Here is a 57,671-nt window from a genome sequence, read left to right on the forward strand (position 1 = left end):
GCGCATATCCGTAGGACCGCAGATCAGATAAATCTGTTTGCCGCTGTGATCGAACATGAAAACTCCCCCTTGCTGTTAAGTTACGGGGGAGTTTAGACGTTTGATGTTATCTGGGATAGGTACGGATGGTTTGACGCTTACCTTACCTTACATTTGACGCTTACCATATTGTTGGAAAAGTTTGGGAGTAAAACAAAAAACGGCCCGTAAGTAAAAACTTACGAACCGTTGATATATCTGGAGCGGAAGACGGGATTTGGACCCGCGACCCCAACCTTGGCAAGGTTGTGCTCTACCCCTGAGCTACTTCCGCAATATCTGCAGTTTTACTGGTGGCGGGACCCAGAATTGAACTGGGGACACACGGATTTTCAGTCCGTTGCTCTACCTACTGAGCTATCCCGCCATCTCAGTGGCGTTTAAAAAAGTGGCGGAGCTGACGGGACTTGAACCCGCGACCTCCGGCGTGACAGGCCGGCGCTCTAACCAATTGAGCTACAGCTCCACTTCGGTGTTGTCCAATGGTGGGCGGAATAGGGTTCGAACCTACGACCCCCTGCGTGTAAGGCAGGTGCTCTCCCGCTGAGCTATCCGCCCGCTCCGCATAGCCGTACCGCATCAGCGACAACGTAAGCTATTATACCGATTTCAGCTTACATGTCAACAGTTTCATGACATTCTTGCCGCCGGATCTTTCTCCTGTTTTTTAGTTTCTTCTGAGAAGGGCGTTCCCCCACTGTGCCCCGACTCCGATCCATATGACCGGTATGCCGGTGTAGTCCTCAATAAATTTTATGTATGCCCGAGCCTGTTGCGGCAGTGCTTTAAGTTCGCTGCAGCCGACAAGGTCTACCTTCCATCCGGGCATTGATCTGTAAACAGGTTCCGCCCTATACATCTCGTCAATGCTGAGGTCAAAACTTTTTCTCTCTTTGCCGTCAACTATGTACGATGTGCATATTTTAAGTTCGTCAATGCCGGTAAGCACGTCCAGTTTCGTCATTGAAAGGGTATGGACCCCGTTTTCCCGCAGTGCATATTTAAGCGCGGGAAGGTCAAGCCATCCTATGCGCCTTGGTTCGCCTGTTATGCCGGCGAATTCACCGCCCCTGTTTCTTATGAACGGCGCCACAGAACCTGTTTCTTCCGTTATAAACGGGCCGCTGTCCGTTCTGGTACAGTATGATTTTGCAACTCCTATCACATGCATCGGCGCACTATTCCTGATACCTGTCCCTATAAAGGCCGATGCAGAAATAGTCGATGCCGGCATTATGTAGGGGTATATCCCCCTGTCTATGTCGTTCATGGTACCATCGCTGCCCTCAAAGAGTATCCCAAGGTTTTTTGCGAATGCTGTCTCAACTATCGCCGTCGGGTCTCCAATATATGGCTTAAGTTTTTCTCCATTTTCCAGGCATTTCCCCAGGAGCACCGACGGTTCAAGCTCTTTTTCCCCGTATATTTTGGAGAAGTATTCATTTTTGATAGTCAGGTTATGCTCGATCTTTTTACGCAGCACATCAGGCGAGAAAAGATCTCCCGCCCTTATTCCCAGACGCCGGAATTTGTCTGCGCAGCATGGTCCAAGACCTAATTCCTGCATTGTCCTGTTGTTCCCGTGCCCAAGTATGCGGCCCTCCAGGACATCCAGTTTTTTATGGTAGTCCAGTATAAGATGGCACTCAGGGCTGATGACTAGCTCCGCTTTAAGCACCCCGGCTTCTTTAAGCAGGGATATTTCTGCGGATATTTTTTCAAGGTCAAGGACAACATTACAGCATATAAGGCATTTCTTCCCGTCATTGTTTATTCCGCTTGGAAGATAGTTGACTCTGAATCGTTCTCCGCCTGCTGTTATGCTTCGGCCGCCATTGGAACAGCCCTGAAAGCGTATTATTACTCCGGAACGGCCGGCAAGGAAATCCAGCATGCGCCCCTTACCTTCATTGCCCCACTGCATACCTATGACTATGTTGTTCTCAGAACCGGTCATTCGGCATCTCCCTTTTCCTGATGCAGAGCAAGTATCCCCGCCATTTCGGGAATAGTTATAAGGCGCACGGGAAGTGTTCTGTAATTTGCATTGAGTTCCTCAAGAAAGAGCACCGTAACCGGCCTGAAATGGCATATAACGATCAGATGTCCTCTTTTTACGGCATATTTGACCGCCTCGTTGAACTTTGCCTTGATAGCATTTTTATCTGCCGTCCCGTCAAGAAAGCCGTTGTTTTTGAGTGCGGTCACACCCGCAGCTTTAGCAACATCATACGCTACACTTTTGCCTGATGTCCTGCTGTCGAGGAATATGAGCTGACGAGCCTTCAGTTCATCAATGACCGGTTCCATAGTGTTTCTGTCCGCCGTAGCAAGCGACCCTCTGTGGTTGCTTAAGCCTGCCGTGTCCGGCAGGGTATCAAGCGCCGCCGCTGTTATTTCGCGTATTTTAGTACTGCTCATGCCACGGCCGATGAGATATGGCCCGCCGTTTTTATCTGCCTCAGCCTGCATCGGCAGATGCAGAAGGTATGGTATCCCCTCTGAAGCAGCCAGTTTAGCAGTCGCCTGTGCATATTTTGTATATGGCATGATCGCCCATGTGAGCGGGATGCTGAGTTTAGAAATCTTTCGCGTCAGTTTCATCTGCTCGCCGCCGTCGTCAACGACCAGAGACAAAACCGGCCTTTTATCGGTTTGTACCGATTCCGGAGCGCCTGTTCTGATTGCCGGCGCAGGCACTTTGTCTCTGGATGTTGTCTCTGTCCCGCCCTTTATTTTATTGATCCCTCTGATTTCAGCTGTGATTTTTTCTGTCTTCCGTACTACCTCGTCTGCCGTCCTTACTATCGGAGCCGGGATATGTTCCGGGTACAGGCGGCACAAAACTAAGACGAGAGCAGCTGCAAGGAACAGCAGCAAAGCCATTTTCGCAAGTATGGCAAACGATGTGCGCGGACTGCGGTAATGACGTCCCATCTTATCGATCCAACGCTATTTCTTTTTCCCAATTTCATTTTTTAATATGGAAAGGCCTTTCTGCAGCTGTTTGTCGGCGTTCTTATCCTTCTTTGGCTCACCGCCCATCCTGATGTTCGGCTCAAGCCCCTTATGGTCGATTATAACTCCTGACGGAGTCGTGTAGCGCGCTATTGTGATGTAGATCCCGGAATTATCCGGCAGGTTGAAGAGTGACTGGACAGAACCCTTGCCGAAGGTCCTCATTCCGACGATCGTACCGCGTTTATGGTCTTTGATGGCGCCGGCAAGTATCTCTGCTGCGCTGGCACTACCCTCATTGACGAGCACTACAAGCGGAAGATTGTTGGCCCTGCCTTCTTTTGCATACATAATATCGTTGGCCCTGTCAAAGCGGCCCTTCATCCCTACGACAACTCCTCCGTTGATGAACTGTGATGTGACATCTACACATGATTCCAACAGTCCGCCGGGATTGTTCCTGAGGTCCAGAAGTATGCCCGCCGCTTTTTTACCGTTTGCCGACTTTATAGCTGCGGTCAGTTCCTGATCAGTCTTGAAGTTAAACTGGTTGATTTTTATATATGCTACGTTCTTTATCATCTCAAGACGAACTGTCTTTATTTTGATGATTTCCCTGACCATGTTGAATTGGAGGATCTTATCGACATTTTTACGCCGCACCCAAATATTGACAGCTTTGCCGGAAGGCCCGCGAAGCAGCTTGACGACCTCATCACTGTTTAAGCCAACGACATTTTTGTCGCCTACTTTTATTATTTCATCAAGAGGCTTTAGCCCGGCCTTATCTGCCGGAGTGCCTTCCATAGGAGCGATAACTATTGTCCTCCCGTCTCTTGACGTGATGTATATGCCAAGACCGCCGTATTCACCCTCCATCTCGAGGTTTTCTTCCTCCAGCGCCTTGGGTTCCACAAAACGGGTAAAGGGATCTCCTACTGATTCAACAAGCCCCTTCATTGCCCCGTAATACATTTTCGTGTCGTCTATCTTGCCTTTTTTATCACCATCGACATGGTATGTTTCAAGCGCAAGTTTTGTCTGTTTGATTATGGAAAGCTGCTGCGGAGAGAACGGCAGCCCTTTAGGCCAGTCTGCTCCTACTGCCTGGGGAACCAGATATATGCCTGCAGCTATTAGAAGCCCTATAACTATCCCTATCGACAGATCCTTAATTTTTTTCACTTTCACCACTGACCTTTCTATAATACCGAGGGAGAAGAATAACCGCTCCTGCGAATTTCATTATATTACTGCAGGTAACGCATCGGATTAACTGCATCACCGTTGGCTCTGACCTCAAAATGAAGATGGTTGCCCGTCGCGATCCCTGTCGAACCGACACGGCCTATGACTGTACCCCTTTGTACCTTTGCATCTTCAACACAGTCTATACCGGAAAGGTGCGCGTAAACCGTGGTAAGGTTTCCTCCGTGGTCGATTATTACGACCTGTCCATAGCCGCGCATCCAGCCGGTATAAAGGATTTCACCGGCATCGGCCGCACGGACGGGCGCACCCTTAGGCGCACTTATGTCGATCCCGGTGTGGGTGATCTTCGTCTTAAAGACCGGATGTATCCTTGTACCGAAGGAGCTGGTGATATTTCCATGAACAGGCCATGCCAGACGTCCGCCCCGATAGTAGACTGTCTCTTTTTTGCCTGGGTTCCTCGCCTGATTCAGCCTTCTTTTTTCTGCAAGCAGGCGTTTGACTGTTGACTGAAGCTCTTTTGATGCTCTCAGCAGCTCTTCCTGTTCCGCCATGTACAGCGCCTTGTCCCTGCGTACTTTAGAGAGCAGCAGATTACGCTCGTCGGACGCGCTCCTGAGTTCTGTGTGCTGCTGCTTAAGTTCCTTCCCTCGGGATTGGAGCCTTGCCTGCTGCTCTTTGAGCTCCTGCTGAGTTTCGCTTAACTTTTTTTTCTGTGCAGTAAGGTCGTTTATCAATGCCTGATCCTGTTCCGCGATCCTGCCAAGAAGATATGTGTTGGAAAGCGCATCCTCTGCACCCTGGGAGGAGAGCAGGAGGGTGAACTCTGTCACCCCGCCGTATTTGTATATAGAAACGAGCCTTTTGCCCAGAAGTTCCTGCGCCTCTCTTATCCCTTTATTCGTATCGGCTATTTCGTTTGAAAGTTTTACTATATTTCGCTGCACCTTTTTTATGTGCAGCGTCACAACATTGACCTTCTGCTGCGTTACGGTTATTTTCTGACTCAGTTCCTCTATCTGCGAAGATACGTCCCTTTCTTTTTTAGATGTCTCTTTAATTTTTTTATTAGTCAAAGATATACGCTTCTGTATCTTCTGATACTCCTGTTCCTGCTTTTTTATCTGGCTGTCAAGATCAGCTGCGCTTGTGGCGGCAAACACAGATGCTCCTGTTGCATACGGCAAAACAGCGGCGACTGTAGAAATAATAAACAGTTTAAACAGCTTTTTTTTAAATAAGGCCATTTTTCCTCCATTACAACACACTAGAGAGACCTAGATGCTTTTCTTATAAAATTCTCAACTGCAAGCAGGCTTGCTATAAGGCTGATCGCAGCGCCGCAGCAGATGAGCATGAACCCAAGCTTACCTATCAGTTTCGGTGATTCAAGAAATGGAAGGAAGGGCAGCATGTCTTTCAGTCTTATTATCGCAGAGTAATAAGTGCCGCCGAGCAGCAATGATGCAAGCAGCGCTCCGGCAAATCCGAGGATGAATCCCTGGATCACAAAGGGAAGCGTTACGTAGGTCGACGTCGCACCGACCATCATCATAACTCTGATCTCCTCTTCTCTTGAATAGACCGATATTCTTATTGTGTTGAACAAAACTATACCGCTTGCGGCTATGGCAATAATAAGCATGATTATGGAAAATCTTTCAACGAAGTTGGATACGTTTGTAAGTTTTTCCGCAACGCGTCCGGCATAGACGATGTCATCAACTTCAGGTACAGCGACCAGCATCCTTGCGGTCTCTGCAACATTTGAGGCCCTGTTGACACGCACCTCGACGCTTGAAGGAAGAGGGTTTTCACCAAGCAGCGTGACCGCGTCAGCCTGATTGCCTATCCTTGCGCGAAGCCTTTCAAGAGCCATCTCTTTCGTAATAATTTTTGTATCTTTAACATCCGGTATGACGCGTATCTTTTTTGCGACTGCTTCTATATCAACGCCTGGTTTTAAGTACGCCTGTATAGATAGCTGATTTTCCATCATCCCAACTATATTTCTTACATTCAGCACAAGAAGGGTGCTCGCACCGATGACATAGAAAACAGACATTGCCGTGAATATCGTGAGTAAGCTCATTCCCCAATGACGGACTACAAGCCTGATCCCGTCCCTGCATGCATATCTAACAGCTGCCATCGAGCTCATACCTCCTCTGGGCCTCGTCGCGCACTATTCTGCCGCGGTGGATCTCAACGACCCGGTGGCGATAGGTGTTGACAAGGATCTGATTGTGAGTTGCCATGATAACAGTTGTCCCTGCCGCATTTATTTCAAGAAAAAGCTGCATTATTTCGTCTGCGGTGTGGCTGTCGACGTTGCCTGTCGGTTCGTCGGCCAGGATGAGTGAGGGCTCGTTGACGATCGCCCTCGCTATTGCAAGACGCTGCTGTTCCCCTCCGGACATCTGCGGCGGATATAGGTTGCGTCTGCGCCATATACCTACGGTCTTCAATACTTCGGATACCCTATCTGATATATCTTTGGGCGGAAGTCCCATTACCTCAAGAACAAACGCTACGTTTTCAAATGCAGTGAGGTTGGGCAGAAGCATGAAGTCCTGGAACACTACGCCGATATCTCTTCTGAACAGAGCAAGATCAAATCTGCCGATTTTCCTCAGAAGGTTGCCTCCTACGCTTATCTGCCCCCTCGTGGGGACGACCTCGCGGGAGATGCAGCGCATAAGAGTCGTCTTGCCGGACCCTGTCTCTCCCACAAGGTATACGAACTCACCGCTGTTCACCTGAAGATATATGTCTTCAAGCGCAACTATGTCAGGCTGAAATATTTTGGTGACACCAGAAAATTTTATATCCATTATATGATGCTACCTCCTGCGGAGCGCCCATACCTGGGCTGCCGCATTGACGATTTCTTTCCATGTAAGTCCGTAGTATTCGCGGAGCTCCTCAGGAGTACCGCTGTTCACAAACTGATCTTCTATCCCTACAAAGCGCACAGGCACGGGATATGTGCTGCAAAGGCATTCCGCCAGCGCTCCGCCAAGCCCGCCTATGCAGCAATGCTCCTCTGCCGCAACACAACAACCTGTCCTTCTCACCGAGGCCAGCACGATCTGCTCAGGGAAAGGCTTCAGACTATAACAATCTATGACTTCCGCACTTATGCCCTGCTGCTCGAGTATCTCAGCAGCAGCAATAGCATTACTGACCATGATACCACATGCACAGATAGTGACGCCTGTGCCCTCTCTCAGTAAACGCGCACCTCCGGCATAGTATAAGTCATCCGGATCATATCGGGGCTGCAAAATAGAGGTCATGCCAAGTCTGAGATAAACAGGTCCGTCTACCGTCTCAGAGGCTTTGGCAATTCCATAGACTGATCCTATGTCCGATGGAACAAAAATATTCATATTCGGCATTGCGCGCATTAGGGCCAGGTCCTCTATGATAAGAGAGGCCACACCTTCCTGGCCCTTTGAAAGACCCCCGTCGGCAGCCGCGATCCTCACATTAAGCGAGGGTATCGCAAGCGCCTCGCGTATCTGTCCATAACATCTGGCGACAAGTCTGGAACAGTTGCCTGTGATCCATGGTTTCTTGCCGTTGAGCGCAAAGCCGGCAGCATTGAGTATAGCATCGGCCTCAGACGCCGCAAAAAATATTTTTTCCTTAGGCAGTTTTCCCAGGATGCCGATATCAAAGCCTGTATCCGGCACAACCAGCATAAAGTCATCATGCCTCTGAGCATATTTCTCAATATAATCGCAGAAAACATCCCATACGCTGGTTGTTTGCGTCTTATTATTCATTTATATGCCCCTCCAGCTCTTCTAAAGCCTGATCCATATCGTCCATACTCATCGACCTTGTATACCTGGATGGATCTGCATCTACAAAGGATATTCCCTTTCCGTTTTTTGCGTCGATGAAAACAGCCTTTGGTAAACCACATAAAAATTCCTGAGAGGAAAATACATCTTCCATCTCCTCAAAGCTGTGTCCGTCTATAGAAAGGACAGCCCATCCGTATTCGCGCATTATTTTTTTATGTTCTTCCGTTCCGCCATGCACAGCGTCATTGATTCTTCCCGGCACAGCAACGATCAGCAGTATCAAATTGCCCAACCCGGCATGGGCCGACCTCTTGGCTTCAAGATGGAAGTCGTGTAATTGGAACACATCTTCGCCGGAAAGGCAGAAAACCCTGGGAGCAAGTCCATCCGTCTGCAGCGACTCCGCAAGCGCTGCTGCAACCGCAAGTTCAGGACCGACTGTAATACACGGAGCATCTATGCCAGGAGTGCGCCTGAAATCCGGCAAAGCCTGAAGCATTGCGCCAAGCCGGCGATAGTGCCATAATTCGTCTCTTTCAAAGTATCCCCTTCTTGCAAGCACGGCATAAAGCGCAGGGACTCCATTTTCTATGCCAAGCAGAAATCTGTCGCGGTCTTCCCTGAGCGGGTCCTCCGCAACGACAAGCAACTCCTCCCAGTAAAGGAATACAAGGATATCTGCTATAGACAGCGGGACCTCCAGCGGACCGGAGCGAGCGACCCCCACCATCCGCACGATATCTTTCCGTATCTCTGATGCCAGTGCCTTAAGTTCTTCTGTCCGGCTTTCATCCATTTGCATCACCCATAGCCACATCGTATCCCTGTCTGAAAGAGGCCGAGGCCACCGAGGAAATCCCGGCAAGGATATTCTCATCCACAGGGACCGAAAAACCAGCCCCCCATGAATCAAATACAGGAATATCCCACTCTTCGCAGAAGGAACGCACCTTGGGGTCATACGGCACGCCGCGCGTCGGCAACCCCGCCAGAAGCGCAAGTACAAGGAAATGGAGCCTCATTCCTATAGCACAGCAACTTCCGCTGAGTATATTTTCATAGTCAGCGATACTTTTGAGAACAGTAATTTGATCCAGTTTGAGAATTCCGGACTCATGATATTTTTCAAGCTCGGCGGTATCGGCATCTGAAAGCGCAATACCGATGATTTTAAGTTTTTTTTCTTCCGCGATATTTGCGGCATGTTTGGCAGCAAGTCTTGATATTTTTTCGTAACCCTGCCTGAGGTTCAGCAGAAGGACATCGCCGTGGGCATAATCTCTTTTTATTTTCAGGCACATTACAAGATCCGGTGCGAGGGTACCGAACAACCCCCAGTTATTGATCATCCCGAGGGAGCTACGGTCCCTGACTCCGCGGTATACGCATGAGACAAAGGCGCCACGGGCAAGATATGACCCCGTCATGCTTTTCAGCGGCCCAATGGACTGGCCTACCGCCCATGGACGTGCGCCGCAGAAAAGTGCCATCCGTACGATACCCCAGTAATACAGGCACGACCTAACGCTTGTTGAATCCTGAAAGAGACCTCCGCCTCCCAGGAGAAGAGTCTTTGTTCTTTTCATTATGCCGTAAATTTTTTTTATATTCCACCTGTCAAACGCCTGTATCCCCAGCTTCTCAGATGTCTCGCGGGGATTGGCCGATAATATTGCAATTCTCTCTTTGTTTGTTCCTGCGGTCTCAAGCTGTGCGACTACCGCCTCAGCAAGCAGTTCATCACCGAGATTGCCGAATCCGTAGTATCCCGCTACAAGCACATCGAAGCTCCGCATCGATCTAATATCTCTCTCCGTACTTTTTCATTATAGGAACAGGAATCAGGCTGATCACCGCTACAAGGACAAATCCAACGAGCAGCCCCAGCCACCAGCCATTTATGACCCTTATTACGCTGAGAGACAGCAGCGTATGGAAGTGGCAGAACGTGTTTACGGCAGAGCAGAAAGCCAGCACTGCGGCAATACGCAGAACTTCACGGTAGTGTGCCCCACATCCCTTTCTCACGATATACCAATATAGAACAAGGGAGGGATATCCGATGAGAAACTCTTTTGTCCTCGGACGGACGAGAAGCAGGCGCTCTATAAAATCACGGAAGGTTATTTCCCATGCCGGCACATTGGAAACATTATCGCTTCTCAATGCCATTATCAGAAGAGCAACCATCATTAACCCGACAAGCATAAGCTCCCCCCAAAGAGCCGGCCTCTGTATAATATCTCCGATCGATTCGGGATGGATACGACGCTTGAGATCGTGCGTGACCAAGAGCACCGGCGGGAGCAGCAACGTCAGCTTTACTCCTGAAAACGGAGTAAGTCTCAATGCGGCAAGTGTAGTACCATAGAAAGATGCTATCGAGAGTCCGCCGGCGATTATGATAAAAAGTCCGCCAAGCGCTCCCAGCAATGGTTTTTTATTGCATTCAAGTGCGGTCAGCGCGGCCTCTGTGGCTATAAACGCGCCGCAGAAACCTCCGCATAGACGCGCGGCAAGCGGTATTTTCCATATAATACCCGCCATTAAAAAAGAACAAGCCAACAGTAATGCCGTTTCCTTAAGCCCCACTCCGTCATTCTCAATTCCAGAGAGGCGGACGCAGTAGAACCATAAGCAGAACACGAGAGAGAGAGCGCTTGCAAGCGCTCCTGCGGCAGGGACCGGCCTATCCGGCATTGTCTGTGGCCAGGCAAAATCATAACCTCTTGCGGCAAGAGCATCCCGTGTTCCTGAAAGGTCCTCAAGGAACACCTCAAGCCTGTTTCCCATCTGGAGATCGTAAGGGTGCATCATTACAAACCTTACCGACCGCTCATGGACTGCCCTTACAAAACGTTCTTCCATCTGTCTGCGCGATGTATTTTTCGATATTATCTCGTCCCTTGTAAGGCTGTGCAGAGGTATTACGTTCGGCGCCATCATCATGGCAAATCCAGTGTCACCGATCTGCTTGACGAATTCCACCTTCGACAGGCTGATGCCGTCCTGTTTCAAAACCTTAGCAAGAGGAGCGATATTCGGATATCCCGGCAATATCATCCCTGAAGGAATGATATTTTTGATCTGTCTGTAGTGTCCCGCGAGAAAATCCAGGGCGTCCGCCACATCCTTCCCTCCTGCTGGGGTGCAGGGTCCGGGACGGAAAAGAACGGGAATGTCATTCTCCAGACAGAATTGCAGCGCGGAAAAATCCGGCACAATGGAAGAAAATTTGAACTCTTTGGTATCAGCCGGAAGTACTATGGCTATACTGCCTCCAACTTCGTATCTCATAGCTTTAGGCAGTTTTATTTTTATATACTGATATATAAGCTCAGAATATGGGGATGTTTTATCGATAAGGATCGACGCATTGTCCGACAGTATCCCTTTGTTATTTAAGCCCAGCGAGGCTGCGGGACCATATTCCAGCGGCAGCGGATCGCCTAGAGCCAGTTCCTCCCCGGTATATTCGGAGACAGATATGCCCATTACGCCAAGAGGATGTATCTTTTCCCACACATCACGGACAGAGATGCCGTTCTGAAGCGCCAGGGATGTTATGTCTTTATATTCAACTATAAAGGCAACGTTCTTATTACCCCGCTCGGCCTCAAGCCTGGGAATAAGGCCTACGCCGGCAAGCAGCGCCGCTGCAGTCAGTATTGTAAAAAGCAGATATCTGCGGGGAAAAAATCCCATGTTCAACCCCTCCACTGTTCAGAAAGCGGCCAGCCGAGCACCGCAAACATTTTACTGAGCCGCTCCAGCGGCAGACCTACAACATTGAAGTAACATCCTTCGATATGTTCAACAAGGAGTGTCCCGCGTTCCTGAATAGCATAAGCTCCGGCTTTATCAAAACTCTCACCCTGTGTGACGTAAGCCGCGATCTCCGTGTCATCAAGCTTGCGAAAAGTCACATCTGTCTTCTCGCAGCATATGAGCTTCCTTCCATCAGGGGCAAAGAGAGCCACTCCTGTCATCACGGTATGTGTCCTTCCCTGCAGCATCTTTATCATTATTGCCGCGTCATCGCAGTCCACAGGTTTGCCAAGCATCCTGCCGTCTATCACAACTGTCGTATCTGCTCCAATGACCCAACTGCGCGGATGCCGGCTGTAAACTTCAGCCGCTTTGCTCTCGGCAAGCCTGCGGACCATAGCTTCCGGTCCCTCCCCGGCATTGGTTTTTTCTTCAATCAGCGCCTCTTCGACATCAAAATTCCAGCCAAGCGACCTGAGCAGTTCACGTCTTCTGGGACTGCCTGAAGCAAGTATGATATTTATATTCAACGCAGTCCCCAGATCCCGATTATTCCGCCTATCAACGTTCCAAGGTTGAGTTTAAGCGCGAAATTAAAGCCAAACTTGAGTATAACGATATCAATTTGTCTGACATCAATGGCAAAATCTGCAAAATTGACAAATACAGGCGCGATAATTGCGAACCGCTGCAGAAATATCCCAAGCCAGGTGCCTAATATGATGCAGAGAAACAGCAGCCCCCACTGAAGCGTTACGGCTTTTCTCAATGCCATTTACCATACCCCCAGATATGTAACGATTATGTCAGAGACCCCGAGCACAAGACAGTAGATGCCAAACATCCACCATCTGGATGTTATGATAAGTCTTTTTAGTATGACAAGGGCGGCCATTCCGCTGAAAAACGCTGCCAAAGCCCCTAAATACCAGCCATGGGGAAGTGCCTTTACAAAATTATCCCAACCACCGGACTGCATCGCCTGGATCAGAGTTGCTCCAAGTATGGCCGGTATCGAGAGAAGAAAAGAAAAACGAAAAGCCTCATCTTTGCCGAGCCCGGTCGAGAGCCCCGACACAATGGTCATACCTGAACGCGATACCCCTGGCAGGACCGCGATCCCCTGCGCAATGCCTACAAAAATACCGTCTGTAATGCGAACTTGTCCAAGCCCCACTCTTATGAAACGGCTGAATATAAGGATCAGACCGGTGAATACAAGACCCAGCCCCACCATAAGTGAGTTCTGAGCGGCGCTTTCTGCAAAATCTTTTATTGATATCCCTATAATGCCGGTTATCACAGTCCCGACAACAACGGCCCACCCTGTGGGCCAGCCAGAGCTCCGTCGATAATCTGAGCGGACAAACCCCTTGATCCATTCGCAAAGAAGCGCATAAATATCTCCGATAAAAAAGAGGATAGTGGCACATGCGGTCGCAACATGCAGGACAAGGTCATATGAAAGCGGCGGCATCTCTATCCCAAGAAAAATCTGTACCAGAGCCAGATGCCCGGAACTGCTTACAGGCAGAAATTCCGTAAGTCCCTGTATCAGTCCAAGGATAATTATTTCGAAGTCCATAAGAATATCACTCCTGTATTATCAGTGTTTCAGTACCTTGTTGCGGCTGTGCATGCGTTCTATATCAAAGACAACCATGGCAAGATTATGGGCATGGTCGCCGACCCTTTCCAGATTGCTCAGTATGTCTATAAAGACAACACCTGCACCCGGATTGCAGCCTCCTGCGTTCAGGCGTGCGATATGCTGGGCACGCAAGGTCTTTTCCATGTAGTCGATCTGATCTTCAAGATCCACAACCTCCTTGGCAAGTTTCGGATCCTCTTCCTCAAGCGCCTGTATACTTCTGGCTACAGCAGAGATAACAAGGTCAAACATCTCCTGACACTCTTCCCGCGCCTTATATGAGAATTTAAGTTTGTGATCTTTTAAAAACTGATACATCTCTATAAGATTGGTCGCGTGATCTCCTATCCTCTCTATGTCTCCTACACCGCTGGTGCATGAGTTAAGAAGCATGGAGAGATCCGCCGGAAGCCCCGACTGCCCGACTTCTGTCGCATAGTGTACTATATCATGGGTCAGTTCGTTAACGTTGCGTTCAGCACGGTCGACTTCGGACACAAGTTTTTCGTTGTCATCTATGATAATGGAGCGGCAGTTCTCGATCATGCGTAACGCCAATATACCCAGGCGGATCATCTCTTTGCGGACAGCGTCTACTGCTGCGGCACTCGATGCTGTGATAAGCGCCGGGTTCAGAAACATGGCGCCGACTACTTCCTGGTTTTCATCATCAGGTATGATCATCCTTATAAGCCTGGCATACTGCGAGACAAACGGCAGAAACATAAATGCGACTATGACGTTGAATATGGTGTGTGCATTGGCGACCTGTCTTGAAATATCGGATGAGGTAAGCGATATCAAAGATGTATACATCGGAAGTATCAACATAATGACAACAGTCCCCAGGACCTTGATCAAAACATGGGCCGCCGCAGCCTGTTTTGCCGACCTGTTGGCCCCGAATGACGCAAGCACTGCCGTTATCGTTGTACCAATATTATCACCCAGAATTATCGCTATTGCAGTACTGAGCGGGATGACTCCCTGAGCTGCTATCGCCATCGTGAGGCCTACCGTGGCAGAGCTTGACTGCACAACAAGAGTTACAGCCAATCCGGACAGGAAGGCCATAAAAATATGGTCTCCAAATACAGTAAGCATATCTGGCCTGGTTTTTAGAAACGCCATTGGCCCCTGCATCATTTCCATACCTATGAACAGCAGCCCGAATCCTACTAAGCCGACCCCAATTTGTCTGTGCCGTTTCTTCTTGCATAGTATGCAGAACCCCGCGCCGAACATCGCACATAGATATGCGATATCTGTGATCTTAAACGCAATAAGCTGTGCCGTGACAGTGGTGCCTATGTTAGCTCCGAGTATGACCCCTATAGCCTGTGTGAGATTCATAAAACCCACGTCGACGAAGCTCACGACCATAACGGTGGTAGCACTGCTGCTTTGGAGGATGCTTGTGACTGCCGTACCAACAAGGAGCCCTTTTATCGGAGTTCCTGTGAGTGAAGCTATGAGTTTTCGAAGTTTGTCACCTGCGATTATCTGCAGCGACTCTCCCATGACTATGATCCCGTATATAAGAATACCGACTCCTGCAAATATCTGCAAAATCGATGTTAACGACATCCAGATCTCTCCTTAAATTTTAAGAAGCGCTTTTATTGAAATTCTGTGATTCAGTTAAGCCTCGTGATCAGCGGAACTATAGTCGGATAATTTCTTGAGGTCCGTCCAAAGACATCCCTTATTCTCTTTCTTATTTCTGTCGGCAGCATTTCCGGCTTCGCGCCAGGCGTACGTTCAAACTGCTCAAGTGCAGACATAACCGCATGTTCAAGATCCCTGAATGTACCGCCGTCTTCAGATGAAAAGACGCTGCCTCTCGTCTGGATCTGTACAGATGCTGCCGGATGCAGCTTTTCGTCCAACACAAGAGAGACAACAACAAGCCCGTTCTCCGCCAACTCCCTGCGCTCGCGAAGGATACTCCCCTCGAATTCTCCAAGAGCAATACCATCCACAAGGACTGCTCCAGACTGCACCCTGCCGTCGATCTCCGCTTTATTAGGTCCTCTAAACTTTAACACATCTCCATTTTGAAGTATAAATACATTCTTTGCCGGCACACCCATTTCACGGGCCAGTTGTGCGTGGCGTACAAGGTGACGGTACTCGCCGTGCACAGGGACAAAGAACTTAGGCTTGACGAGGCTTAGCATGATGGTGAGCTCGTCACGTCCTCCGTGTCCGGAGACATGGATGTTCTCGCTTCTCTCGTATACGACCTCACAGCCGCAGCCAAAGAGTCTGTTAACTGTGTCACTCACCAGCTTTTCATTTCCCGGGATTGGCGTGGCTGAAATTATGACAAGGTCTTTCGGGCCCAGATGTATCATCCTGTGGGTCCCCCTGCTCATAAGAACAAGACCAGAGAATGGCTCCCCCTGACTGCCTGTGGTTAGGATGACAACTCTGTTATCGGACATATGTTCAGCTTCCTGGGAGGTTATCAATAAACCCTCCGGTACTTCTACAAAGCCAAGTTTACAGGCAAGTTCAACATAAGCAAGCATACTACGACCTGAGAGGACAACTTTTCTGTTAAAACGCCCCGCTGCGTTGAAAACCTGCTGCGCTCTGTGAAGGTTGCTTGAAAAAGTTGCGATCACAATGCGCCTGTCCTTATACAGGCGAAACAGGCGTTCGAACGTCTGTCCTACTGTCCTCTCGGACGCGGTGATCCCCGGCTTTTCTATATTGGTAGAGTCAGACAGCATCAGCAGAACGCCCTCTTTACCAAGCGCCGCGAATGCGCTGTAATCAGTTCTGATTCCGTCTATGGGAGTCGGGTCTAACTTGAAATCCCCTGTGTGGACTATCGTGCCAAGAGGGGTACGGATCGCCAGGGCCAGTGCATCAGGGATCGAATGACAAACAGAGATAAACTCCACCGAGAAACAACCGGCCTCTATTTTGTCACCCGGATGTATTTCCATGTATTTGGGTTCATAGTTTGTCCTCGCATCAGCCATCTTGTTCCCTATCAGACCCGCAGTAAGGCGGGAACAGTATAGCGGCACATCAAGTCCGGGCAGCACAAACGGAAGTGCGCCTATATGATCTTCGTGCCCGTGGGTGATGAAGATACCCCTTATGTGGTCCTTGTTTTCAATAAGATATTGTACATCCGGAATTACAAAATCTATCCCAAGCATTTCCTCCTCGGGGAATTTAAGGCCGCAGTCTACGATTATCATGTCGCCACCACAGCTGAAAACAGTCATGTTCTTCCCTATCTCGCCCAGCCCACCCAGCGGAATCACTTTCAACTCTCCGGCACTTACGTTGCTTTTATGCTGCCTTGTCTTTCTTCTGTCGGACATAGCCATATATCACAACTCCCCTCCAGCTTATTATCGTACCACTTAACATGGGATATATCCATAGTTTTAACTGTATTCAGACAATTTTGCGCCAGTGGAGGGAAGTATCCGGCAACGCTTTATTGCCGGTTGACAATACCGTAATATCCGATATAATTTTCTCTTGTCATGTCTGAGCCGTAAAGGTTCGACTGGGCCGTTTTTTGGGGTATGGTGCAACGGCAGCACGCCTGACTCTGGATCAGGTAATCTAGGTTCAAATCCTGGTACCCCAGCCATATCAATTGCGATGTGGTCCCTTCGTCTAGGGGCCCAGGACGGCGGGTTCTCAGCCCGTTAACAGGGGTTCGAATCCCCTAGGGACTGCCAAATATACCAGTAGCCTCGCTGAGGCGACCGGGACGATATCGGACAAGGGGCACGCTAAGATCCAGCGCGCCCCTTGTCCGATATCATTATACTAATAGGTTGGATGGTAAACATGAGTTTTATGAAATTTGCGGTTCATCTTCGGCCCGATGAACGACCACCTGCGGATATGCAAAAGAAATTTTTTCTGCATCAAAACGGTCTTTTAATTTTTCCCTGAAGCTGCGGGCTACTGCCCACTGCTGACCAGGTAAAGTCTTGATCACTATTCTCATATACACGGCGTTTTCGCCAAAATCCGTTATACCTTGGAACTTCGGGGGGCCCAGAATGACGCTGTTCATCTCATCAGCTATTTCTTTGCCGAGTTCTTCCATAATTTCCCCTGCCTTATGGAAATCGGACTCGTAAGTAATTCCAATTTTGATCAACGCAACCGACCAGTCCTTGGTGTAATTGATAATTGTCTGAACTGTGCTGTTGGGGATCACAACCAGATTGCCGTCAATGTCGCGAAGCCGCGTAGATCTGAGAGTAAAGAGCTCTACAGTACCTGAAAACGAGTTGACCTCTATCCAGTCGCCGACGTTATATTGGTTTTCTATCAGGATTATGAATCCGTTGATGTAGTCCCTTATTATGTTCTGTGCCGCCAGAGAGAAGCCGAGCCCCACCACCCCTATGCCGGCAATGACCGGTTTGATATCTATCCCGATGGAGCCAAGCGTCATTGAGACCATGAACACCGCCAGGACCGCTCTTGAAAGCTGAGTTGAAAGCTGTCTTATTGTGTTTATACGATGTTGAAGAGAATGCTTGAGTGCTTCATCTCCTCTGCTGTTCTGGACACGTTTGAGGGCGGCTTTAAATGCACGCTTGAAGATATGCTTAATCGCCATATCGAGAAAAAACCATGCAACAAGCAATGCTATAGGGATAAGCAACGTTGCCACATCAATAAACATATTCCCGATTATGTGCAGTCTAGACGGCATTTTCCGCCCTCCCTGAATATTTACTTTAGTTTACTGTTCAATTTTTATGTCTTCTTCCGCAATACATTCTTTAAGTAAACAAAGCACTTCGTCTTTCTGTTCAATACTGAACGTCAGAGGCCATGCTTCCCGGACAGCATGAGGAAGGACATATATTTTTTTACCCTTGTTCAATATGACGCGCACATCGGCGACATCATCCCAGCTGACAAAATCTCTCTTGCTCTGTCCCCAGAATGACGTCTCGCGGCAGAACCCTTCTGTGTTTAGAAAGAGTCTGCGCTCATAGCCAGATACATATATCATTATCGCTCCGGTGACGATAGGAATAAATACCTCCCGCATGGGACCGGCACTCAGGAATCGGCTCATGCCGAACCCCGTGAAAAGGATACCCATTGCACTCCCGGTCAGCTTGACCCATAAAGGCAGTTTTGTCCCGGCCGAGGCCTCCACACTTTGGGTCATTATCTATTTTACCGGGTTTGCAGCTTCGGGTTGGGCAGCAGGAATACCTCCAAGGTTTGAGAGGGAATCCTCATTTATTTCAACTTTGAATTTCTCCCTGAGCGATGCGAGCTCCTTGTCGATGTACGATCTCTGGAGACGCTGGGCTACTTCCTCCGAAGCTTCCTTGAATGTCAGCTGTTTCTGGGGACGCCGCTCAAGCACCTCTATGACATGCCAGCCAAAACCGGATTTGACAGGGCCCGCGAGCGAACCGACCCGTGCTTTCTCAATAGCTTCATCTACAGCTGGATCCATTGTCCCTTTCTCAACCCATCCAAGATCTCCGCCATTCTGTGCTGTGTTGGGGTCACGGCTGTAATCCGCCGCAACCTTTGCAAAATCTTTTGTTCTGTATATCTCAAGGACCGCGTTGACTGCATCCGCCTCTGTATTACAGAGGATATGGCGGGTATGCGCGGCAGGCGCCTGTACAAACTCTCCTAGATGCGTATCATAGTACTTTTTCATAGCATTATTGCCCATATCCCACTTAGTGCCTGCCTCCTGAAAGTAGGCCTGGATGAGAAGCTGGATCGTCTGCCATTTTATCTGAAAAGCTACATCAGGATGGGATTCGAGTCCCTTTGACTTTGCTGCTTCAGCAAATATTACGGCATCCGCCATCTGATTCACAAGGGCCACCCTGTCCTTTAATGTCGACTGAGAGAGCATCATCCCTACCATCATGTCATTCCCGCCGACAGTACCGGCAAGCATCTGCAGGATTTCTTTCTCGTTCAACGTTGCAGAACCAACGGTCAGCACCGCATCATCCGCGGCAAAAGCTACCGACACGCTTACAGTCATAACAAACATAAACACAGCCGCTGTTTTGAGAATCTTCTTGAATAACATACACAAATCCCTCCAGAATCTTATTTGTCTTAGTTGAACATGTCGGTCAATGCTAACACAAAAAACAAAAAACAGAGAGGTACAGATTACATAGCTCAAATTTTTTACAAGGCAGGGACTTATTTGACGAATTTCAGCTCTCCATTTTCAACGCCGACTAAAACCTTGTCTCCGCTGACTATACTGCCTTCGAGCATTTGGTTGGAAAGGGTATCCTCAACCATTTTCTGTATGATCCGGCGCAGCGGTCTGGCCCCATATTTGGGATCGTAACCCCTCTCAAGCAGAAGCTGCTTTGCCTCACTGTCTACATCTATTGTAATGCCGCGATCAAGGGTACGTTTTTTCACTTCATCAAGCATGATATCGACAATTTTAAGCAGCTCTTCTCTTCCCAGCGGCTTGAATATCAGCATTTCGTCTACCCTGTTGAGGAATTCGGGCCGGAAGGAGCGCCTTGCCTCCTCGAGTATAACTGTCTTCATCCTGTCAACATCAATACCGCCGGCACCCCCATCAGAATCTGCGAATCCAAGGCTTCGCCCCTTCATCATTTCACCGACTCCGACATTGCTTGTCATTATGACGACCGCGTTGCGAAAATCCGTCAGGCGTCCCTGCCCGTCTGTAAGACGGCCGTCCTCAAGAAGCTGGAGCAGTATGTTGAATACATCAGGATGTGCCTTCTCTATTTCGTCGAACAAAACAACTGAATATGGTCTGCGGCGTATCGCCTCTGTGAGCTTTCCGCCCTCTTCAAAACCAACATAGCCCGGAGGCGCTCCTATCAGCTTAGCCGCTTCGTGGCGCTCCATATACTCGCTCATATCCAGCCTTATCATCGCATCGTCGCTGCCGAAGAGAAACTCCGCAAGCGACCGGGCGAGTTCTGTCTTTCCGACGCCGGTCGGTCCAAGGAACAGAAAACTGCCCACTGGGCGTTTGGGATCCTTCATCCCGCTTCGTGCCCTGCGTATGGCCCTGGCAACTGCATGAAGAGCCTCATCCTGCCCTATGAGGCGAAGGCCTATCTGCTCTTCCATGCGCATAAGCCTCATGCTCTCTGCTTCGGTCAGCTGCGTTACGGGGATACCGGTCCACTCCCCCACGATGCCGGCAATATCCTCGGCCTTTACATCCGGAGTAAACTGATTCCTGGATTCTGTCCATTCACGGCGCCACTCGGCAATTCTGGTGACTAGTTCTTTTTCGCTGTCGCGGAGGTGAGCCGCCTTTTCAAATTCCTGGGCTGCAACTGCCTCTTCTTTTTCCTTGCGTATCTCTCCTGCGCTTCTTTCAAGCGCCTTTAGATCTTCCGGTGCTTCCAAAGTCTGGATGCGGGCCCTTGCGGATGCCTCATCTATCAAATCGATAGCCTTGTCCGGCAGAAAACGGTCGGAGATATAACGTTTTGAGAGCTTCGCTGCAGCGACAAGCGCGTCATCCGTGATATGGACTCTATGATGGGCCTCGTAGCTGTCGCGAAGCCCTTTAAGTATGCTTACAGTGTCCTCTTCTGAGGGCTCATCGACCTGTACGGGCTGAAAGCGCCTTTCAAGAGCGGCATCCTTTTCTATATACTTGCGATACTCGCTGATCGTCGTAGCTCCTATAACCTGAAATTCACCTCTGGCAAGGCTCGGCTTGAGAATATTCGCGGCATCCACGGCACCTTCGGCACCTCCGGCACCTACAAGCGTGTGTATCTCATCGATAAAAAGAATTACCTTCTTTGTCTCGCTGATCTCCTTTACAAGGCGGCGCATCCTCTCTTCAAACTCTCCGCGATACTTTGTCCCTGCAACCAGATTAGCCACATTTAGCTGCATTACCCTCTTGCCTTTAAGGATCTCCGGAATATCACCGGAAAGTACACGCTGTGCCAGCCCTTCCGCTATTGCGGTCTTTCCGACTCCGGGTTCTCCTATGAGGACCGGGTTATTCTTGGTGCGGCGCGAAAGTATCTGGACAACGCGCTGTATCTCCTTGTCCCTTCCTATAACAGGGTCAAGTTCACCGTTCTTCGCCATCTCAGTGAGGTTTATACCCAACTGATCAAGGGTAGGCGTCTTCGATGTCGGTTCCTGTGCCTGTGTCTGTTTATGCTGGAAATCAGGCCTCTCTCTCTGCTGTCCCTGGGACTCAGGAGGAGTACTTCCAAAGATATTTCTTATAACCTGCCTGCATGTCGATGCATCCATTCCGTGCGATGCAAGAAGCTGTGCCGCCAGACCTTCACCCTCGTCAATTATGCCCAGCAGTATATGTTCCGTACCGACATAATTCACTCCCATCCTGCGGGCCTCTCTCATAGAAAGGTCTATCACCATCTTAGCCCGTGGGCTCATGGGAAGGTCCGCAGGTACAGCTCTTGGCTTGTTGCTGCCTATAAAATGCTCCACTTCGGCTTTGAAGAGATCCGGCTCTATGCCAAAAGCGGCAAAAATCTGTGATACAACGCCGTCACTTTCATCAAGCAGGCCCAGCAGAATATGCTCGGTACCTATAACATCATGTCCTAAACGCAATGCCTCTTTATGGGCAAGCTGAAAAACCCTCTTGCCCCGCTCTGTGAAATCCTGCCACACCGAGCTCACTCGCCTTTCACTCTGTTATTGTTTTTTTCAAGTTCGATTATCCTGTCGCGTATTACTGCCGCATCCTCATATCTTTCATCGTGCACAGCCAGGGCCAGCCCATTTTTCAGGTCCGTCAGTTCGTCATTCCCCGTGTGTAAGGTATGATCATCTGTTGACTTTTCAGTCTCTGCCGAACCTTTGTCAGAAAGGGTTTCTGGCATGGTGCCGCCACAATACGGGCACTTCAGAATATCACCTGACTCATCGGAAACATCAGGCAAAGCAGGGAACAGCAAATCCTTCAGCGCCTCGTTCATATCAATGACTCCCTCAAATGAAAATGTCATCTTCATCAATTTTGCAACATCATCAAACGGGAGCATGTTCCTTGCACATTCCCTGCATACATATTCATCATGCCGCTCGCCGTTGACTATCTTGACCAGATGCACTTCCGCGTTGTTTTTTCCGCATTTTTCACATAGCATAGATTTTCACCTCACCCTAATGCAAGGCTTGTAAGAATTTTTTTGAGAAGTTCGGCCCTCATAATGTCACGGCGGTAAGGGGAGATGTCAAAAAGAGTGCGTCCGTTCTCTTCCAGATTACGCATTGATACTTCAATGATCAGCCGCTCACGCGGAGAGAGCAGTTCCCTGTTCTGAAGGTTGACGAGCAGCCTTCTTGCCTCCTGCTCCGTTATTGTGTTCCCGACAAGATCAGATAGATGTACGACCTCTTCGTCACAGTTCCTGAAAGTAAGCTGTATCACGCGGATATACCCGTGCCCACCCCTCTGGCTCTCAATGAGAAACCCGTTTTCAGGGGCAAAACGGCTGCGTAAGACGTAATTTATCTGGCTGGGTACACAGCCAAAACGTTCAGCCAGGTCTTTCCTCCGAAGAGAGACGACGCCTTCGCTGTTCTCCTCTATCAGCTGCGAGATGTATTCCTCTATGCTTCTCGTAAGGCTTGATTCTGGTGATGACATATCGTGTCACTCCGTTTCCTGTTGCTTATGCCAATGATTATATTGCCTTGGTCAGCATTCGTCAATAAGTCAGATCACAGCAATTGCAGGTCCGTTAATTGCAGATATCCTGTTGAAGCACCTCTAAAATACAAAAAGCCGCTATTGTAGATAGCGAAGACACACATGTCCAATATCATATTTATTAGCGACCTGATTTTGATTTTATCCGATATACTATTGAAAAGCTTTGCTATAATCAGAATTAAGGACGGATCATGCTTTATTTATATTTGAGGATCCGCCAGGGATGGTTTGGTTTCGCGTGTTTATGATCTGATCTTATCCTGCTTTGATTTCTGTGCCGTTTTGGATACGCCTGATATTTGCCCTGTGACGCCAGACGGAAAGCCCCGACAGCAGAAGCGCTGCTATATAGTAGGGGCGCGGCATGCCGAATACCGGCATTAGAAGGCTGGAAGCAAAGAGCGCCGTCATAGACGCGACCGAGACATATCTTGTCTTTTTCATTACCAGATACCATATACAGCCGCCGATCAGAGCCGGCCATGGATTAAAGAAGTCAAAAAAACCAAAGACACCGAAGGTCGTCGCCACCCCTTTGCCTCCGCGAAACCCAAGCCATATCGGATAGTTGTGCCCCAGCACGGCAGACGCGCCGGTAAGCGCCAGCACTGTGCTGCTCTCTGCGAAGCAGGAGACAAAAAGTACGGCAAGTCCGCCCTTAAGCATGTCAAAAGATGCGACAGCAAAAGCCCACTTTTTCCCTAACAGCCTTCCGGTATTTGTCGCTCCGATATTGCCGGAACCAAAATTTCTTATGTCGATGCCTCTGAGGTATTTCGCGACGAGGAATCCTGTCGGACATGACCCAACCACGTAGCCGACAATGAGCCAGAGAATTGACATCCTGTCACCTCCGTTACATATGGATTACCGGCATATAATTAATAAAAAACGCCATCCCGATCAAGCGGAACGGCGCAAATATCTTATTTACGTTTATCGCTTGAGCGCTGTGATCACATCCGGCGTAAGATCTATACCGCCATAGTAGACGAGCACCTTATTCAACACTATAGTGACACCCTTTGATTTCGCGACCTTGCCGATCGTATCGTTAACTTCTTTGAGAACGGGATTCATGAGTTTAGATTCCTCTTCCCTCATTTCAAGCTGTAGGTTCTGCACGATCTGAGCTTTTTTCTTGTCGTCAGTTTCTTTGTCAAAGGCCGCCTTCGCTGCGTCTGACTTCTTCTTGCTTATGGCTTCAAGCTGCTGCTGTGCCTGTTTGAACTTCGGAAACTGCTGAAGGATTGCCATATCATCAACAAAACCGACCTTCTCATCTGCGGCAAATGCAACTGAGCCTACAGTAAAGACTGCCAGTATGGTTATCATAAAAATAACGATCTTTTTCATTCTTGTAACCTCCCGAAATTTACATTTCTCAAATACACGAGCATTCTATAACGTCTTCCTGCGATTGTCCATAGACGATTTAAAATTATCAGTGTGACGACGTCCTTCAATGACAAGACAATGATGGGTTTTGCCGATAAGGTCACGGCGCCCTGCTTTTTCAAGAGCCTTTCTGACTGTATCTGAATTCTCCGGCATCCAGTATTGCAAAAGAGCCCTCTGCTGCTTCCGCTCTTCAAAACTTTTCGGCACGTAGACATCCTCTCCGGTCAAAGGGTCGATCCCGGTATAGTACATGCAAGTCGAGAGCGTACCCGGAGTCGGAGTAAAATCCTGTACCTGCTCAGGACGAAGGCCGCTGTCCCTGATAAACTCAGCCAGCTCAATTGCTTCATTGATTGTTGAGCCTGGGTGGGCAGACATGAAATATGGGACCAGAAATTGTTTCATACCAAGCTTTATGTTCATTTCACGATATTCCGAGAGAAATTCGGACGTCACGCTGCCCGGCGGCTTTCGCATACGTTTGAGTACGGCGGGGCTGACGTGTTCCGGCGCTATCTTGAGCTGACCGCTTACGTGAAAACGGCAGAGCTCTTCAAGAAAACCGGTTTTCTTGTCGGCAAGGATGTAATCATAACGAAGGCCTGAGCGTATGAAGACTTTTTTGATGCCAGGGATGCTTCTGAGTTTGCGCAAAAGTTCAATATAGTCGGTATGATCAGGCTTCATTTTTCTGCACGGTTCCGGATAGAGGCAGGACTTACCTGTGCAGGAGCCACGTTTCATCTGTTCCTCGCAGGCCGGGATCGTAAAATTTGCAGTGGGGCCTCCCACATCATGTATATAACCCTTGAAGCCATCCATACGCTTAAAACGCTTTGCCTCCGCAATCATTGATCCATCGCTGCGGCGCTGGATTATCCTGCCTTGATGCGAAGTTATGGCACAGAATGCGCACTCCCCGAAGCATCCGCGATGGCTTGTTATACTGAAACGCACCTCTTCAAGTGCGGGGACACCGCCTGCCTCGTCGTAGTCCGGATGCCACGCCCGCACATAGGGAAGCGCGTATACGCTGTCCATCTCACCTGTGGACAGCGGGCGCGACGGTATGTTCTGTACGACATGCCACGGACCCTGATCCTGGATGAGGCGGTTGCCCCTGAAGCTGTCCTGTTCAATATAGTATCTTTTAAAAGCCGAGGCGAATTTACGTTTATCTGATTTGACATCATCATATGATGGGAGTACAACGGCGTCGTTTGCTGTCTCAGGATCATGTGTTTTCCAGCAGGTCCCGCTGACCGTCCTTATATCACCGACGGGTATGCCGTCAGCAAGGGCATCAGCTATCTCGGTTACGGAAAGCTCCGCCATGCCGAAGACGAGCAGGTCTGCACGGCTGTCGACCAGCAGAGACCTGCGGACATCGTCGTTCCAGTAATCGTAATGTGCGATACGTCTTAGACTCGCTTCTATGCCGCCGATTATCAACGGTACGTCCTTCCAAAGCTCACGTATACGGTTACAGTAGACAATTGTCGCACGGTCCGGACGCATACCGCATTTGCCTCCCGGAGAGTAATCATCGCTGCGGCGTTTTTTCCCTGAAGCCGTATAATGGTTCAGCATCGAATCCAGGTTCCCGGCCGTGACCATGACCCCAAGGCGAGGCTTCCCCATCCTTGCGAAATCATCAGTACTTCTCCAGTCAGGCTGGGCAACTATGCCTACCCTATAACCGCGGCTTTCAAGACGGCGTGCTATTATTGCGTGGCCGAAACTCGGATGGTCAACATAGGCATCTCCCGACACCATCAGAAAATCAAGCGCATCCCATCCGCGCTGTTCCATATCATTTTTATTGACCGGTAAAAACGCATCTCTCCGTACTGTTTTTTTATTTTCGTTTACCACTTCATCCAGCTCCGATTTATCATATCTATTAAGATTTTATAAAAAGACAAAAAACAACGATCAAACTATCGTGTACCTGGCTATAGCTTGAGTGCTTGTGGCCGGTCTTCCTGATCGGCCGACGTTAAAACTGTCACAGGCCGGCGCCGCAACAGGCCTGACTATAACGATCGTATTGATGAGTGTTTCATCCGTATGCTTCGCGAGTTTTGAAAAAATCACTGTTGATGCAGGGCTCTAACTGCTATAGTATAACCTGAAGAAGGTTCAGGGGGATGGGAAATGGCGGATATTGTCACGCTCGGAGGAAAAGTTTTTGAAATACGCAAAGATAAGAGAAGGACACGTATAGTAGTCGGCATAGACTCCTGCAGAAAATACTTCATAGGATGTCCTTCTTCTTACACAGAAGATAAACTAAAAAAGCTGCTGAGTAAAAACATTGAAGCACTCATAAGCAGCCTTGATGATAAAATCAGCACCCTTCCTCCGGAGCATAAATATGAGGAGGGAGAGCTGTTTTTATTTCGCGGTAAGGAATACCCCCTGGTATGGAACAATACAAAAGAACACCTCCGTCTTGATCTTAACAGCGGAGCCTTTCTTATCCCGACAGACAAAACAGGAGAAGGATATAAGGCCTTCGAGTTATGGTACAAGCGCGCACTTTATAATGAACTGCGCTCTATTCTGCCGCTGTGGACAAAGGCATTGCATGTTACTCCCGGCATAATAAACATAAAGACGGTAAAAACAGCATGGGGCAGCTGTTCATCAAAGGGCAGCATCACCTTTTGCACACGCCTCGCACTCGTACCGCCGGAGCTGCTTGAATATGTAGTTGTCCACGAGCTCTGTCACATGTTGCACATGAACCATTCTCCTCTCTTCTGGGCCGAGGTCGCAAAATACATACCGGACTTCAAAGATAAAAGAACATTACTGAGGAAAAATGCGCAGATATACAAATGGTGACAGGACGGCAGGCACTGGGGCCAATAGAGGAATATAATATGCTTTGTAAATATCGCAGGTAAATGTATGGTTTATGCCGCACAAAAACAATAATAAGACGGCGTATCTGTCAGACGGCAAACGCTGTTATATGTTTTTCAGCGTAAAGTCGCGATCATTTGGAGGAACCTGACATGTCAGAACTAAAAGCATATGCACCTAACTTTATAAAATATCTCGGCACCGGAGGCGCACGTTTCTGCATGATCCGTCAGGCACGCCGGACAGGGGGTATATGGTTCAGCTACGGCGGGCTCGCCGGAGTCATAGATCCGGGGCCCGGGAGCCTCGTCCATATATGCGGCGCATCACCTGAGCTCGATCCGCACAGTATACGAGCAATACTTCTTACCCACAGGCATCTTGATCACGGCTCGGACATCAACGTCATAGCCGAGGCGATGACCGGCGGAGGTTTTGAAAAACAAGGGACGATCGTACTTCCAAAAGATGCGGCATGCGGGGAAGACCCGGTCCTGTTGAAATACATCGCCCAAAAGATAGAGAGGATCTGTCTGCCTGAGGACGGCAGCATAATAACCCTTGACTGCGGAGTGACCGTTGAACCTGTTGCACACGTACACCACAGGGTTGACTGCTTCGGTTTTATATTCAGAAAAGAGGGGCTTCCGACATGGGGGGTCATAAGTGATACGAAACCGCTGGATTACCTGGCAAAAAGATACAGAGAATGTTCTTACATATCCATAAACGCCACCTTCCCCGACAAAAAACCGAGGCTCGAGCACATGTCCATAACAGATGTCGGTGAACTGCTGCAGGAACTGCATCCCAAACTTGCAACAATATCACATATGGGGCTCGTCCTCCTGGAAAACGGCCCGGAGGCTTATGCAAAACAAATCTCCACTGATCAGACCCGTGTAGTAGCCGGACAGGACGGAATGGTCATAAATCTCGAGACACTGAAAGTGCTGGCACCGGTAGAGAGACCTAAAGAAGAGACGGAATACAGGGCTATTTAACGAAAAGGAGCCTGGCTATGACAACTGCGGTAACAAGAAAGTTGATGCGTATGGAATATATCTCTTCGGACCTGGCAATCTTTGCATTAAAGCAACGCTCTCCGTTAGATCCCGATGGAAATCCGTTTCGCGGGAACGGGAATAAAGATGGGACTTTCTCTTTGTAAATTCTATATTTTTCACCAAACTTCGACTCAAGAAATTCTTCTTCGGCCGGAATGATCATAAGGCAGTACAATATAAAGAAAGCGATAATAAAAGCTATCACCCATCCCCAGCCGACCATAAATGCCCAGCCGATCCCCATTATTGCATTGCCTGCATAAAGTGGGTTTCTGACCCACTTATACGGACCCCAAGTCACAAGAACGGGCGCCCCTATTACTTCAGTCCTATACTTCGGTATGCAGCCTGCAGCCCAGAAACGCAGCAACTGGCCCGAGACAAGGATCATAAGTCCTAAAATAAAACGGACGGCGTCAAATTCTCCGGGAAACACCAATATACCCGCAGCAAAAATACCCCAAAACAGCCCCCTGTATTTAAATGCCAATGAACTTATTTTTTTACTTATCCTTACCATCATTATTAAAACTCCCGTTCTCTTCATTAATTATCTTATCGGCACCGCCCCAGCCAAACAGTTTTACGGCAACAACGGTGCCGAGCGCGATACCCGTGTATTCGGAAAGCAGTCTCCATGCGACAGCCATAACTCCGGCCATGTTCCAAGGCACAAACAGCGCAAATACCGCGGCCGCACCGCCCTCTGCAGCCCCGCTGGCGCCCGGGGTCGGCACAAAGTAGAGAAGAAAGAGGAACAATGATTCGGCAAGCATGCACTGCATATATTCCACATTGTATCCTGCCGCCAATATCAGACACGGCATTATCGACATATATACCAACAAATGAGCAATAGCCGCTATTATCGACAATATAAACCATTTCCTCCCGGTAGATAAGAAGAGTCTTATATTGTTGCTGTAATTATCTATCTCTCTGTTGGCCCATCGTGCAATATGAAGAAAGCGTATGGACTTTATGACCCCGACATGTTTCATCCTGACAAGAAATCCGTTGCTCCATCGTTTGATGAGCTGCGGGTTCATAACACTTATCACAAGCAGGAACGATGTGATGATCATAAAGATGATAACGTACGCTACAAACCATTTCATTATATAATGTTTCTGAAAAAATTCAGGCTCTGCAGCCAAGGCAAAGGGGACTACAAGTGCAAGCAGGAATATCACCTGTAATGTTCTGATAAGGGTTATGGCGACCGATTTTCCTACAGACACACCGTTACGATATAGCAGATATATCTGAAACGGACCTCCGCCGCTTTGCATCGGGGTAATCGCACAGCCGAAATAGTTGATAAATATAACGGATAAGGTCTGTCTGAATGTAAGATCTTCCCCAGCCGCCTTAGCCAGAAAGATAAACTTGACGGCATCAAGAGACCAGCCAAGAATAACAAGCACCGCAATAAACAGTATAACTCTTGTGTCCGAATGCTTTAGAACGTCAAAAGTCGCTGAATCAATGCTTGAAAAGAGCACGCCTATTATTGACAAAATGACTATAGTGACAAAAACAGAGAAGCTTTTTCGTACTGTCAAATTTCCAGCCTCCTAAGCACAAAAGATGCGGAACTGGATCTCTATAAAAAAGTGGCATTACGAATATTATCACAAGAGTGTCCCATTGTCCTGTGTAGGCGAATGATGACCTGATCTGCAGATGAGGAGATACTAAAGCATACATGACAGGGAGAAGAACTCCTCTGGTATATAGGGCAGCCCTTCTTTCCACGCAAGTGCCGCGGCCTTAGTGCGGTCAGCAAGGTCAAGTTTCTTCAGGATATGGCTGACATGGTTTTTTACAGTCTTGTCTGACAATATCATTACGGATGCTATCTCCTGATTTGTCAGTCCATGCGAAAGCCAGTAAAGGACCTCCCTCTCCCTCGGGGTGATATCCTTCAGCGGATCTGAATGGACCTCTGTCTGCGGTGAACCTTTGCTGAGATCATCAAGGACATTCTGGCTTATATACCGTTCGCCGCGTGACACCGAGTAAAGAGCGGCAAGAAATTCTGCCGCGTCAGAGCTTTCACTTACGACCCCTATCCTGTCCATCTCTCCGAGAAGTGACAGCAGCTCGGCACTGGTCTCTTTTATAATGAAAAGAAAACACAGGTATTTCATCTCGCGGCGTACTTCACGTATGACCTGCATCATGTTCATATCCGGAAGTATTTGTCCTGCTATGAGCACATTGGGACGAAGTTTATATGCATTTTTCACAGCGTCGATGCCGTTCCCCGCACTGAAAATCACTTCGGAATCTGTTTCTCGTTCAATTGTCATTTTTAAGAAATCTGCGAACAGGTGATTGGCTTCCGCAAGAATAATCCTATTCCTTTTCATTCAACAGCCCTCATTTGTGATAGGATAAACAAAATATAACTACACAACCCGTGGAGGAATCCCCTTGAATCAGGAATTTGAAAAATTATACCCCTTAGCTAAGAAGATCTCCCGTTTTGTCGGTGAAGCTATTCGAGATTATAGCATGATACGCCGCGGAGATAGAATAATGATAGGGCTGTCTGGAGGCAAAGACAGCCTTATTCTCTCTCTGGCGCTGGCTCTGCTGAGAGAACGCAGCCCCGTGAAATTTGAATTGCAGGCCTGCCTCGTTGACCAGAGCGGAGGATCCATGAACGGTTCCCATCTCTCAGAGTATATGGGGTTACTGGGGATCCCTCTTGATATAGTCGTGCACCAGACGTACAAAATCGTCAAGGAACGCGATGAACGCTCGCCGTGCAGCTTTTGCGCGAATATGCGCCGCGGGATCCTTGCAGGACATGCAAAGGAGAAGGGCTGCAACGTACTGGCACTGGGGCACCACAAGGACGATACGGTGGAGACGGTGCTGCTTAATCTTTTCTACGGCGGAAGGTTCAAGTGCTACCGTCCGCATTTATACATGAGCAGGACGGGGATACGCGTTATAAGGCCGCTGATTTATATCGAGGAGAAAAATTTGATCATAGAAGCCGGACGCCTGAAGCTGCCTGTAATAAGTTCATGCTGCCCCTACGGGGATAAGTCAAAGCGCAAATCAACCAAGGAGCTCCTGTCAAAAATAGAGGCAGACGTGCCTGAGATCAAAAGCAACGTGATCCATGCATTGCAAAATGTACTTGAATCCGATATCTGGAATGCGGCTATGCCGGATAAATGATTCCCGGATCATTGACGGCAGACAGGCGATACCAGATCAAACAGTAAAACCGTCATTTATATAGCGCCAGATGTCTTCTTTTGAGACTGAGATATACTCTCCTGCAGGTAATTTCTTCAGTTCAAGCTTACCTATACGCCTCCTCATAAGATTGCGGACATCATTGCCAAGGGCGCGCGCCATGAGGCGGATCTCGCGTTTGATGCCTTCTCCGAGCACGACTTCAAAACAGCACTGCATTGGGCTGCGTGCCAGTCTGCGAACACTTAAAGGCTTGAGAAAGTGCCCTTCGGCCTCAACTCCTTTGATCCACTGTATGAGCAGCGGCTCATCAAGGGGCTTGCGCAGCTCGACCTCGTAGGTTTTTGTGATCCCTTTGCTGGGATGTATAAGTTCCTGCGCAAACATGCCATCGTTCGTCAGTATCATGAGACCTTCGCTGTCCCTGTCGAGTCTGCCTACAGGAAAAAGGTGCAGAGGATCGAACGAAGGCGGAAGTATGTCTATTACGGTCCTGTCGCGGCTGTCCCCGACAGCGCTGAGTATACCCCTGGGTTTGTTGAATATCAGATAGGTCTGCCGGACAGGGCACATTTCAACCCCGTCAAAGGTGACCGTATCACCTTCCGTGACCTGCCTTCCAAGCTCTGTTACAGTCTCCCCGTTTATTACCACCCGTCCTGCCGTGATATATTCTTCTACCTTGCGCCGCGCACCGGCACCGCACAAGGCCAGATAACGGTTGAGCCTTATCGTCTCTTTTTTTGCGTCATTCGTCATCTTCTGCCTCCATGCCATCATAGCCGGTCTTAGATGCAAAAGCATCTTTGACGCCTATCTCTTCACTGCCGTCGCGAAGCTCTTCGAGAGAGGGCAGCGATGTTATGCCTGCCAGCCCGAATATCTCAAGAAACCTCTCTGTAGTCCTGAAAAGCAGAGGAGAGCCCACGCTTTTCTTCCTTCCGGCAACACGCACAAGTCCATGTTTGAGCAATGTATCGACCACCCTGTCACAGCGCACCGAGCGGATGTCCTCTATTTCAGAGCGAGTTACAGGCTGGTTATAGGCAATTATGGAAAGCGTCTCGAGCGCAGCACGGCTCAGGCGCACACGCTGCAGAGAAACGGAGTTGGCAAAACTTTCAATCGTGTCGCTCAAATCCGGTGACGTCGCCATTTGCCAGCCTCCGGCAACAAAAAGCAGAGTAAGTCCATGTCCGCGCGAATATACGCCCTTTATCGTCTCTAAAGCCGATGCCACCCTCTGTGCCGATACACCAAGATGGGAGGCTAGTTCCTGCGTTGTTACAGGCTGGGGGGAAACAAACAGCATCGCCTCCACCTGCCTCTCAAGAAGTCCCATATCAGGATTTATGTTATTTTCAGGCTGCGGCAATTATAACATCTCCCAGTGTCTCAGACTGCAATATATGTACCCATCCGAGACGCGACATCTCAAGCAGCGCCAGCAGCGTCACAATAAGAGTCTTGCTGTTCCGCTCGTGAAGCAACTCGCCAAGGGCAAGCCTCTTCCCTTTTATCTGCCGCAGAAGCTCATCCATGCGCTGCTCGACCTGACGCTCCTCAGGCACTGCGTCCGGAATGTCTTCCCATATGGTATCCTCGCTGCGACCGCTTGCGCTGTTCCTCTCGTTGTACCTGTCGAGAAGCTCCCACCATTTAGCCGCGAGGCTGTAGAGGTCACCAATGTCGTAAAACGGGCTGCTCTCTTCATCCGCGATGCGCACAAAACAGCGTTCACGCTCCATCTGGAGCCTGGAGAGATAAGCGGCAGCGTTTCTGTAGGGACGAAAAACCTCAAGCATGCGCCGTAATTCCTCATCCGACTCGACGTAATCCTCTTCGGTCATTTCTTCCTGGATCTCATCTCCCGCCTGAGCCGGAAATAGAGAATGTACCTTGCGCAGGAGAAGACGGCTTGCGAATGCAAAGAACTCAGCCATCTCATTCAGGGTAGTCCTTCTGCTGTTGAGAAGGAACTGAACATACTGCGACACCAGTTCCGTAAGGCTGATCTCCGTAGGGTCCATCTCACGGGCCTCTACAAGATGGCACAAAAGATCAAGAGGCCCTGAGAAGGCTCCCAACTGGACCTCAAAACCCATCCTATCTTCCTTTTGTCCTGTCCCGGTAATATTCTGTCTCTCTTTCAAATCTGCCTCAGTGAAGTATCCCCATCGCAGTGTAGACATCTTCCATCGTCTGTTCCGCAACTTTGCGGGCACGTGCAGCGCCTGATTCAAGGATCTGCATCAAATCGTCGTCCCGGGTCTCGAGATACGCCCGGCGCTGCTGGATAGGGCCCATCATCTCTTCAAGATGCGCCATCAGTTTCTTCTTGCAGTCGATACAGCCAATGCCGGCAGTCATGCAGCCTTCGTGCAGTTCTGTCATCTCATCCGCATCTTTGTTGAAGAACTTTTGGATATCCCACACAGGGCACTTCTCTGGCGTTCCAGGATCAGTCCTGCGCTCACGTGCAGGATCTGTAGTCATCGTGCGCAGTTTGCCCCATATAGTGGCCATATCGTCAGCAATGTCCAGAGAATTGCCGTATGACTTACTCATCTTGCGCCCGTCAGTGCCTGGCATCTTAGCGGTGGGAGTAAGCAGTATATCAGGCTCTGGGAATATATCCCCGTAGAAATGGTTAAAGCGCCTTGCGACCTCGCGCGTAAGTTCAAGATGAGGTCCCTGATCCTCTCCCACAGGCACTGCAAATGATTTATAAAGAAGGATATCTCCGGCCATCAAAACAGGATATCCAAGAAATGCGTATGTTGAAAGGTCCTTGTTCTGCAGGTTCAATATCTGTTCCTTATAAGTCGGACAACGTTCAAGCCAACCGAGCGGCGTTATCATGGAAAGCGCGAGGTGCATCTCCGCATGCTGTTTGACGTGGGACTGAATGAATATTGAAGATTTCTCCGGGTCGACTCCGACCGCAAGCCAGTCAAGAAGTATCTCCCTACAGTTTGTCTTGACCCTGCCGCTGTCCGCATAGTCTGACATCATAGCATGCCAGTCAACGATCCCCCAGAAACAGTTGTAATGGTCCTGGAGCTTGACCCAGTTTATGAGGGCCCCTGCCATGTGCCCATAGTGCAGTTTGCCGGTAGGCCTCATCCCGCTGAAAATCCTTTTTCTCTCGTCCATGCGATCCACGTCCCTTTCTTATAAAAAACGATGGTAAACGCCAAAGTCGTTTACATTAAATCAATATGCGCCGTGTCGGAGTTTCGCGCACAAATTCTACGCGCAGACCTGTCTCTTCTTCTATAAGGCCGGCAAGTGCAGGAAGCGAGACCTTCTCCATCTCGCCATGGTCAGTCACTATTATGTTGAGTCCCATGCCGAGTGCGTCCTGCCTTTGGTGGTATGACATGTCCGCAGTGATAAAAACATCCGCGCCGCTTTCAAACGCTTCGTACCACATGCTTCCGCATGAGCCTCCGCCAATTGCGACTTTTGTGATCGGGCGGAATTCATCGCCGTAACATAAGCAGCAGGAAAGACGCCATCGCTCCTTAATGCGTTTCAGACATTCGGCCATACTTATCCGTTGCTGAAAACTGCCGACCGCTCCAATTCCCCACGCTCCGTCCGGCAATGCGGGATATGCAAGCGGCACTATGCCTTCAAGCTCCAGTTTCTTGGCAAGACAGAAATTTACACCCTCAGGCGAAGAGTCCCAGTTAGTGTGGGCGGCATAAAGTGCGACTCCGTTCTGCAGGGCAGCGGCTATCGCCTGCGAGGCAGGCCTATCCAGCACGATAGACTTCATTGCGTGAAAGATTGCAGGATGGTGCGACACAAGAAGCTGACAGCCGTTGGCAGCTGCCTGAAAGACAGAATCCGTCGTCACATCAAGGGCCAGAGCAACACAAGAGACAGAAGAGGTCGGATCACCAACCGCAAGGCCTGGATTGTCCCATTCTTCCGCCCATGAGACAGGGATCCTCTTCTCTATTTTACTGACAACATCGCATAACATCATCACAGTGCGCCTCCCGTCCAGTCAGCCAATCTATTCTATTACACCGGAGCAAGGCGGTCAAACGACGGAGCAACTGTAACTTTAATACGCTGACAAAACATAAATTGCGCCATAAAGCAGCATAAACACGCATCGCAGGATATGATATGGATCAGAGCAGTTCCGCTATTTGCACTGCGTTAAGCGCGGCCCCCTTGCGCAGATTATCGGAGACGACCCAAAACGCGATCGCGTTATCCAACCCTGTGTCCCTGCGGATCCGTCCCACATATACCGCATCCATACCGACGCTTTCTGTCGGCATTGGGTAAATATCATTCTTTGGGTCGTCTTGTACAATGACCCCATCCGCCTTCTCAAGGATTTCTCTGGCACGCTGAGGCGTGATATCCCGTTTGAACTGAGCCGTAATTCCCTCCCCATGTCCCCTGAAAACAGGGACACGGACATTTATGCCGCTTACGCGCAGATCCGGAAGGTGCATTATTTTGCGCGACTCATTGACCATTTTCCACTCTTCCTCAGAGATCCCTTCATCGTCGAACGGACCGATATGCGGCAGGAGGTTGAAAGCGATCCTATGCGGATAGACACCATCGTTCTCCCATTCTATGCCGTCAAGCACCGCCATGCTGCCGCTGCTGAGCGAATCGATCGCTGCCTTCCCTGTGCCGGCGACCGACTGGTATGTGCTGACGTTCATATAGACGAGGCCGGCTTCCTTATGAAGTGGCCATAGGGCAACAACGGCCTGTATAGTGGAACAATTCGGATTTGCTATTATACCGGTGTTTTTCTGAGTATCTTCCGGGTTTATTTCCGGCACAACAAGCGGCACTTCAGGATACATGCGCCATGCGGAGCTGTTATCGATCACTGTCGCACCAGACTTAACCGCTATAGGCGCCCACTGCCTCGATGTCTTTCCGCCTGCGGAGAAGAGCGCGATGTCTGTTCCTTTGAACGAGTTTTCATTTACGGCCTCTACCGTAAGCTCCTCTCCGCGAAAGACAACTTTCGTCCCGGCCGAGCGGAGTGACGCCAGGGGGATAAGATCTGAGACAGGAAAGTTCCTCTGCTCAAGAATTTTAAGCATCTCACGGCCGACAAGTCCGGTCGCCCCTAGGACGGCAATTTTTTTAGCGTTCATCAGAATACAGGCTCCTCTATAAATCTCTTATGCAAAGCTCTAACTGCATCCTCGGCGCGGGCCGAGTCCACTATGCATGTTATGGCAAGCGCCGTTGAAGCTATCATCTCTATATTGATCCCCTCTTCAGCAAGGATATTGAACATCCTGGACGGGATCTCAGGGTGGTTTGCTATTCCGGCGCCTACAATGGTAACACGCGCTATTTCCGTGTCAAACGAGACCCCCTGAGCGTCTATCCTGCGGCATATATCACGGCAGACCTGTATCGCCGTCTCCAGATCGGTCTTCTTTACGAGAAAACCTATGTCATTGACTCCTCCCCTCATGTTGTTCTGGATTATCATCTCCGCTCCTACCCCACTGTCTGCAAGACTCGAGAAAAGACGCGCCGCAACGCCTGGGACATCAGGAACTCCAAGCAGAACTATTTTCGCAACTCGTGAATCATGTACCACTGCTTTTATGATAAGGCCCTCTGTTACCGGATTGCTCATGACCCATGTTCCCTCCTCTTCCACAACAAAGCTTGAACCAACATAAAGCGGGATGCCGTAGCGTGCCGCCATCTCGACACTGCGCGCCTGGAGCACGTTTGCGCCCTGTACGGCCATCTCCAGGCACTCATCAAAACCGATCTGACTTATTTTGCGCGGATTCTTTACGACACGTGGGTCACCGGTCATGATCCCGGTAACATCCTTCAAAAGCTGGCACGAATCCGCACCCAGAGCCGCAGCTAGCGCCACGGCGGATAGATCCGAGCCTCCGCGTCCCAGCGTTATTATATCGCCGGTGTCCGTTATTGCCTGAAAACCAGTCACCACTGCGACAGTTCCCTCATTCAGCACTTTTTCCACCGCATCGGCTTTTATCCTGTAAATACGACCCTCCATGGGGAACCCCTTGGCCATTATCCCGGCCTGCTGAGCTGTAAATGACTGGGCCGGAAGTCCAAACTGCTGAAGCGCAAGCGATAGGAGAGCCACACTCTGCTGTTCACCTGTCGCAAGCAGCTGATCCATCTCTCGGCCATTGCCCGTCGCTGCAACATCACGTGCAAGAGCCAGCAAATCATCCGTCATATTGCCCATTGCCGAAACCACAACTGCAACACGGCTACCCTTGTCACGGATATTTTTTACTATCTGCGCAACGTGCCTCATCCTATCTGGTCCGGCGACCGACGTGCCGCCGAATTTAAGTACTGTGAGTGGAAGTGTCCTCCAGTCCATCACTCACACCTCCGAACTTTATCTATTTCAGCCTTAAGTCCCATGTCAATCTCTACTCTGGCACCCTCGGCGCTCCCGTCCAGGACAAAAAACTGCGAGCGAACGCCATATTCAGTGAAAGTATGGCACATCACCTCGGCAACCCTCTGTGTCGGGCCGTTGACAAAGGCAATTATACTGGGGCCTGATCCGCTGATAGCCACACTTATGCATTCCGGAAGTTCTTTTACGCGTGAGAAAATAGCATCTCCGCCCTTGAAAAGCCTGCTGCGATACTGCTGATGAAGCCTGTCATCCATGCCCCATTTGAGATATTCCCATTTCCTTGTCGCCCATGCAGCAGTCAGGAGAGCTGCGCGGCCAAGATTGAAGACGGCATCCTCAAACGGGACCTGCTTAGGCAAAGCTTTACGTGCATCAGATGTATTTACCCGTTCATCAGGGACAGCTACCACGCAGAGGACCTCCGGCGGAAGCGCCGGAAGCTGTACATAACGCAGATCCTCTCCGTCCCAGCAGCTTACGACCATCCCCCCGAGGAAACATGGGGCAACGTTGTCAGGATGTCCTTCAATGATCGTCATTGCACGGAGAAGTTCATCTTCATCAGCACATGATCCGGTCAGATGTTTCGCTATAAGGACTCCGGCCACAACAGCTCCGGCAGAACTCCCAAGACCCCTGCCGAGAGGTATTATATTATGACACCAGAGAGAGAACCCCGGAGCATGGACTCCCCAGCGTCTGCATGTCTCTTCGTATGCATTGATGACAAGGTTTGCCTTGGGGTCTGAAAGCTCCCTTGATCCCTCACCCTGCACTTCTACCTCATACTCTCCTTCAGCCATTATCGCGACGACCTTGAAAATGTTATAAAGCGACACAGCCATTCCGATCGAGTCAAAACCTGAGCCAAGGTTTGCACTGGTCGCAGGGACCCTAAGCGTTATAAGCGGATCCATCACTTCATCACCTCCAGCAATTCATCAAGGCTGTCCCCTATTTCTATAGGCCTGCCGACCTGAGACATTGCGGTGTCCGGATCTTTGAGCCCATTGCCGGTAAGTACCATGACGACGCGTATGCCCCTAGGCAGCCGGCCAAGGCTCTTAAGTTTCACAAGCCCCGCGAGAGGGGCACAGGAAGCCGGTTCCGCAAATACTCCCCCCTTAGACGAAAGCAGGATCTGCGCTGAAAGTATCTCTTCGTCAGTGACTGAGTTAAACTCACCCCGTGATTCTTTTACCGCTTCCCTGGCAAGTTCCGCGCTTACCGGGTTGCCGATACGTATAGCTGTAGCGATCGTCTCGGGATAAGGACACGGTTCGCCTGTGACGAGCGGGGCGGCTCCTGCAGCCTGAAAACCCATCATCCTCGGAAGCACGACTGTCTTTCCGATATCCATGTACTGTTTGTAGCCTGCCCAATAGGCGCTTATGTTTCCTGCGTTGCCGACCGGCAGCGCGTGCCAGTCAGGCGCTTTTCCCAAGGCTTCGCAGACCTCCCATGCCCCGCTCCTCTGTCCCCAGAGGCGATATGGGTTAACTGAGTTTACTATTGCAAACCCATTATGTTCGGCAGCCTCACGCGCCATCTCAAGCGCTCTGTCAAAGTTGCCGTTAACTGCGATTACAGTTGCGCCGTACATAAGCGCCTGAGCAAGCTTTCCAAGAGCCACCTTGCCTGCAGGAAGAAGCACATAGCACGGTATCTGCGCCGCAGCGGCATAAGCCGCCGCCGATGCCGACGTGTTGCCGGTAGAGGCACAGACAAGGGCCTTCGCCCCCTCTTCCAGAGCCTTCGCTACGGCCATGACCATTCCCCTGTCCTTAAATGAACCTGTAGGGTTACATCCCTCAAGCTTTCCCCACAGGTCTATCTCAAGAAGTTTGCTTATAACTCCAAGATATACAAGGGGAGTGTTTCCCTCTCCCAATGTTATGCGCGGCGTCTTATCGGTAACCGGCAAAAATCCTGCATACTTTTCAATTACTCCCATGTCAGATCCCTCCTTACAGCATAAATCCATCCTGTTATTATATGTGACCGCTATAATAAAATTGCCGCCCCCAATAAAAAAGGAGGCGGCATAATATCCGCGGTTCCACTCCAGTTCAGCCGATATAAGAAACTCGGCCCTTGTGCGCGCTGTACAGGGCGCTCCCTGCTGCCTTATCCTGAACGGCTTCGGCAACTGCTCCGGGGTGGTCTTCAGAGACTTTGCATCCGGGATCTCTCATCACCGGTTTCCCGGGATCCCATCTCTGTGATGCAGAATATCCCTTACTGTCCCCATCATAGCATCAGTAATATTCGGATGATTGTCAGCGTTTATACAACTATCACATATAATTGTCAAGTAACTCCAAGATAAAGTTTGATATTTTTTATTTTATCTGGTAAAATGCACTTCGCAAAGAAGTCTATATATTTTAGGTGGGGTGGCGTCACATGGCAGCAAAGACAGTTGAAGATAAAGTTGTGATGACCCGTGAGGGATACGATAAACTCAAAGCGGAGCTTGTCTCTCTTCGTGGGGACGGCAGGGCGGAAATAGCCGCTAAGCTGGAAGAAGCCCGCGGCTTCGGTGATTTGAGTGAAAACGCGGAATATCATGCGGCGAAGGAAGAACAGGAAAAACTTGAAAACCGCATATTATGGCTCGAATATCAGTTAAGCAAAGCACAGGTGGTCGAGGATAAGGACATTGACACAAGCCGCGCTAGCCTCGGAACTACGGTTACACTCAAGGATATTGACATGAAGAAGACCTTCACTTATACACTAGTGGGTACAGAAGAAGCTGACATCAAGGACAACAGGATCTCCGCGGCCAGTCCTGTCGGCAAGGCTGTATTGAGCAAAACTGCGGGAGACGAAGTCATAGTCAGAACACCGCGCGGTATCCGTCACCTGAAGGTAATGAAGATCTGCCTCAAGTAATATAGACAGACACACCGGCACATTGCTGTACTTCAGATATCCGCAGGCAAAATCAAATATTTCCTTGCAACGGATCAAGGTGCGTGACCATCCTTAACCACGCGCCTTTCTCCTGTTTTGCAATGCCTTGCAGCTCAGATGCCACATTAGAGCCAGCTCTTATGACCAGGCTACAGGCTGCGTTTTATTTTAAACGATACCCTTATTATACTCTCCAGGAACTCGGCAAAGTCCATGCCATAAGCCTTCGCTGCTTTCGGCACAAGACTTGTGGCAGTCATTCCAGGTGCTGTATTGACCTCAAGCGCGTATATCCTGTCATCCTCTGTCACTCTGAAATCCACCCTGCTGTAGGCGCGGCAGCCAAGGCATTTATGCGCGGTAACCGCGATTTCGTTCAAACGTGAAGCTGCTTCGGGCGAAAACGGCGCGGGACATATATACTCGGTGCAGCCGCTCGTGTATTTATTCTTATAATCATAGAACCCGACCTTTGGCCTGATATCTATGGCAGGAAGCGCAATAACGTCGCCGTCATTCTTCTCCCACACCGAGACTGTGATCTCTCTGCCCGGGATATACTGCTCAACCAGTGCAAAATCCTCTAACTCCCAAGCCACAGCGAGTCCCTGAATAAGCGCTTCTATCGTTGCCGCCTGTGTAACTCCGACCGTGCTTCCGCCGCCTTTGGGTTTGACAATAAGCTGTCCGTATTTTTTTAGCATCTCTGATTCGGGTACTCCAACGACGCTTCCTTTTTCTTTCATAATGCCGTAAGGCACGGGCACTCCATTCTGAATAAATACTTGCTTTGATACATTCTTGTCCATCGAAAGCATGCAGGCCTCAGGCCCTGAGCCTGTGTAGGGGATACCAAAGGCTTCAAGGCAGGTCTGAAAGCGCCCATCCTCGCCCCATCCTCCGTGCAGGGCAACAAATACCCCGTCTGCGCCAAATGAGTCCCATTTTTCCACAAAGCTGCGCGGTGATTTCACATCCTCAAGAATGATGCTATGCCCTGCCGCTTCCAGCGCTTGGGCGACGGATGCGCCGGAATTCAGCGAGACCTCGCGCTCGGGGCTTGTTCCGCCATATGCTATTACAATTTTCATATCAGTTCAGCCCTCCTTCCTTTATGCCTGCAGGAACCTCAAACGGATCGTAAATCTCTGAAAGTCCAAGGCTCATCTGTGTATCAGGGTAGGCATTTATCATAAACTTGAGCCCTATAGACAGTTCATCATCAGGCCTGCTGTCCCGCGCCCACAATTCCCATGTTATACAGTGTTTTTTGTATTCAAGAGAATAGATCATCTCTGCAATTTGGTTATCTATCATGTCATAGCCGGCGCGAACGGAAAGCGTCCATTGTTCCCATGATTGGTTTCCAGGCATCGTATAGCTTATTTGCTGATATATATCCTCCCTGTCAAGGTACCTGTCCCAAAAAAGAGGCGAACCCCCGCTGACCCAGCGACGGGAATAAGCGGTCGCGAGCCCGACTGATCCGATCCCCCAGCGAAGACCTATTACAGCATCAGCTACCTTCTGAGTGCTGTCGTTATCGTCATCGTAATCGTAATACCAGTATGTTGTGTTGTAAAACGGCCTGATGGCCAGGCTGGCTATCTGCGGTTCACCATATATCTGCGCTCCCACTCCCAGACGTCCTGCCCACGGGCCGGAAACTTCCACATTGTCCTGATAGCGGCCCCACATGCCAAAGAAGCGGTAGTATCCGTTTAGGGCAAAATCTCTGAACCATGGGCTGGTAAAAGAAAACTCAGGGGAACGCCATAAGTTGAAGCGCGTATCCATACCGACGCGCATCTCTGTCTCCACCAGCTCACGCTGGCTTTCCATCAGAGATGCTCTCCATCCGTTCGGACTGTTATAGTTTATTCCCCATTTCTGACGCCACATGCTGTCTCCGTCATCTTTATTATATGTCTTTTCCGTTGCGGTAAAGATCTCTACATTTTCAGTAATTTTCTGATATAACCCCAGCGTTGCCTCCCATATATCATCTGTCCAGTAAGTTGCGCCGATGTCGATCTGGCCTCCGTCCCACGATATGGGGCCTCTCATTCCGATCCCGGCACCCTTGTCAGAATCATAGCCTATCATAGGCATTACATTGGTAGTTTTTTCATCCTCACCGGCAAGTGATGCTATGTAATCAAACGGATAAGTGAAGAGCAGGCTTTTACCAAGGTAGACCTGCGGGCGTTTAATCACTACTCTTTTACCCGGGATCACTATGATTTGTTTTGAGACAAATTTATAGCATGGATTGGTAAAATCGCAGGTCGTCGATTCTACATCGAGCCATTGTGCCAACATATCATCATCGGTTCTTTTTTTAACGCTTCTTTTGGCGACGAGCTTCTGTTTTATTGCCTCATCAAGCGGCATAACTTGTAAATCACTGCCCTTGAAAAAAATAGCATCAACTTTGCCGGAAGTATTTGTCATGACTCCCTTGCGTGTCGCTATATTGTACTGCAGACTCTGACCTGACAGCCTGTTGCCATTGACTAAAAGCGTTACAAGATTACGGCTGTCAGAGAATGCCTTTATTACTTCGCTGTTAGTATCGTATTCGGCATAAGGAGCAAAGATGCGCATGTTCTTATTGCGCATCTTTACGTTTCCTTCGGCACTTGCTATACCTGTGGCGTTCTCATAGGTAAGCTTATCTGCATCCAGCTGTATCTCGTTTTGTTTTTCCTCCGCCGCACTGCAGGGAGAGGAAAAACAAAGAACGACGATAACAAAAACAGACAGACATACGACCAGCAACATATTGGAACAAGCCGGACGAGAATTGCCCATCACTTTTTCCACCGGACAGTGCAGCCGTTCGTTAACCTGCATTCGCCAAACTTCATATTAAATGATCCCTTTGCTCCTCTTACTTCAACAGAAGCATCTTTAAGCACGATCCCTTCAGAAAAATGCCAAGTCTCGGCAACGGCTTCATAATATGCTTCTCCGGCAGTTATTGAATACTTTTTTCCGCCTTGCAACATTTCCCCATCCGCCTGTCTCAGAGTAACATCATTATTATCCCTGGCGAAAGTCCCTTCTAACGCGAATAACTTAGACTCTCCGCCAGAAGGCTCTTTGATCGTAATGTCTATGGACTGCCCGCTGATCATGCCATCCTTGTGTTCAACCCTCGGAGATATAAAAGTCCAGTGTTTTCCTTCAATATCGCGTTCAACAGTTATGTTCTCAACAACTATATCCGGTATTTTCGTCATATCCCCGACGCCCAGGTGCAGATCCCTCCAAAAGTAAACTGCAAGCACGACCGCAATAAGAAGGGCAGCGCCAAAAACAGCTTTTCTTCCGGACAAGTTACCTATGCTCACAGGCAGGGCCGGACCTGTTCCTACTTGATCGCAGGCGTGCTGCCCTGAGGCACTGACACATCCCCGGAAGACACCATTGATGATATCTGCGCCGGTACTTTATAGCCCTGCACCGTGTTTACCCCTACTGTTTCAACATAGAACAGGGTGCCTTCCTTAAGCTCTTTGTCTGAACCCCTGACTAAAAACCCGCTTGCAAGCCCAAGGGGACCGAGCAGAACCGCTCCGGCAAAGCTCGCCCCAACAGCCCCTACGGTAGCCTGATCCGCTTCCATTGCCTTCTTGGCAGATTCACCCATTGTTACCGGTACAGAACCTGGACCAAGTACCTCAAGCGCGTCAAACTCAATCTCTATCTCTGATGGACGCCCAAAACTACGCGGACGTTTTACCTTAGAGACGTGTGCAAAGACACGGCTGCCCTTCGGCGCGACAAGAGTCTGATTTACCACGACCTCTTCGATAAGGTTCAGCACCACCTTGTCATCAACTTTGACGTTGCTGACCGACAATGTCTGCGCAAGAGCAGTCTTGACTATTGTCGTTGCCGGGACCTCTGCAGGCGACGACATCGCACCTTCGGGCAGCAGCTTGATTATGACCTTCTCTATGCGTGATGCCAAAGCTCCGCCCAGCACAGCTCCGTCCAGAATAGACTCAAGCGTCTCCACGCGACGCGCAAGGGGCCACGCCGGATGTATCTGCTGAGAGACGGCCCATTCGGCAACGGAAAGCTTAAAGAGTACGGATGGCTGCGTCAGGCTGCCCTTTTCAAGAAAATCGAGCATTGCTGTCTGACGTTCGGTAAGACTCCCTGGAAGTTCTCTCCCAAACACATCCTTTTCCGCATTTGTAAGTCTGGATATAAGCCCGCCGCCCTGAGGCGCACCGTATACTATAGTCTCTATCCTCTCCAGCGTATGAAAAGCCGGACCTCCGTCAGCCACAACGGTGTCGGCAGCCATTGCCGGCATAACTGCAATTGCCGCACAGAAAAACAGAGCAAAACAAAATAATAGAACACGAAATTTCATCTCTTTGTGCCTCCCTTCAAATCTCTAAGCGTCGGATCTTTTCAGTGCCGCCGCAATAAAATCCCTGAACAGCGGGTGCGGTCTGACTGGTCTTGAAAGAAATTCAGGGTGAAACTGGACTCCTATCATCCATGGGTGGTTGACGTTCTCAATGATTTCGACCTGGCCGCCTGTCGGGCAGATACCCGCGATCTTCATACCCGCCTTGTCAAATAGTTCTATATATTCGTTATTAAATTCAAATCTGTGCCTATGACGCTCACTGATATGACCGGTCCCGTATATTTTCTCTGATTTGGAACCAGGCTGTATTTCACATGGATATGCGCCAAGGCGTGATGTCCCGCCGATACCTGCGACGTTTCTTTGTTCGTCCATAAGATGTATTACGGGAAAGGGAGTATTTTCATCCATCTCAATGCTATTGGCATTCCTGAGCCCCAGTACGTTGCGGGCAAATTCTATGACCGCGACCTGCATACCGAGACAGAGTCCCAAATAGGGGATTTTTTTTTCTCTGGCATATTTTGCGGCCGCGATCTTTCCCTCGACCCCCCTTTGACCGAATCCACCCGGTACGAGTATTGCATCTGCGCATGAAAGAATATCATCGACGTTTCCGGCTTCAAGTTCCTCTGCCTCGACCGGAAACATCTTCGCCTTGATCCCATTTGCGATCCCAGCGTGAGCTACAGCCTCATTTACACTCAGGTATGCATCTTTTATGCCGGTATATTTGCCGACCAGCGCAACTGTGATTTCCCCGCTAAGGTTATCATACCTGTACAGAAAATCATTCCAGTCGCCCATATCAGGTTCGTGTTCAGATGAAAGCCCAAGCTTCCTGAGAGCCATCATATCAAACCCCTGTCGGTGCAAAACCGACGGGATACGATATATTGAATCGGAATCTAATGCCTCTATAACACATTCAGGAAGAACACTGCAAAAAAGTCCTATCTTATCTCTGAGTTCGCGCCCGACGGGATACTGCGAACGGCATACTATAATATCCGGCTGTATCCCTATACGCCGCAGTTCATTGACGCTGTGCTGTGTAGGCTTTGTTTTGAGTTCTCCCGACGCGGCGATATACGGCACAAGCGTGACATGGCAATACAGCAGGTTCTCCCTGCCGATACGGCCTGCAAGCTGGCGAATCGCCTCCAGATAAGGAAGGCTTTCAATGTCACCGACTGTTCCGCCTATTTCAGCAATTACGACGTCTTTGTCCTCACCGACCCTGAGTATGCGATCCTGTATCTCGTTTGTTATGTGGGGTATTACCTGCACAGTCGCGCCATTGTAGCCGCCCTCGCGCTCGCGCCGGATCACCGCAGAATATACCTTTCCTGTGGTACAGCTGTTCTCTCCGGTTATTGCCTCATCAATGAAACGCTCATAATGTCCCAGGTCAAGATCCGTCTCGGCGCCGTCCCATGTCACAAATACCTCTCCATGCTGAAAGGGGCTCATTGCACCGGCATCGACATTGATATACGGATCCATCTTTATTATGCTTACCTTGAATCCTCTGCGTTTAAGCAGCACACCCAGGGAAGCCGCCGTAATACCTTTTCCCAGTGATGAGACAACTCCGCCCGTTACAAATATGTACTTTGTCATCTGATTAGCGCCCCTTTGCTGTACCTTTGCTGTACTTTTGTCGTACTGTCTGTCCTTAAATTTTGCGATTTATTTGAGGAATCTGATAGGGTTGACCGGCGATCCGTTGCGACGCACCTCAAAGTGCAGATGGTTGCCTGTTGAACGCCCGGTGCTGCCGACCCGCGCGATCGTCTGCCCGGCCCTGACAAAAGCACCGCTTCCCACGACCAGGCTGCTGCAGTGTCCGTAAAGGGTCGTAAGACCACCGGGATGTGAAATGACAACAGCCTTGCCGTATCCGCTCATCCATCCGGCATAAACGACACGCCCATCACAAGCTGCCATGATACCGCGCCCGCGCGGAGCCCTGATGTCAAGCCCTGAATGGAACAGACGTCTGCGTCCGAATGGGTTGCGGCGCCATCCGAATGAGCTGGATATATTACCTATCACAGGCCAGCGGAATCTCCTCGATGCCGACGAGGTTATCCTGCTTGTGGCATATCTTGCGATTTTTTTACCGCCGGATTCCGCAACAGCCACGATCTTAGCGCCGGGCAGGAATATTTCCTGTCCGATGATAAGACCCGCATCCCCGACAATGGAGTTTGCCACCAGCACAGCTTCCTTTGAAGAACCATACCTGTCTGCCAGCTTTGCCACCGAATCATTTCTTGAGACCCTGACGAATATACCGTCCTGGTTTGGTATACGCAGTGTAGTGCCAAGTTTTAACGAATTGATATCTTTAAGTTTGTTTGAACCTATTATCGTATCGAGATCCAGGTTGAACCGGTTTGATATGGACCAGAGAGTGTCCCCGTTTTTCACAACGTATGCGGTGATTGAGATCGGTTTTACCTGTTTCCTCATTGCAATTTCAGCTCTCTGCAGCTTCATGACGTATGAAAGCGTCTGGGGCACATACTCGGGACTGTCAGGGACATATAGCACCTCTGAGTAATGCAGTTTCTCGCTTGGATTCAGGGCATTGGCCCTGCGGATATCTGACGCAGGGATACCAAATTCTTTTGCTATTGACTCAATAGTGTCGCCCTCTTCAAGCACGACTTCCTGCCAGTGGATATCTTCATCGAGCGTTGTTTTGTCGGCACTTGAAATCAGTCCGTCGCCCCTCGACAGAACACCATACAATTTTAGCTCTTCCGTTGTGAGTGATGGAACGCTTGGAAGGGGCCCTATTCCCAGCGGAACGACTTCTGTCTCCTCAGACGCCTCGGCAGGCGACCCCTCGAGAGGCAGAATAGCAGATACATCTGCCATTATAAAACCACGGTTATCCTCCGGCTTTTCTGCCGTAAAGTCGCTATCGAGCCCCATCCAATACATACCGGCTCTCTCTGCCGCGATTGCGGCAAAGATCACAGCCGCACCCGCAGCGATCAGGACAAACAGACTGAAACAGATAGTCTTTCTTTTATTCAAAATTATTTCAGATAGTCTGAACATATATCAGCCACCCCATCCTCAAACTTTGAATTCAACCCTGCCATATCATTATACGATTTCAGATTTCTAACTTACCTTTATTGTAGCAAGAAATTCCCTGTTATTAGCCGTACTGCGCAATTTATCCAGAATGAGATTCAATATTTCAGACTCATCCATATTTGCTGTTTTGCGCCGCAGCGCCCAGATACGCTGAAGATCGTCATCAGGGACAAGCAGTTCTTCCTTGCGCGTACCCGATTTAGTTATATCAAGAGCGGGGAATATCCTCTGTTCCGAAATCTTACGGGATAGATGGACCTCCATATTCCCTGTCCCCTTGAACTCTTCATATATCACATCGTCCATCCTGCTTCCGGTTTCAACCAGCGACGTCCCTATTATAGTCAGGCTGCCGCCAAATTCAATATTACGAGCCGCACCGAAAAATTTCTTCGGGAAATAAAGCCCGGCGGGATCCATACCTCCCGACAGAGTCCTGCCGGATGGCGGCACGATAAGGTTAGAAGCACGTGCAAGCCTTGTTATCGAATCGAGCAAAAGCACGACATCCTTCGAGACCTCGACAAGTCTTTTCGCCTTCTCAAGCGCAAGGGCTGCGACACGCATATGCTCCTCTGCCGGCCTGTCGAACGTGGAAGCAATTATTTCGCCGTCGACGGAGCGCATCATATCGGTAACTTCCTCCGGGCGTTCGTCAATGAGCAGCACCATGAGAATGACTTCCGGATGGTTTGTAGTTATCGCATTAGCCAGGTTTTTCAGAAGGGTCGTCTTTCCAGCCTTAGGCGGAGATACTATCAGAGCCCTCTGGCCTTTCCCAATCGGAGCAAAAAGATCTACTATCCGCGTAGCAACAATATTCCTCTCGGTCTCAAGGGTAAGTTTTTCATTTGGGAAAATAGGGGTAAGGGTTTCAAAATGTGGTCTTTTCCTTGCTGCTTCAGGATCTGTAAAGTTTACATTTTCTACGCGCAACAGAGCTTCATAATGTTCCTGATCTTTTGGCGGACGGATTATTCCCCAGACGACATCTCCGTTGCGAAGCCCAAATCTTCGTATCTGTGACGCAGAGACATATATGTCGTTATTACTGGGCAGAAGCCCGGAGGGACGCAGAAAACCGTACCCGTCAGGCAGACATTCCAGAGTGCCTCCGCTGAAGCGATAGCCCATCTTCTCTGCCTGTGTCCTAAGTATATCGATTATAAGGTCATCTTTGCGCCGCGCAGAGATAGATGAAACCCCGATCTCTTTTGCTATTTTTCTGAGTTCGGTCAGTGTCTGCCCGGCAAGGAAATTAAAACCAAGTTTAGGATGGGTATGCTTGTACTGCCCCTTTTCGTTCTTCTCTGGCTCCGCAGAGCCTGAAACTTCTACTGCGGATGGAACTTCCGCTGTCGTTTTTGGCACAGCATCCGCGGGACCGGCACCTTGTGCTTCATCCTTAACTTTTATGGTCTCAGGCTCCTGTCTCACTGGCAACACCGATTTGACAGCTTTGATGGCTGCCTCTTCAGTCTTTATCTCCTGAACTCCTTCTGTTTCTGTTTCCTTCTTTTTCCTCGGCAACGCTCTTGACCTCCCGGTCTTGTGTCATTTCCTTCTGACCACATTGAAATTTATTTCCGACCAAACTTTGGTCGGTGTTGAAACCATAACGCGATATGAACCGACCGGCAAGGGGGTACCCTCTTCTCGGAGCAGATAGAATGCCCTCTCTCCGTCTTTTGCCATAAGTTTAATAGACTCTGAAAGTACAAGTTCTTTTCCGTAATACCACGAAACTGCAATGTGGCTCCCCTCACTGGCTGAAGAGTAACGAAACCATAAGCATATCTGACGTGAACCATATGGGATGCTGTTGCCGATGTTTAAAGGCTGACGATCATCGTCGAGCTCCTGACATATCACTGCCCGCTCAATACGGAAAGAAACTCCAAAAAGACCGCCGCTTAGACTCCAGGCACTGAGCAGGAGCAGAACTATAACACTTATGCCGAGAAAGACAAGCGGTCTTTTGCCGGATACGCTTGTTTCATGATACTTCATATAAGACCACCAATCTCTGACAGATTATTCTACCATGAGAATGATACAAAAGACAAAAAATTAGATTTGAAACCTTTTCCAGATATCAAAAAGACCGGAGACCACGGCTTCATGGAACTTAAGGGGAAGCCCGTCAACTGAAAACCCGACTCTTCTGCTTATACCGTCAACTGCACCGCTGCGGACAAGCGCATCCATCATTGCACGCTCATCCCCTCCCCGGTGTCCGCGCCAGACTCCCCAGATATGAGATAGGGCCGCTACCAGCGCGTAACCTCCCCAGTTACTTACATCAGCCGGTATGGCAATATCAGTGCGAATGACCGAAAGGCATTCTCTATAATCGGGAAGTATATCATAAAGTTCGGAGATAAAATTTCCCATTCCAACCTCGTTGCCGCCGTCACCGATACCTATAGTTGAAATGTTCTTATCTGAGCATGCTATGGCAAATCCATCAAGCTTTGGCGTCCACGCTGATATATTGTTTTTTCTTATGTTGTAGTAATTACCGTCTGCAGCACGCCCCAGCCTCTCAATAAAAATGATGCCGTCAGGCGAGAAGGAATCGATCACTTCGTCTGCCTCAGCCACATTCACACATTCGGGAGGTAATCCTGCAGAGGCTGCACAGGCTCTAAAAACGTCCAAACAAAGATGGTCTGTCCATATTTCCACAGCGGCGCCCTGCTCCAGAAACGCACGTGCAAGCATAACCGCCCCGCCCGGTCCGTCTGTCTCAGCCGCTCCTGCTGATGGGACAAAAAAACCTGAAACTACTGCTACCTTTGAAAACGTTGAAATTTTCTCTGCCGCCATCTGCCAGTACTCCGGACGGCAAAGCCCGGATACTCTCCTGCCGCTTCTGTCCAAAGCAACGACAGATGTGAGCTCCTGTGCAAATTTTAAAGGGACTTGGTTCTTTGTCTTTGTTCCTTCCCTTTTATAACACATCTATCATCTATATGCTCAGGGTATCGACAAGACGCAGCATATCGGGATCGAGAGGTTTTTTTTGTTCCCAGGCAACCTGAAGAGGAGAAGCAACGATACTGCCTCCGACACGGCCCACCATCATCCCAGTCTGTCCCTCGAGAAGCAGTTCTACGGCAGCGGAACCCAGTCTCGACGCAAGAACAGTGTCAAAACATGACGGCGCCCCGCCGCGCTGCAAATAACCAAGAACGACTATACGCAGATCGTAGTCGCTATGGTCCTTGAGCTTGGCGGCAAGTTCCGAAGCGGACATCACTCCCTCTGCAAGGACGATCAGGGAATGCGTCTTGCCCTCCTCCTTAGCGTTATGCAGCTTTCTGGCTATTGCCTCTATATCCACAGGGATCTCCGGCAAAAGAACAAATTCCGCACCACAGGCGACCCCGGTCTCAAGAGCCAGGTAGCCGGAGCGACGCCCCATAACCTCAATAATAAACATTCTGTCATGGCTGGACGCGGTATCGCGCAGCTTGCTGATGCATTCTAGCGCCGTATTGCAGGCGGTGTCAAAACCAATTGTACAGTCAGTGCCTGCTATGTCGTTATCTATCGTTCCAGGTATGCCTACGACCATAATGCCTCTTTTGTGAAGTTCCAAGGCCCCGCGATATGAACCGTCGCCTCCGATTACCGCCAACGCATCAATGTCATTTTCTTTGAGCTTCGATACTCCTAAATTGACACCCTCAGGTCTCATAAAAGCATCACAGCGGGCTGTACGGAGGATCGTGCCGCCATGCAGGATGATACCTCCGACAGAACTCCTCGTCATCGGCAGAAAATCACCCTCAAGCAGGCCTTCATAGCCTCTGCGTATCCCGACCACCTGTAACCCGTGATAAAGGGCTGTGCGCGTGACGGCACGTATAGCCGCGTTCATCCCGGGAGAATCACCTCCGCTTGTAAGAACACCTATCCTGCGTAACATGCGATTACCCCTTCTTTAAAAACAAAAATCGTCTTTTTACAAAGACATTATAACAGTCCTCACCTAAAGAAACATGAACTATATACCATAGCATGCCAAAGATAGAAAATACCGATGTCTGACCCGATTCACGCCGTAAGTTTGCTACAATCCGGCTGTTCCGTCCCAAGCCTTTTCGTTCTCTGCCGATGTTATCCTTCTTGTCCAGACTGCAGCCGCCGTAACCATGCCTCCTGCGGATTCTACAGCATGTTTCGCAGCTCTCAGCGTACCGCCTGTCGTATAGACATCATCAACCAGCAGGACCCTTTTACCGGAAACACTTCGTACATCCGCCTGCAACGCATCAGCCGGCATAGACCTTCTCTCGTGCACCCGTTTACCGGTCTGCGTACCGAGCTCAAATTTCCATTCCAGCGCGTGATGATCACAATAAGTATGCCTGACTTCGGCTATCCCCTGTGCCAGCATCTCAGTCTGGTTATATGCCCTTCCGCTCGTCTTGTGCAGAGGGATCGGGACTATAACGTCGGATTCCGTATAGGGGAGCATCTTGCCTATGAGCATACCCATAGGCAATCCTAAACTGCGTACATTGCGGTATTTAAGTCTCAGGATCAAATCCCTCGCTATGCCTTCGTGTACCGCAAGAGCAAAACACGGCACCGAACCGTAGCAACAATCCACCCCGTAACGACCGCCGCAGCAAAGACAGTACGGCGGGAGCGGAGAGGCAACGGATCCGAGACATACAGGACAATGTGATACGCCCACCCTGCCGCATACAGGGCAATGTTCGGGCCAGACAAGGTGGGGCATCAACATTATAATTGATTTAACAGCCAGTTTCAGATGGATCTTAATTTTAAAATCCCTGTTAGGATTTTGCCGCTTTTTTTAGAATTTCCGCTTTGTCAGTGCGCTCCCAGGCCGGCATCGGATCAACGTCGACACGCCCCATGTGTCCATAAGCAGCAATGCGTTTGTATTGAGGCTTGCGGAGGTCCAAGTCCCTGATTATAGCCGCAGGGCGGAAATCGAAGTACTCTATAAGCAGTTCCTTTATATTATCATCTGATATTTTGCCGCTTCCGAATGTCCTGACCATGATAGAGACAGGTTTTGCCACACCTATAGCATAGGCGACCTGTATCTGGCATGAGGATGCCAGTCCTGCTGCCACTACGTTCTTCGCGGCATAACGCGCCATATATGCTCCGGAGCGGTCGACCTTAGTCGGATCCTTGCCTGAAAATGCCCCCCCGCCATGGGGAACAGCTCCTCCATAAGTATCAACTATAATTTTACGGCCGGTAAGCCCGCTATCCGCCTGTGGGCCGCCCATAACAAACCGACCTGTGGGGTTCACCAGGATACGCGGCTTACTAACTATAAGATGCTCGGGAATTATCGGCCTGATCACATACTCTTCAATATCCGAGGATATCTGTGCCTGATCAACCGCAGGATGGTGCTGTGCACTTATAACTACCGTGTCCACACTTACAGGTCTGCCGTCGATGTACTCCACTGTAACCTGGCTCTTCCCGTCGGGACGCAGATATGGGATCGTCTTGTTCTTACGGACCTCTGCAAGCCTGCGTGCAAGCCTGTGTGCAAGCGAGATCGGCAGAGGCATAAGCTCTTCCGTCTCATCGCATGCATAGCCCACCATGAGCCCCTGATCTCCGGCACCAATTTTATCTATCTCGTCATTCGAGAGGTAACGTGCTTCCAGTGCCTTGTCAACTCCGCGTTTTATATCGACGGACTGTTCGTCGATCGCGGTAATAACGGCGCAGGTGTCACCATCGAAGCCATACTTGGCTCTGGTGTATCCCACTTCTTTTACTGTGCTTCGCGTAATTTTCGGAATATCCACGTAGCAGTTCGTGCTTATTTCTCCGGCCACTACAACAAGCCCCGTGCTCACAAGTGTCTCGCATGCAACTCTTCCGTTTGGATCTTCCGTCAAAATGGCGTCAAGGATCGCATCGGATATTTGATCTGCGAGTTTGTCCGGGTGTCCTTCCGTCACTGACTCAGACGAGATAAGATACCTTTCTTTGCTCATTTCAAACACCTCCGTATATTTTACTGTGCCACAGACACAACGCTGCCATTCTATTATTCTTTATTGATCCTGTACAGGGGAAAAACACGCACATGATCCCAATGCCGCAGCCGTGCGAGAACGCAGGCTGATCCACATTTGGATTTTTGCCTCGTTTTAAGAATATTCAATTGGCCGGCGCTGAAGAATAAGCAGACCCTCCCTGGTTTCAAACCCCAGTCTGGTCATAAATCCCGTGAGTTCGCTGGTGTAGGTGACAAGAATAGGTATGGGTTTGATCGCAGGATGGTCAAGTGCATAATGCAGCAGGTCAGATCCAAGGCCCTTCCCCTGATGATCCGGGTGTACAAGTATGTCCCAGAGAGACCCCCTGAACACAAAATCGGTCATTATGCGGCAGAAAGCGACAAGCTTGCCATTATAGCGGACAGAGAAACACATACTTGTGCCGAACAGCATTTTCTCTATCTGTTCAAGCGAGCGGCTGCGGCCCCAGCGGGTGAACATATACAGCTCCTGCAGGTCTTCCGGTGTTACGGCAAGTTTGCTGTCATAGTAACAGTAACCGGAATATTCCGACTTTGCATTATCAGTGTTAGCCATCCCCAAACTCATCCCCGTCGTCTTCATCATGCATATCCTGCATTCCAGACTTATCTGCCGCGATTTTAGACAGAGCAAGCCCCCCGATTATTTTACGCAGGTCACCGCGACGTGCATCCTTGCTTACGGCTATCTCCATAACCTGCCCCGCACCACAGCGCTTGCACGTCCACACCACATGAGCGATACCGCTCGCGTCAGGCGAACCGGCCAGCACTTTTAACTCTCCGCATTTCTGACAAGCAACTATTAGCATATAGTGATCTTCTTCCGTTAATTATTTTTTAAAATAAGCTTTACGCGGACCGGACCCTCTGTATAAATGTCTTCTGCAGCTATAATATAAAGTTTTATGCCGGTCTTGCTTTCCGTTATTTTCTCTATCGCATCAATAAATTCAGCCGTGTCCATCGATCCGACGTTCCCTGTAAGCGGATTCCTCAGAACGCCCTCCCTTGCCGCATGCACATTGACATCCCTGAGCGCCCTGAATACAAGTTCTTCAACCTGTTCGCGCGGCATACCGCTTTCAAATCTCTTTTCTGAGAGAACTTCTTTAGCCTTGAATATAAGCTTGGTATTGAACACCTCTGTCTCCGCCATTACGGGTTCGCCCTCTACTGCATTTGTAAGCGCGGTCAGTCTCACAAGCCAGCGCCCAGGAGAGCGGGTAAGTGTTTTTTTGACTTTTTCTATCGATTCGTTGTCTACCTGCAATGACTCTATATCTTCCGTCTTTTTACCGAACCTGTAAGCAAGAAGTGTGCGCCCTTCATCGGCAAGTCTGTCAATGATCTGATCTATCTGCTGTTCTGTAATCACATTGGCAGATATGACTCCCTGCGCAAGTATTTCTCCTGTAAGCGCGGCTATCCTGCCTTCCCTGAGACGCTGTATGCCAGCTTTAAGCTGTTCCGACTCCTCTTTAAGCAACTTAACAGATTCTTCAAGTTTTTTGCTTTCTGATTGCAGTCTGCTTTTTTCCATTTGGAGCTCTCTTTGTTCCTTTTCCGTCTTTTCTTTTACGGCTTTCATTTCGACAAGCTGAAGGCGTGCCTCTTCAAGGCTCTTTGTAGCGCGTGAGAGTTTCTGTTCGACTCTCATCAGCTCATCCTGCTTCTCCTGAAGATCGCCCTTACTTTCAAAGAGTTCTACTTCCATCCCCTGAAGGTCCGACCTGTTTTTTTGAAGTTCCGCAGTAAGGTTTGTTATCTGATTCTGGACATAATTCATGCTGAACAGCGCGGTGCGGACAGGTTCAGACGCGGCGCTGACGACAAACAGCGTCACAATAGCGATACCCACGCCTGTAAGCACGGATATTATCCTGGATGTATACTTAGGTCTCAGTTTAAGGAAGGTGATCCTTTTCCTGCCGAGTTTCATGCCGATTATATCGCCGGCCCATGCAACGATCGCACTCGCAATTATCAGGGTACCCAGCAGGCTCCAGTTCATTTCTTTGAGGAGCTCGAACAAAGACACCACCTCCGCATTCGTACAAGATGACGATTTTCTATATATCACATGCAATCTCATTATAGCAGGATATTTTTACCTGCTCGCAAAAAATAATAAATATGGCCGGACAAACTATACTTCTTCAAACAAAAGATCCGGCCTCAGGCCGGATCTTTTGTTATACAGATATGTCTTTTGTGTCTTTCGTAATTACTTTGTAAATACTGCCTTTGCCGCCTTGCGTGAGATCTCGATCCCTTTCTCTATGTCCGCAACGGGCACATTGAGTGCAGGGCGGAAGCGGACTGTATTGCTTCCGCAGCCGAGGATCAGCATGTTGTTGTTGTGGCACTCCTTGAGGAACTTGTCGCGGAGTTCCGGGCAGCAGATGTCATATGCACACATAAGCCCCTTGCCGCGGACGTTAGAGATGTATCCTGAAAATTCTGATTCGAGTTCCTTGAGCCCTTTGTATAGCGCCGGTCCGGCTGTGTTCGTGACATAGTCAAGGATCTTCTCTTCACGGTAGATCTCGAGGTACTTCGTTGAGCGGACCATATCGACAGTGTTGCCGCCCCATGTTGAGTTTATCCTGCTGGAGACAGTGAAACAATTATTCTCAACTTCATCGACACGGGGACCCGCTATAAGCCCGCAGACCTGCGCCTTCTTCCCGAAGGAGAAGATGTCAGGCATCACAGGGGTATGATGCTGCCATGCCCACATCTTGCCGGTTATGCCCATTCCGCACTGAACTTCGTCGAAAATCAGCATTATGTCAGATTCGTCGCAAATGTTGCGCAACTGCTGGAAGAATTCTGTACGGAAGTGGTTGTCTCCGCCTTCTCCCTGGATAGTCTCGATAATAATAGCCGCGATCCCGTCAGGATCATCCATAATCGCTTTTTTGATCTGCTTGATAGACTGCGCTTCGAGCCATTGCACCACACCGAGGTTGTCCTCCAGGGGGAATGTGATTTTAGGATTGAGTACACGCGGCCACTCTGTGAACTTGGCGAAACGCTGGTGTTTG

The 57,671-nt window shown here is 49.5% G+C and carries 56 protein-coding genes and 6 tRNA genes (1 of these 62 running past the window's edge); 6 read left to right on the plus strand and 56 right to left on the minus strand.

Features of this window, described 5'->3' with window-relative positions; translation table 11 throughout:
* Positions 1–238: 238 nt before the first annotated feature.
* The 19 genes from LLF78_05250 to LLF78_05340 form a co-directional block, all read right to left on the minus strand.
* Positions 239–313, minus strand: a tRNA-Gly gene (locus tag LLF78_05250).
* Between the two features lie 17 nt (positions 314–330).
* A tRNA-Phe gene (locus LLF78_05255) sits at positions 331–406 on the minus strand.
* A 22-nt stretch (positions 407–428) separates the two neighbouring features.
* A tRNA-Asp gene (locus LLF78_05260) sits at positions 429–505 on the minus strand.
* Positions 506–522: 17 nt separating this feature from the next.
* Positions 523–597: transfer RNA gene (locus LLF78_05265), tRNA-Val, on the minus strand.
* Between the two features lie 109 nt (positions 598–706).
* Complete coding sequence (locus LLF78_05270) at positions 707–1,996, minus strand: adenylosuccinate synthase (GenBank protein ID MCE5201902.1); 1,290 nt, start codon at positions 1,994–1,996, stop codon at positions 707–709.
* The gene (locus LLF78_05275) at positions 1,993–2,976 is read right to left on the minus strand and encodes a divergent polysaccharide deacetylase family protein (protein ID MCE5201903.1); all 984 of its coding nucleotides are present in this window, start codon (positions 2,974–2,976) and stop codon (positions 1,993–1,995) included. The genes LLF78_05270 and LLF78_05275 overlap by 4 nt, the downstream gene beginning before the upstream one ends.
* Positions 2,977–2,991: 15 nt before the next feature.
* The gene (locus LLF78_05280; GenBank protein ID MCE5201904.1) at positions 2,992–4,188 is read right to left on the minus strand and encodes a S41 family peptidase; all 1,197 of its coding nucleotides are present in this window, start codon (positions 4,186–4,188) and stop codon (positions 2,992–2,994) included.
* 59 nt (positions 4,189–4,247) lie between these two features.
* Positions 4,248–5,456, minus strand: coding sequence for a peptidoglycan DD-metalloendopeptidase family protein (locus LLF78_05285; protein MCE5201905.1), 1,209 nt, complete (start codon positions 5,454–5,456; stop codon positions 4,248–4,250).
* A gap of 20 nt (positions 5,457–5,476) precedes the next feature.
* Positions 5,477–6,361, minus strand: a complete 885-nt coding sequence (locus LLF78_05290; protein ID MCE5201906.1) for a permease-like cell division protein FtsX — start codon at positions 6,359–6,361, stop codon at positions 5,477–5,479.
* Positions 6,348–7,043: an ATP-binding cassette domain-containing protein gene (locus LLF78_05295; GenBank protein ID MCE5201907.1), complete on the minus strand. Its 696-nt coding sequence runs from the start codon at positions 7,041–7,043 to the stop codon at positions 6,348–6,350. The genes LLF78_05290 and LLF78_05295 overlap by 14 nt, the downstream gene beginning before the upstream one ends.
* 9 nt (positions 7,044–7,052) lie before the next feature.
* Positions 7,053–8,000, minus strand: coding sequence for a transketolase (locus LLF78_05300; protein MCE5201908.1), 948 nt, complete (start codon positions 7,998–8,000; stop codon positions 7,053–7,055).
* Positions 7,993–8,826, minus strand: coding sequence for a transketolase (locus LLF78_05305; GenBank protein ID MCE5201909.1), 834 nt, complete (start codon positions 8,824–8,826; stop codon positions 7,993–7,995). The genes LLF78_05300 and LLF78_05305 overlap by 8 nt, the downstream gene beginning before the upstream one ends.
* The gene (gene csaB / locus LLF78_05310) at positions 8,813–9,820 is read right to left on the minus strand and encodes a polysaccharide pyruvyl transferase CsaB (GenBank protein MCE5201910.1); all 1,008 of its coding nucleotides are present in this window, start codon (positions 9,818–9,820) and stop codon (positions 8,813–8,815) included. Before csaB ends, LLF78_05305 begins: the two co-directional genes overlap by 14 nt.
* 4 nt (positions 9,821–9,824) lie before the next feature.
* Complete coding sequence (locus LLF78_05315) at positions 9,825–11,729, minus strand: DUF5693 family protein (GenBank protein ID MCE5201911.1); 1,905 nt, start codon at positions 11,727–11,729, stop codon at positions 9,825–9,827.
* Positions 11,730–11,731: 2 nt separating this feature from the next.
* Positions 11,732–12,322: a Maf family protein gene (locus tag LLF78_05320; protein ID MCE5201912.1), complete on the minus strand. Its 591-nt coding sequence runs from the start codon at positions 12,320–12,322 to the stop codon at positions 11,732–11,734.
* Positions 12,319–12,567 (minus strand): hypothetical protein, encoded by a 249-nt coding sequence (locus tag LLF78_05325; GenBank protein MCE5201913.1) that lies wholly within the window; start codon positions 12,565–12,567, stop codon positions 12,319–12,321. Before LLF78_05325 ends, LLF78_05320 begins: the two co-directional genes overlap by 4 nt.
* Positions 12,568–13,377: an undecaprenyl-diphosphate phosphatase gene (locus LLF78_05330; protein MCE5201914.1), complete on the minus strand. Its 810-nt coding sequence runs from the start codon at positions 13,375–13,377 to the stop codon at positions 12,568–12,570.
* 21 nt (positions 13,378–13,398) lie between these two features.
* Positions 13,399–15,030, minus strand: a complete 1,632-nt coding sequence (locus LLF78_05335; protein ID MCE5201915.1) for a Na/Pi cotransporter family protein — start codon at positions 15,028–15,030, stop codon at positions 13,399–13,401.
* A gap of 50 nt (positions 15,031–15,080) precedes the next feature.
* Positions 15,081–16,793 carry a ribonuclease J gene (locus tag LLF78_05340; GenBank protein ID MCE5201916.1) on the minus strand — a complete coding sequence of 571 codons (1,713 nt, stop codon included), beginning with the start codon at positions 16,791–16,793 and terminating at the stop codon, positions 15,081–15,083.
* A gap of 198 nt (positions 16,794–16,991) precedes the next feature.
* On the opposite strand from LLF78_05340, the gene LLF78_05345 reads away from it, so the two are divergent.
* Together LLF78_05345 and LLF78_05350 are read left to right on the plus strand one after the other, a co-directional pair.
* Positions 16,992–17,065 (plus strand) — tRNA-Gln (locus tag LLF78_05345).
* A 15-nt stretch (positions 17,066–17,080) separates the two neighbouring features.
* Positions 17,081–17,156, plus strand: a tRNA-Glu gene (locus LLF78_05350).
* Positions 17,157–17,275: 119 nt separating this feature from the next.
* Here the strand turns inward: LLF78_05350 and LLF78_05355 are convergent.
* The 9 genes from LLF78_05355 to LLF78_05395 all read right to left on the minus strand — a co-directional run bounded on the left by LLF78_05355 (position 17,276) and on the right by LLF78_05395 (position 26,428).
* Complete coding sequence (locus tag LLF78_05355) at positions 17,276–18,151, minus strand: mechanosensitive ion channel family protein (protein ID MCE5201917.1); 876 nt, start codon at positions 18,149–18,151, stop codon at positions 17,276–17,278.
* A 30-nt stretch (positions 18,152–18,181) separates the two neighbouring features.
* A complete protein-coding gene (locus LLF78_05360) occupies positions 18,182–18,619 on the minus strand; it encodes a hypothetical protein (protein MCE5201918.1) in 438 nt (145 codons plus the stop codon).
* 3 nt (positions 18,620–18,622) lie between these two features.
* Positions 18,623–19,516, minus strand: coding sequence for a peptidylprolyl isomerase (locus LLF78_05365; protein ID MCE5201919.1), 894 nt, complete (start codon positions 19,514–19,516; stop codon positions 18,623–18,625).
* Positions 19,517–19,635: 119 nt separating this feature from the next.
* Entirely contained in the window at positions 19,636–22,104 is a 2,469-nt protein-coding gene (locus LLF78_05370; protein MCE5201920.1) for an ATP-dependent Clp protease ATP-binding subunit, read from the minus strand.
* 5 nt (positions 22,105–22,109) lie between these two features.
* Positions 22,110–22,583 carry a UvrB/UvrC motif-containing protein gene (locus LLF78_05375; GenBank protein MCE5201921.1) on the minus strand — a complete coding sequence of 158 codons (474 nt, stop codon included), beginning with the start codon at positions 22,581–22,583 and terminating at the stop codon, positions 22,110–22,112.
* 11 nt (positions 22,584–22,594) lie between these two features.
* Positions 22,595–23,086, minus strand: coding sequence for a CtsR family transcriptional regulator (locus LLF78_05380; protein MCE5201922.1), 492 nt, complete (start codon positions 23,084–23,086; stop codon positions 22,595–22,597).
* A 321-nt stretch (positions 23,087–23,407) separates the two neighbouring features.
* Positions 23,408–23,995 (minus strand): glycerol-3-phosphate 1-O-acyltransferase PlsY, encoded by a 588-nt coding sequence (plsY, locus tag LLF78_05385; GenBank protein ID MCE5201923.1) that lies wholly within the window; start codon positions 23,993–23,995, stop codon positions 23,408–23,410.
* A gap of 93 nt (positions 23,996–24,088) precedes the next feature.
* Positions 24,089–24,508 carry an OmpH family outer membrane protein gene (locus LLF78_05390; GenBank protein MCE5201924.1) on the minus strand — a complete coding sequence of 140 codons (420 nt, stop codon included), beginning with the start codon at positions 24,506–24,508 and terminating at the stop codon, positions 24,089–24,091.
* Positions 24,509–24,553: 45 nt separating this feature from the next.
* Positions 24,554–26,428 carry a YgiQ family radical SAM protein gene (locus LLF78_05395; GenBank protein MCE5201925.1) on the minus strand — a complete coding sequence of 625 codons (1,875 nt, stop codon included), beginning with the start codon at positions 26,426–26,428 and terminating at the stop codon, positions 24,554–24,556.
* Between the two features lie 282 nt (positions 26,429–26,710).
* Between LLF78_05395 and LLF78_05400 the strand changes: the two genes are divergently transcribed.
* Positions 26,711–27,403, plus strand: a complete 693-nt coding sequence (locus LLF78_05400) for a M48 family metallopeptidase (protein MCE5201926.1) — start codon at positions 26,711–26,713, stop codon at positions 27,401–27,403.
* Between the two features lie 173 nt (positions 27,404–27,576).
* A complete protein-coding gene (locus LLF78_05405; GenBank protein ID MCE5201927.1) occupies positions 27,577–28,428 on the plus strand; it encodes an MBL fold metallo-hydrolase in 852 nt (283 codons plus the stop codon).
* On the opposite strand, the gene LLF78_05410 is transcribed toward LLF78_05405, so the two are convergent.
* The 3 genes from LLF78_05410 to LLF78_05420 form a co-directional block, all read right to left on the minus strand.
* Positions 28,421–29,014: an isoprenylcysteine carboxylmethyltransferase family protein gene (locus LLF78_05410; protein MCE5201928.1), complete on the minus strand. Its 594-nt coding sequence runs from the start codon at positions 29,012–29,014 to the stop codon at positions 28,421–28,423. The two genes, LLF78_05405 and LLF78_05410, sit on opposite strands and share 8 nt — an antisense overlap.
* Entirely contained in the window at positions 28,995–30,056 is a 1,062-nt protein-coding gene (locus LLF78_05415) for a flippase-like domain-containing protein (GenBank protein MCE5201929.1), read from the minus strand. Before LLF78_05415 ends, LLF78_05410 begins: the two co-directional genes overlap by 20 nt.
* Positions 30,057–30,188: 132 nt before the next feature.
* Complete coding sequence (locus LLF78_05420; GenBank protein MCE5201930.1) at positions 30,189–30,866, minus strand: response regulator transcription factor; 678 nt, start codon at positions 30,864–30,866, stop codon at positions 30,189–30,191.
* Positions 30,867–30,930: 64 nt separating this feature from the next.
* On the opposite strand from LLF78_05420, the gene LLF78_05425 reads away from it, so the two are divergent.
* Positions 30,931–31,689, plus strand: a complete 759-nt coding sequence (locus LLF78_05425; protein ID MCE5201931.1) for a tRNA 2-thiocytidine(32) synthetase TtcA — start codon at positions 30,931–30,933, stop codon at positions 31,687–31,689.
* Positions 31,690–31,725: 36 nt separating this feature from the next.
* Here LLF78_05425 and LLF78_05430 read toward each other — a convergent pair whose 3' ends face one another.
* From LLF78_05430 to thrC, 9 genes are all read right to left on the minus strand, one after another.
* Positions 31,726–32,469, minus strand: coding sequence for an rRNA pseudouridine synthase (locus LLF78_05430; GenBank protein MCE5201932.1), 744 nt, complete (start codon positions 32,467–32,469; stop codon positions 31,726–31,728).
* Positions 32,459–33,085, minus strand: a complete 627-nt coding sequence (gene scpB / locus LLF78_05435; protein ID MCE5201933.1) for an SMC-Scp complex subunit ScpB — start codon at positions 33,083–33,085, stop codon at positions 32,459–32,461. Before scpB ends, LLF78_05430 begins: the two co-directional genes overlap by 11 nt.
* Entirely contained in the window at positions 33,072–33,902 is an 831-nt protein-coding gene (locus tag LLF78_05440; protein ID MCE5201934.1) for a segregation/condensation protein A, read from the minus strand. The genes scpB and LLF78_05440 overlap by 14 nt, the downstream gene beginning before the upstream one ends.
* Positions 33,871–34,866, minus strand: coding sequence for a tryptophan--tRNA ligase (trpS, locus tag LLF78_05445; GenBank protein MCE5201935.1), 996 nt, complete (start codon positions 34,864–34,866; stop codon positions 33,871–33,873). Before trpS ends, LLF78_05440 begins: the two co-directional genes overlap by 32 nt.
* Before the next feature lie 55 nt (positions 34,867–34,921).
* A complete protein-coding gene (locus tag LLF78_05450) occupies positions 34,922–35,707 on the minus strand; it encodes a Nif3-like dinuclear metal center hexameric protein (protein ID MCE5201936.1) in 786 nt (261 codons plus the stop codon).
* A 151-nt stretch (positions 35,708–35,858) separates the two neighbouring features.
* Positions 35,859–36,857 (minus strand): aspartate-semialdehyde dehydrogenase, encoded by a 999-nt coding sequence (locus LLF78_05455; protein MCE5201937.1) that lies wholly within the window; start codon positions 36,855–36,857, stop codon positions 35,859–35,861.
* Positions 36,857–38,092: an aspartate kinase gene (locus LLF78_05460; protein MCE5201938.1), complete on the minus strand. Its 1,236-nt coding sequence runs from the start codon at positions 38,090–38,092 to the stop codon at positions 36,857–36,859. The genes LLF78_05455 and LLF78_05460 overlap by 1 nt, the downstream gene beginning before the upstream one ends.
* Positions 38,092–39,054 (minus strand): homoserine kinase, encoded by a 963-nt coding sequence (gene thrB, locus LLF78_05465; GenBank protein ID MCE5201939.1) that lies wholly within the window; start codon positions 39,052–39,054, stop codon positions 38,092–38,094. The genes LLF78_05460 and thrB overlap by 1 nt, the downstream gene beginning before the upstream one ends.
* Positions 39,054–40,091, minus strand: coding sequence for a threonine synthase (gene thrC / locus LLF78_05470; GenBank protein ID MCE5201940.1), 1,038 nt, complete (start codon positions 40,089–40,091; stop codon positions 39,054–39,056). Before thrC ends, thrB begins: the two co-directional genes overlap by 1 nt.
* Before the next feature lie 452 nt (positions 40,092–40,543).
* Between thrC and greA the strand changes: the two genes are divergently transcribed.
* Entirely contained in the window at positions 40,544–41,035 is a 492-nt protein-coding gene (greA, locus tag LLF78_05475) for a transcription elongation factor GreA (protein MCE5201941.1), read from the plus strand.
* Between the two features lie 170 nt (positions 41,036–41,205).
* Here the strand turns inward: greA and LLF78_05480 are convergent, their stop codons facing one another.
* The 16 genes from LLF78_05480 to lat all read right to left on the minus strand — a co-directional run.
* Positions 41,206–42,147: a D-alanine--D-alanine ligase gene (locus LLF78_05480; GenBank protein MCE5201942.1), complete on the minus strand. Its 942-nt coding sequence runs from the start codon at positions 42,145–42,147 to the stop codon at positions 41,206–41,208.
* Between the two features lies 1 nt (position 42,148).
* Positions 42,149–43,870 (minus strand): hypothetical protein, encoded by a 1,722-nt coding sequence (locus LLF78_05485; protein ID MCE5201943.1) that lies wholly within the window; start codon positions 43,868–43,870, stop codon positions 42,149–42,151.
* Positions 43,870–44,301 (minus strand): hypothetical protein, encoded by a 432-nt coding sequence (locus LLF78_05490; protein ID MCE5201944.1) that lies wholly within the window; start codon positions 44,299–44,301, stop codon positions 43,870–43,872. The genes LLF78_05485 and LLF78_05490 overlap by 1 nt, the downstream gene beginning before the upstream one ends.
* Before the next feature lie 131 nt (positions 44,302–44,432).
* Positions 44,433–45,446 (minus strand): hypothetical protein, encoded by a 1,014-nt coding sequence (locus LLF78_05495; GenBank protein ID MCE5201945.1) that lies wholly within the window; start codon positions 45,444–45,446, stop codon positions 44,433–44,435.
* A gap of 24 nt (positions 45,447–45,470) precedes the next feature.
* Entirely contained in the window at positions 45,471–47,072 is a 1,602-nt protein-coding gene (locus LLF78_05500; GenBank protein ID MCE5201946.1) for a CTP synthase, read from the minus strand.
* A gap of 69 nt (positions 47,073–47,141) precedes the next feature.
* Positions 47,142–48,524: a peptidoglycan DD-metalloendopeptidase family protein gene (locus LLF78_05505; GenBank protein ID MCE5201947.1), complete on the minus strand. Its 1,383-nt coding sequence runs from the start codon at positions 48,522–48,524 to the stop codon at positions 47,142–47,144.
* A gap of 66 nt (positions 48,525–48,590) precedes the next feature.
* Entirely contained in the window at positions 48,591–49,805 is a 1,215-nt protein-coding gene (rho, locus tag LLF78_05510; protein ID MCE5201948.1) for a transcription termination factor Rho, read from the minus strand.
* 315 nt (positions 49,806–50,120) lie between these two features.
* Complete coding sequence (locus LLF78_05515) at positions 50,121–50,576, minus strand: hypothetical protein (GenBank protein MCE5201949.1); 456 nt, start codon at positions 50,574–50,576, stop codon at positions 50,121–50,123.
* A 60-nt stretch (positions 50,577–50,636) separates the two neighbouring features.
* A complete protein-coding gene (locus LLF78_05520; GenBank protein ID MCE5201950.1) occupies positions 50,637–51,530 on the minus strand; it encodes a DUF4392 domain-containing protein in 894 nt (297 codons plus the stop codon).
* Positions 51,531–51,537: 7 nt separating this feature from the next.
* Positions 51,538–52,500 (minus strand): 6-phosphofructokinase, encoded by a 963-nt coding sequence (gene pfkA, locus LLF78_05525; protein MCE5201951.1) that lies wholly within the window; start codon positions 52,498–52,500, stop codon positions 51,538–51,540.
* A gap of 144 nt (positions 52,501–52,644) precedes the next feature.
* Positions 52,645–53,325, minus strand: coding sequence for a hypothetical protein (locus tag LLF78_05530; GenBank protein MCE5201952.1), 681 nt, complete (start codon positions 53,323–53,325; stop codon positions 52,645–52,647).
* A gap of 52 nt (positions 53,326–53,377) precedes the next feature.
* A complete protein-coding gene (metK, locus tag LLF78_05535; protein MCE5201953.1) occupies positions 53,378–54,574 on the minus strand; it encodes a methionine adenosyltransferase in 1,197 nt (398 codons plus the stop codon).
* A 156-nt stretch (positions 54,575–54,730) separates the two neighbouring features.
* The gene (locus tag LLF78_05540) at positions 54,731–55,177 is read right to left on the minus strand and encodes a GNAT family N-acetyltransferase (protein MCE5201954.1); all 447 of its coding nucleotides are present in this window, start codon (positions 55,175–55,177) and stop codon (positions 54,731–54,733) included.
* A complete protein-coding gene (locus LLF78_05545) occupies positions 55,170–55,433 on the minus strand; it encodes an alcohol dehydrogenase (GenBank protein ID MCE5201955.1) in 264 nt (87 codons plus the stop codon). The genes LLF78_05540 and LLF78_05545 overlap by 8 nt, the downstream gene beginning before the upstream one ends.
* 17 nt (positions 55,434–55,450) lie before the next feature.
* Entirely contained in the window at positions 55,451–56,656 is a 1,206-nt protein-coding gene (locus LLF78_05550) for a DUF3084 domain-containing protein (GenBank protein MCE5201956.1), read from the minus strand.
* 192 nt (positions 56,657–56,848) lie between these two features.
* On the minus strand, positions 56,849–57,671 hold the 3' portion of the coding sequence (lat, locus tag LLF78_05555; GenBank protein MCE5201957.1) for an L-lysine 6-transaminase. Its footprint extends 545 nt past the window's final position; 823 of the gene's 1,368 nt are visible here — the last part of the coding sequence; its start codon lies off the right edge, out of view; its stop codon occupies positions 56,849–56,851.

This window comes from Synergistaceae bacterium, assembly GCA_021372895.1.
Taxonomy (GTDB): domain Bacteria; phylum Synergistota; class Synergistia; order Synergistales; family Synergistaceae; genus JAJFTP01.

What these genes read in the sequence shown, in the direction of transcription:
- LLF78_05270 (MCE5201902.1), bottom strand. Translation starts at nt 1,996, where the DNA reads ATGACCGGTTCTGAGAACAACATAGTCATAGGTATGCAGTGGGGCAAT.
- LLF78_05275 (MCE5201903.1), bottom strand. Translation starts at nt 2,976, where the DNA reads ATGGGACGTCATTACCGCAGTCCGCGCACATCGTTTGCCATACTTGCG.
- LLF78_05285 (MCE5201905.1), bottom strand. Translation starts at nt 5,456, where the DNA reads ATGGCCTTATTTAAAAAAAAGCTGTTTAAACTGTTTATTATTTCTACA.
- LLF78_05290 (MCE5201906.1), bottom strand. Translation starts at nt 6,361, where the DNA reads ATGGCAGCTGTTAGATATGCATGCAGGGACGGGATCAGGCTTGTAGTC.
- LLF78_05295 (MCE5201907.1), bottom strand. Translation starts at nt 7,043, where the DNA reads ATGGATATAAAATTTTCTGGTGTCACCAAAATATTTCAGCCTGACATA.
- LLF78_05300 (MCE5201908.1), bottom strand. Translation starts at nt 8,000, where the DNA reads ATGAATAATAAGACGCAAACAACCAGCGTATGGGATGTTTTCTGCGAT.
- LLF78_05305 (MCE5201909.1), bottom strand. Translation starts at nt 8,826, where the DNA reads ATGCAAATGGATGAAAGCCGGACAGAAGAACTTAAGGCACTGGCATCA.
- csaB (MCE5201910.1), bottom strand. Translation starts at nt 9,820, where the DNA reads ATGCGGAGCTTCGATGTGCTTGTAGCGGGATACTACGGATTCGGCAAT.
- LLF78_05315 (MCE5201911.1), bottom strand. Translation starts at nt 11,729, where the DNA reads ATGGGATTTTTTCCCCGCAGATATCTGCTTTTTACAATACTGACTGCA.
- LLF78_05325 (MCE5201913.1), bottom strand. Translation starts at nt 12,567, where the DNA reads ATGGCATTGAGAAAAGCCGTAACGCTTCAGTGGGGGCTGCTGTTTCTC.
- LLF78_05330 (MCE5201914.1), bottom strand. Translation starts at nt 13,377, where the DNA reads ATGGACTTCGAAATAATTATCCTTGGACTGATACAGGGACTTACGGAA.
- LLF78_05335 (MCE5201915.1), bottom strand. Translation starts at nt 15,030, where the DNA reads ATGTCGTTAACATCGATTTTGCAGATATTTGCAGGAGTCGGTATTCTT.
- LLF78_05340 (MCE5201916.1), bottom strand. Translation starts at nt 16,793, where the DNA reads ATGGCTATGTCCGACAGAAGAAAGACAAGGCAGCATAAAAGCAACGTA.
- LLF78_05355 (MCE5201917.1), bottom strand. Translation starts at nt 18,151, where the DNA reads ATGCCGTCTAGACTGCACATAATCGGGAATATGTTTATTGATGTGGCA.
- LLF78_05360 (MCE5201918.1), bottom strand. Translation starts at nt 18,619, where the DNA reads ATGACCCAAAGTGTGGAGGCCTCGGCCGGGACAAAACTGCCTTTATGG.
- LLF78_05365 (MCE5201919.1), bottom strand. Translation starts at nt 19,516, where the DNA reads ATGTTATTCAAGAAGATTCTCAAAACAGCGGCTGTGTTTATGTTTGTT.
- LLF78_05375 (MCE5201921.1), bottom strand. Translation starts at nt 22,583, where the DNA reads ATGCTATGTGAAAAATGCGGAAAAAACAACGCGGAAGTGCATCTGGTC.
- LLF78_05380 (MCE5201922.1), bottom strand. Translation starts at nt 23,086, where the DNA reads ATGTCATCACCAGAATCAAGCCTTACGAGAAGCATAGAGGAATACATC.
- plsY (MCE5201923.1), bottom strand. Translation starts at nt 23,995, where the DNA reads ATGTCAATTCTCTGGCTCATTGTCGGCTACGTGGTTGGGTCATGTCCG.
- LLF78_05390 (MCE5201924.1), bottom strand. Translation starts at nt 24,508, where the DNA reads ATGAAAAAGATCGTTATTTTTATGATAACCATACTGGCAGTCTTTACT.
- LLF78_05400 (MCE5201926.1), top strand. Translation starts at nt 26,711, where the DNA reads ATGGCGGATATTGTCACGCTCGGAGGAAAAGTTTTTGAAATACGCAAA.
- LLF78_05405 (MCE5201927.1), top strand. Translation starts at nt 27,577, where the DNA reads ATGTCAGAACTAAAAGCATATGCACCTAACTTTATAAAATATCTCGGC.
- LLF78_05410 (MCE5201928.1), bottom strand. Translation starts at nt 29,014, where the DNA reads ATGATGGTAAGGATAAGTAAAAAAATAAGTTCATTGGCATTTAAATAC.
- LLF78_05420 (MCE5201930.1), bottom strand. Translation starts at nt 30,866, where the DNA reads ATGAAAAGGAATAGGATTATTCTTGCGGAAGCCAATCACCTGTTCGCA.
- LLF78_05430 (MCE5201932.1), bottom strand. Translation starts at nt 32,469, where the DNA reads ATGACGAATGACGCAAAAAAAGAGACGATAAGGCTCAACCGTTATCTG.
- LLF78_05440 (MCE5201934.1), bottom strand. Translation starts at nt 33,902, where the DNA reads ATGTCTACACTGCGATGGGGATACTTCACTGAGGCAGATTTGAAAGAG.
- trpS (MCE5201935.1), bottom strand. Translation starts at nt 34,866, where the DNA reads ATGGACGAGAGAAAAAGGATTTTCAGCGGGATGAGGCCTACCGGCAAA.
- LLF78_05450 (MCE5201936.1), bottom strand. Translation starts at nt 35,707, where the DNA reads ATGATGTTATGCGATGTTGTCAGTAAAATAGAGAAGAGGATCCCTGTC.
- LLF78_05455 (MCE5201937.1), bottom strand. Translation starts at nt 36,857, where the DNA reads ATGAACGCTAAAAAAATTGCCGTCCTAGGGGCGACCGGACTTGTCGGC.
- LLF78_05460 (MCE5201938.1), bottom strand. Translation starts at nt 38,092, where the DNA reads ATGGACTGGAGGACACTTCCACTCACAGTACTTAAATTCGGCGGCACG.
- thrB (MCE5201939.1), bottom strand. Translation starts at nt 39,054, where the DNA reads ATGGATCCGCTTATAACGCTTAGGGTCCCTGCGACCAGTGCAAACCTT.
- thrC (MCE5201940.1), bottom strand. Translation starts at nt 40,091, where the DNA reads ATGGGAGTAATTGAAAAGTATGCAGGATTTTTGCCGGTTACCGATAAG.
- greA (MCE5201941.1), top strand. Translation starts at nt 40,544, where the DNA reads ATGGCAGCAAAGACAGTTGAAGATAAAGTTGTGATGACCCGTGAGGGA.
- LLF78_05480 (MCE5201942.1), bottom strand. Translation starts at nt 42,147, where the DNA reads ATGAAAATTGTAATAGCATATGGCGGAACAAGCCCCGAGCGCGAGGTC.
- LLF78_05485 (MCE5201943.1), bottom strand. Translation starts at nt 43,870, where the DNA reads ATGGGCAATTCTCGTCCGGCTTGTTCCAATATGTTGCTGGTCGTATGT.
- LLF78_05490 (MCE5201944.1), bottom strand. Translation starts at nt 44,301, where the DNA reads ATGACGAAAATACCGGATATAGTTGTTGAGAACATAACTGTTGAACGC.
- LLF78_05495 (MCE5201945.1), bottom strand. Translation starts at nt 45,446, where the DNA reads ATGAAATTTCGTGTTCTATTATTTTGTTTTGCTCTGTTTTTCTGTGCG.
- LLF78_05500 (MCE5201946.1), bottom strand. Translation starts at nt 47,072, where the DNA reads ATGACAAAGTACATATTTGTAACGGGCGGAGTTGTCTCATCACTGGGA.
- LLF78_05505 (MCE5201947.1), bottom strand. Translation starts at nt 48,524, where the DNA reads ATGTTCAGACTATCTGAAATAATTTTGAATAAAAGAAAGACTATCTGT.
- LLF78_05515 (MCE5201949.1), bottom strand. Translation starts at nt 50,576, where the DNA reads ATGAAGTATCATGAAACAAGCGTATCCGGCAAAAGACCGCTTGTCTTT.
- LLF78_05520 (MCE5201950.1), bottom strand. Translation starts at nt 51,530, where the DNA reads ATGTGTTATAAAAGGGAAGGAACAAAGACAAAGAACCAAGTCCCTTTA.
- pfkA (MCE5201951.1), bottom strand. Translation starts at nt 52,500, where the DNA reads ATGTTACGCAGGATAGGTGTTCTTACAAGCGGAGGTGATTCTCCCGGG.
- LLF78_05530 (MCE5201952.1), bottom strand. Translation starts at nt 53,325, where the DNA reads ATGTTGATGCCCCACCTTGTCTGGCCCGAACATTGCCCTGTATGCGGC.
- metK (MCE5201953.1), bottom strand. Translation starts at nt 54,574, where the DNA reads ATGAGCAAAGAAAGGTATCTTATCTCGTCTGAGTCAGTGACGGAAGGA.
- LLF78_05540 (MCE5201954.1), bottom strand. Translation starts at nt 55,177, where the DNA reads ATGGCTAACACTGATAATGCAAAGTCGGAATATTCCGGTTACTGTTAC.
- LLF78_05545 (MCE5201955.1), bottom strand. Translation starts at nt 55,433, where the DNA reads ATGCTAATAGTTGCTTGTCAGAAATGCGGAGAGTTAAAAGTGCTGGCC.